Annotated in this window: 52 protein-coding genes, 1 tRNA gene and 1 pseudogene; 30 read left to right on the top strand and 24 right to left on the bottom strand. The window is 69.6% G+C overall.

Annotated features, from left to right (window positions below):
* The coding region (locus AB0K37_RS12470; RefSeq protein ID WP_363978933.1) for a hypothetical protein at positions 1-257 on the bottom strand (257 nt) is incomplete at its 3' end.
* A 487-nt stretch (positions 258-744) separates the two neighbouring features.
* On the opposite strand from AB0K37_RS12470, the gene AB0K37_RS12465 reads away from it, so the two are divergent.
* The 16 genes from AB0K37_RS12465 to AB0K37_RS12390 all read left to right on the top strand — a co-directional run bounded on the left by AB0K37_RS12465 (position 745) and on the right by AB0K37_RS12390 (position 14,095).
* The gene (locus AB0K37_RS12465) at positions 745-1,542 is read left to right on the top strand and encodes a Scr1 family TA system antitoxin-like transcriptional regulator (RefSeq protein WP_363978930.1); all 798 of its coding nucleotides are present in this window, start codon (positions 745-747) and stop codon (positions 1,540-1,542) included.
* Between the two features lie 76 nt (positions 1,543-1,618).
* The gene (locus tag AB0K37_RS12460; RefSeq protein ID WP_360353674.1) at positions 1,619-2,029 is read left to right on the top strand and encodes an ATP-binding protein; all 411 of its coding nucleotides are present in this window, start codon (positions 1,619-1,621) and stop codon (positions 2,027-2,029) included.
* Between the two features lie 134 nt (positions 2,030-2,163).
* A complete protein-coding gene (locus AB0K37_RS12455) occupies positions 2,164-2,997 on the top strand; it encodes a sigma-70 family RNA polymerase sigma factor (protein WP_363978927.1) in 834 nt (277 codons plus the stop codon).
* Between the two features lie 10 nt (positions 2,998-3,007).
* The gene (locus AB0K37_RS12450) at positions 3,008-3,832 is read left to right on the top strand and encodes an integrase (RefSeq protein WP_363978924.1); all 825 of its coding nucleotides are present in this window, start codon (positions 3,008-3,010) and stop codon (positions 3,830-3,832) included.
* A 132-nt stretch (positions 3,833-3,964) separates the two neighbouring features.
* On the top strand, positions 3,965-4,339 hold the full coding sequence (locus AB0K37_RS12445) for a hypothetical protein (protein WP_363978921.1): 375 nt from the start codon (positions 3,965-3,967) through the stop codon (positions 4,337-4,339).
* Positions 4,340-4,353: 14 nt separating this feature from the next.
* A complete protein-coding gene (locus tag AB0K37_RS12440) occupies positions 4,354-5,694 on the top strand; it encodes an FtsK/SpoIIIE domain-containing protein (RefSeq protein WP_363978918.1) in 1,341 nt (446 codons plus the stop codon).
* Between the two features lie 96 nt (positions 5,695-5,790).
* Positions 5,791-6,099, top strand: coding sequence for a hypothetical protein (locus AB0K37_RS12435; RefSeq protein ID WP_363978915.1), 309 nt, complete (start codon positions 5,791-5,793; stop codon positions 6,097-6,099).
* Positions 6,096-6,947 carry a DUF2637 domain-containing protein gene (locus AB0K37_RS12430; protein WP_363978912.1) on the top strand — a complete coding sequence of 284 codons (852 nt, stop codon included), beginning with the start codon at positions 6,096-6,098 and terminating at the stop codon, positions 6,945-6,947. Before AB0K37_RS12435 ends, AB0K37_RS12430 begins: the two co-directional genes overlap by 4 nt.
* A 20-nt stretch (positions 6,948-6,967) precedes the next feature.
* Positions 6,968-7,378: a hypothetical protein gene (locus tag AB0K37_RS12425; RefSeq protein ID WP_363978909.1), complete on the top strand. Its 411-nt coding sequence runs from the start codon at positions 6,968-6,970 to the stop codon at positions 7,376-7,378.
* A gap of 162 nt (positions 7,379-7,540) precedes the next feature.
* On the top strand, positions 7,541-7,696 hold the full coding sequence (locus AB0K37_RS12420; protein ID WP_363978906.1) for a hypothetical protein: 156 nt from the start codon (positions 7,541-7,543) through the stop codon (positions 7,694-7,696).
* A 93-nt stretch (positions 7,697-7,789) separates the two neighbouring features.
* Entirely contained in the window at positions 7,790-9,190 is a 1,401-nt protein-coding gene (locus tag AB0K37_RS12415; RefSeq protein ID WP_363978903.1) for a replication initiator, read from the top strand.
* 25 nt (positions 9,191-9,215) lie between these two features.
* Positions 9,216-9,404, top strand: coding sequence for a helix-turn-helix domain-containing protein (locus tag AB0K37_RS12410; RefSeq protein ID WP_363978939.1), 189 nt, complete (start codon positions 9,216-9,218; stop codon positions 9,402-9,404).
* Positions 9,404-10,795, top strand: a complete 1,392-nt coding sequence (locus AB0K37_RS12405; RefSeq protein ID WP_363978900.1) for a tyrosine-type recombinase/integrase — start codon at positions 9,404-9,406, stop codon at positions 10,793-10,795. Before AB0K37_RS12410 ends, AB0K37_RS12405 begins: the two co-directional genes overlap by 1 nt.
* Positions 10,796-11,803: 1,008 nt before the next feature.
* Entirely contained in the window at positions 11,804-12,742 is a 939-nt protein-coding gene (locus AB0K37_RS12400; protein WP_363978897.1) for a hypothetical protein, read from the top strand.
* Between the two features lie 178 nt (positions 12,743-12,920).
* Complete coding sequence (locus tag AB0K37_RS12395) at positions 12,921-13,307, top strand: hypothetical protein (protein ID WP_363978895.1); 387 nt, start codon at positions 12,921-12,923, stop codon at positions 13,305-13,307.
* Positions 13,304-14,095 (top strand): hypothetical protein, encoded by a 792-nt coding sequence (locus tag AB0K37_RS12390; RefSeq protein ID WP_363978893.1) that lies wholly within the window; start codon positions 13,304-13,306, stop codon positions 14,093-14,095. Before AB0K37_RS12395 ends, AB0K37_RS12390 begins: the two co-directional genes overlap by 4 nt.
* Here the strand turns inward: AB0K37_RS12390 and AB0K37_RS12385 are convergent.
* The 3 genes from AB0K37_RS12385 to AB0K37_RS12375 all read right to left on the bottom strand — a co-directional run bounded on the left by AB0K37_RS12385 (position 14,072) and on the right by AB0K37_RS12375 (position 16,343).
* Entirely contained in the window at positions 14,072-15,343 is a 1,272-nt protein-coding gene (locus AB0K37_RS12385) for a type III PLP-dependent enzyme (RefSeq protein WP_363978890.1), read from the bottom strand. The two genes, AB0K37_RS12390 and AB0K37_RS12385, sit on opposite strands and share 24 nt — an antisense overlap.
* 21 nt (positions 15,344-15,364) lie before the next feature.
* A complete protein-coding gene (locus AB0K37_RS12380) occupies positions 15,365-15,952 on the bottom strand; it encodes a UTRA domain-containing protein (RefSeq protein ID WP_363978888.1) in 588 nt (195 codons plus the stop codon).
* 309 nt (positions 15,953-16,261) lie between these two features.
* A tRNA-Tyr gene (locus AB0K37_RS12375) sits at positions 16,262-16,343 on the bottom strand.
* 127 nt (positions 16,344-16,470) lie between these two features.
* Between AB0K37_RS12375 and AB0K37_RS12370 the strand changes: the two genes are divergently transcribed.
* Positions 16,471-16,959, top strand: a complete 489-nt coding sequence (locus AB0K37_RS12370) for a YajQ family cyclic di-GMP-binding protein (RefSeq protein ID WP_345178307.1) — start codon at positions 16,471-16,473, stop codon at positions 16,957-16,959.
* A 95-nt stretch (positions 16,960-17,054) separates the two neighbouring features.
* On the opposite strand, the gene htpX is transcribed toward AB0K37_RS12370, so the two are convergent.
* The 7 genes from htpX to AB0K37_RS12335 all read right to left on the bottom strand — a co-directional run bounded on the left by htpX (position 17,055) and on the right by AB0K37_RS12335 (position 24,404).
* On the bottom strand, positions 17,055-17,909 hold the full coding sequence (gene htpX / locus AB0K37_RS12365; protein ID WP_363978885.1) for a zinc metalloprotease HtpX: 855 nt from the start codon (positions 17,907-17,909) through the stop codon (positions 17,055-17,057).
* A gap of 77 nt (positions 17,910-17,986) precedes the next feature.
* Complete coding sequence (locus tag AB0K37_RS12360; protein ID WP_363978882.1) at positions 17,987-19,474, bottom strand: NADH-quinone oxidoreductase subunit N; 1,488 nt, start codon at positions 19,472-19,474, stop codon at positions 17,987-17,989.
* Positions 19,474-20,982 (bottom strand): NADH-quinone oxidoreductase subunit M, encoded by a 1,509-nt coding sequence (locus AB0K37_RS12355; RefSeq protein ID WP_363978879.1) that lies wholly within the window; start codon positions 20,980-20,982, stop codon positions 19,474-19,476. The genes AB0K37_RS12360 and AB0K37_RS12355 overlap by 1 nt, the downstream gene beginning before the upstream one ends.
* A complete protein-coding gene (locus AB0K37_RS12350; RefSeq protein ID WP_363978876.1) occupies positions 20,979-22,841 on the bottom strand; it encodes an NADH-quinone oxidoreductase subunit L in 1,863 nt (620 codons plus the stop codon). Before AB0K37_RS12350 ends, AB0K37_RS12355 begins: the two co-directional genes overlap by 4 nt.
* Positions 22,838-23,245 (bottom strand): NADH-quinone oxidoreductase subunit NuoK, encoded by a 408-nt coding sequence (gene nuoK, locus AB0K37_RS12345; protein ID WP_363978873.1) that lies wholly within the window; start codon positions 23,243-23,245, stop codon positions 22,838-22,840. The genes AB0K37_RS12350 and nuoK overlap by 4 nt, the downstream gene beginning before the upstream one ends.
* Positions 23,245-23,838, bottom strand: a complete 594-nt coding sequence (locus AB0K37_RS12340; protein WP_363978870.1) for an NADH-quinone oxidoreductase subunit J — start codon at positions 23,836-23,838, stop codon at positions 23,245-23,247. Before AB0K37_RS12340 ends, nuoK begins: the two co-directional genes overlap by 1 nt.
* Positions 23,835-24,404: an NADH-quinone oxidoreductase subunit I gene (locus AB0K37_RS12335; RefSeq protein WP_363978867.1), complete on the bottom strand. Its 570-nt coding sequence runs from the start codon at positions 24,402-24,404 to the stop codon at positions 23,835-23,837. Before AB0K37_RS12335 ends, AB0K37_RS12340 begins: the two co-directional genes overlap by 4 nt.
* Positions 24,405-24,748: 344 nt before the next feature.
* On the opposite strand from AB0K37_RS12335, the gene AB0K37_RS12330 reads away from it, so the two are divergent.
* Positions 24,749-25,345, top strand: a complete 597-nt coding sequence (locus tag AB0K37_RS12330; RefSeq protein ID WP_363978864.1) for a helix-hairpin-helix domain-containing protein — start codon at positions 24,749-24,751, stop codon at positions 25,343-25,345.
* A 17-nt stretch (positions 25,346-25,362) separates the two neighbouring features.
* Here the strand turns inward: AB0K37_RS12330 and AB0K37_RS12325 are convergent, their stop codons facing one another.
* The 4 genes and pseudogenes from AB0K37_RS12325 to AB0K37_RS12310 form a co-directional block, all read right to left on the bottom strand.
* Positions 25,363-26,316 (bottom strand): complex I subunit 1 family protein, encoded by a 954-nt coding sequence (locus tag AB0K37_RS12325; protein ID WP_345178290.1) that lies wholly within the window; start codon positions 26,314-26,316, stop codon positions 25,363-25,365.
* Positions 26,309-26,875, bottom strand: coding sequence for an NADH-quinone oxidoreductase subunit C (locus AB0K37_RS12320; RefSeq protein WP_363978861.1), 567 nt, complete (start codon positions 26,873-26,875; stop codon positions 26,309-26,311). Before AB0K37_RS12320 ends, AB0K37_RS12325 begins: the two co-directional genes overlap by 8 nt.
* Before the next feature lie 704 nt (positions 26,876-27,579).
* Positions 27,580-28,023, bottom strand: a pseudogene (locus tag AB0K37_RS12315) (NADH-quinone oxidoreductase subunit B family protein); the annotation flags it as partial.
* 66 nt (positions 28,024-28,089) lie between these two features.
* Positions 28,090-28,461: an NADH-quinone oxidoreductase subunit A gene (locus tag AB0K37_RS12310; RefSeq protein ID WP_363978858.1), complete on the bottom strand. Its 372-nt coding sequence runs from the start codon at positions 28,459-28,461 to the stop codon at positions 28,090-28,092.
* 344 nt (positions 28,462-28,805) lie between these two features.
* Here AB0K37_RS12310 and AB0K37_RS12305 point away from each other — a divergent pair, with 344 nt between their 5' ends.
* The 5 genes from AB0K37_RS12305 to AB0K37_RS12285 all read left to right on the top strand — a co-directional run bounded on the left by AB0K37_RS12305 (position 28,806) and on the right by AB0K37_RS12285 (position 36,359).
* Positions 28,806-29,885, top strand: a complete 1,080-nt coding sequence (locus AB0K37_RS12305; protein WP_363978856.1) for a hypothetical protein — start codon at positions 28,806-28,808, stop codon at positions 29,883-29,885.
* Positions 29,886-30,143: 258 nt separating this feature from the next.
* Positions 30,144-31,733, top strand: a complete 1,590-nt coding sequence (locus AB0K37_RS12300) for a hypothetical protein (RefSeq protein ID WP_363978853.1) — start codon at positions 30,144-30,146, stop codon at positions 31,731-31,733.
* 427 nt (positions 31,734-32,160) lie between these two features.
* Positions 32,161-34,002 carry a 2-oxoacid:acceptor oxidoreductase subunit alpha gene (locus tag AB0K37_RS12295; RefSeq protein ID WP_363978851.1) on the top strand — a complete coding sequence of 614 codons (1,842 nt, stop codon included), beginning with the start codon at positions 32,161-32,163 and terminating at the stop codon, positions 34,000-34,002.
* 82 nt (positions 34,003-34,084) lie between these two features.
* Positions 34,085-35,116: a 2-oxoacid:ferredoxin oxidoreductase subunit beta gene (locus AB0K37_RS12290; protein WP_363978936.1), complete on the top strand. Its 1,032-nt coding sequence runs from the start codon at positions 34,085-34,087 to the stop codon at positions 35,114-35,116.
* Between the two features lie 172 nt (positions 35,117-35,288).
* Positions 35,289-36,359 carry a hypothetical protein gene (locus tag AB0K37_RS12285; protein WP_363978848.1) on the top strand — a complete coding sequence of 357 codons (1,071 nt, stop codon included), beginning with the start codon at positions 35,289-35,291 and terminating at the stop codon, positions 36,357-36,359.
* A 199-nt stretch (positions 36,360-36,558) separates the two neighbouring features.
* On the opposite strand, the gene AB0K37_RS12280 is transcribed toward AB0K37_RS12285, so the two are convergent.
* Together AB0K37_RS12280 and AB0K37_RS12275 are read right to left on the bottom strand one after the other, a co-directional pair.
* Positions 36,559-37,383, bottom strand: a complete 825-nt coding sequence (locus tag AB0K37_RS12280) for a YceI family protein (protein ID WP_363978845.1) — start codon at positions 37,381-37,383, stop codon at positions 36,559-36,561.
* Positions 37,384-37,453: 70 nt separating this feature from the next.
* Positions 37,454-40,072, bottom strand: coding sequence for an MFS transporter (locus tag AB0K37_RS12275; RefSeq protein ID WP_363978842.1), 2,619 nt, complete (start codon positions 40,070-40,072; stop codon positions 37,454-37,456).
* Between the two features lie 120 nt (positions 40,073-40,192).
* On the opposite strand from AB0K37_RS12275, the gene AB0K37_RS12270 reads away from it, so the two are divergent.
* From AB0K37_RS12270 to AB0K37_RS12260, 3 genes are all read left to right on the top strand, one after another.
* The gene (locus AB0K37_RS12270) at positions 40,193-40,813 is read left to right on the top strand and encodes a TetR family transcriptional regulator (protein ID WP_363978839.1); all 621 of its coding nucleotides are present in this window, start codon (positions 40,193-40,195) and stop codon (positions 40,811-40,813) included.
* A gap of 89 nt (positions 40,814-40,902) precedes the next feature.
* Entirely contained in the window at positions 40,903-43,377 is a 2,475-nt protein-coding gene (locus AB0K37_RS12265; protein ID WP_363978836.1) for an alpha/beta fold hydrolase, read from the top strand.
* Entirely contained in the window at positions 43,374-44,204 is an 831-nt protein-coding gene (locus AB0K37_RS12260) for an ABC transporter permease subunit (RefSeq protein WP_363978833.1), read from the top strand. The genes AB0K37_RS12265 and AB0K37_RS12260 overlap by 4 nt, the downstream gene beginning before the upstream one ends.
* 280 nt (positions 44,205-44,484) lie before the next feature.
* Here AB0K37_RS12260 and AB0K37_RS12255 read toward each other — a convergent pair whose 3' ends face one another.
* A complete protein-coding gene (locus AB0K37_RS12255; RefSeq protein ID WP_363978831.1) occupies positions 44,485-44,637 on the bottom strand; it encodes a hypothetical protein in 153 nt (50 codons plus the stop codon).
* Positions 44,638-44,664: 27 nt separating this feature from the next.
* Here AB0K37_RS12255 and AB0K37_RS12250 point away from each other — a divergent pair, with 27 nt between their 5' ends.
* Positions 44,665-45,168 (top strand): hypothetical protein, encoded by a 504-nt coding sequence (locus AB0K37_RS12250; protein WP_363978828.1) that lies wholly within the window; start codon positions 44,665-44,667, stop codon positions 45,166-45,168.
* A 116-nt stretch (positions 45,169-45,284) separates the two neighbouring features.
* Here the strand turns inward: AB0K37_RS12250 and AB0K37_RS12245 are convergent, their stop codons facing one another.
* The 4 genes from AB0K37_RS12245 to AB0K37_RS12230 form a co-directional block, all read right to left on the bottom strand.
* Positions 45,285-45,827 carry a DUF2716 domain-containing protein gene (locus AB0K37_RS12245; protein WP_363978826.1) on the bottom strand — a complete coding sequence of 181 codons (543 nt, stop codon included), beginning with the start codon at positions 45,825-45,827 and terminating at the stop codon, positions 45,285-45,287.
* 22 nt (positions 45,828-45,849) lie between these two features.
* Positions 45,850-46,356, bottom strand: coding sequence for a flavoprotein (locus AB0K37_RS12240; protein WP_363978823.1), 507 nt, complete (start codon positions 46,354-46,356; stop codon positions 45,850-45,852).
* A 402-nt stretch (positions 46,357-46,758) separates the two neighbouring features.
* Positions 46,759-47,172, bottom strand: coding sequence for a hypothetical protein (locus AB0K37_RS12235; protein ID WP_363978820.1), 414 nt, complete (start codon positions 47,170-47,172; stop codon positions 46,759-46,761).
* 434 nt (positions 47,173-47,606) lie between these two features.
* Entirely contained in the window at positions 47,607-48,599 is a 993-nt protein-coding gene (locus AB0K37_RS12230; RefSeq protein WP_363978817.1) for a hypothetical protein, read from the bottom strand.
* 1,081 nt (positions 48,600-49,680) lie between these two features.
* On the opposite strand from AB0K37_RS12230, the gene AB0K37_RS12225 reads away from it, so the two are divergent.
* Positions 49,681-50,151, top strand: coding sequence for an NUDIX domain-containing protein (locus tag AB0K37_RS12225; protein ID WP_363978814.1), 471 nt, complete (start codon positions 49,681-49,683; stop codon positions 50,149-50,151).
* A gap of 155 nt (positions 50,152-50,306) precedes the next feature.
* Here AB0K37_RS12225 and AB0K37_RS12220 read toward each other — a convergent pair whose 3' ends face one another.
* Both AB0K37_RS12220 and AB0K37_RS12215 read right to left on the bottom strand, forming a co-directional pair.
* Positions 50,307-50,600, bottom strand: coding sequence for a helix-turn-helix transcriptional regulator (locus tag AB0K37_RS12220; protein WP_363978811.1), 294 nt, complete (start codon positions 50,598-50,600; stop codon positions 50,307-50,309).
* A complete protein-coding gene (locus AB0K37_RS12215; protein WP_363978808.1) occupies positions 50,593-50,940 on the bottom strand; it encodes a type II toxin-antitoxin system RelE/ParE family toxin in 348 nt (115 codons plus the stop codon). Before AB0K37_RS12215 ends, AB0K37_RS12220 begins: the two co-directional genes overlap by 8 nt.
* 153 nt (positions 50,941-51,093) lie before the next feature.
* Here AB0K37_RS12215 and rarD point away from each other — a divergent pair, with 153 nt between their 5' ends.
* On the top strand, positions 51,094-51,984 hold the full coding sequence (gene rarD / locus AB0K37_RS12210) for an EamA family transporter RarD (protein ID WP_363978805.1): 891 nt from the start codon (positions 51,094-51,096) through the stop codon (positions 51,982-51,984).
* A 38-nt stretch (positions 51,985-52,022) separates the two neighbouring features.
* Positions 52,023-52,382 carry a hypothetical protein gene (locus AB0K37_RS12205; protein WP_363978803.1) on the top strand — a complete coding sequence of 120 codons (360 nt, stop codon included), beginning with the start codon at positions 52,023-52,025 and terminating at the stop codon, positions 52,380-52,382.
* The last annotated feature ends 146 nt before the right edge of the window (positions 52,383-52,528 follow it).

Raw genomic sequence — 52,528 nt, 5'->3', positions numbered from 1 at the left:
GGAGCGGCGAGAGCTACCGCATTGGGGAGCGTGTGTTGTCGTATCTCACGGACGCTGTCTACGATTTCGGCGACGACTGCGGCCGTTGACATGTCCTGCTGGTCAATTCGGGTAAATGCGACGATATCGGCTGGTGATACACCGAGTTCTGGCGACCAGATCCTAAAATTCTCTGATAGGAAAGCGCCGCTGTATCCACATAGCTCCAGGGTCTCCCGCAGGGTGGCCCTGCGCTGTTGCCGGGTCATGGTCGCCACGCCATCACCATCCCTCAACTCTCGGGAGCTTGGCTACCCCTAGGGGCCTGCTTCTAGGCCTGATGACCTCTTAGGGCAGCCCTTGAACTTACAGAGATCGTCCTACATGTGCGCTTGCGGCGCGCCGAGGGGAGCATCTTGGCCAGTAGAGGGCCCATCGCGCAATCGCACGCTGTGGTGATCAGACCAGATCACCATCTCGTTCGCGCAAGTTGTGTGCTCTATCTCGCCCGGGTCTGGCAGGACGCTCAGAAGGCTTTGTCGCTAGGACGACAGTTGGTGCTCACTCCCGGACGCTCCGGGGCGGGTCGGCCCGGAGAGGCCGCATGCCCGGCCCGGCGCGTCCGGCGGCGACGCGTAGCGGCGCCCTTGAAGACGTAGAGAAAGTTCTCATCCGGTACGGCATGCATGCTGCTGACCTGTGGGGTTGTGGTCTGGGCGCTCGTGTGGCTGTGGGGTCCGGGTTCGGGTGGTAGAACGCTCGGTTATGGGTGCTGAGCGGCTGCGGGAGATCGGGCAGGAGTTGCGGCGGCTTCGGGTGACTGCCGGGTTGTCGGGGGTTGCTCTGGCTTCGCGGGCTGGGGTTCCTCAGTCGACGGTGTCTCGGGTGGAGACGGGGCGGCGCGTCTCTGATCCGGACGTGGTGTCCCGGTTGTTCGGGGCGTTGGAGTTGGGGCCGACAGAGTCTGAGCGGCTCGCCCTCCTGGTGCGGGCGGCGTACGAGGAGACTGCGGCTCGTCGGGTTGATGCTGGGGTGTCGTTTCGGGCTGGGGCCGGCGTCGAGTGGGCTCGTGAAGCTGAGATCGTCCGAGCGTTCGGGGCGGTAGTGCTGCCTCGACTGGTCTGGACGGCGGAGTTCGCTGCTGTTGCGAGGGCCGGCGGTGATGCTGACGTGTGGGCTTCGCTGGCTCGTGATGGGGCGCGGCGGTTGGTAGTCGTGGTTGCTGAGGCTGCTTTGCGGACTTGGCCGGGGTCGGGTGAGGGCATGGTCGAGCAGCTCGCCTACCTGGTTGAGGCTTCGGGGTGGGCGCATGTGCGGTTGGGTGTGGTTCCTGTGGGTGTGATGCCTCGGGTGCCGTTGCATGGGTTCGCGTTGTACGACCAGGCGGCCGTCACGGTGGAGACGTTCACGCGTGAGCTGACCTTGGCCGACGCCGAAGAGGTGGCGGTGTACGCGGGAGTCTTCGAGGAGTTCGAGCGGGCCGCGGTGTTCGGTGACGAGGCGCGCGTTCTGGTGGAGAGGGCGGCCGCTGAGCTTCGGAACGCTCTAGGCTCTATTCACTGAACGTATTGAATAGATCTCCGGGTCTGGCATACGCTGCGTCTTCCTCGGGGTGTGTAGCCCCCTAGACGCGCGGGTGGTGATCGACGTGACGCGCTGGTCTCGTCTGTTCGAGGGCCGACTCGGATCGATCAGTGACGCAAGGGCCTTCTCTCGGGCGCTCGTCGTCGAGCGGGTGCCGGACGATCTAGTTACGACAGTGGAGCTCGTGGTCAGCGAGCTCTGCACGAACGCCGTGCAGCACACGGCGAGCGGTGAGGATGGGGGGCACTTCATCCTCGAACTGGAGGCACATCCGGAGCACGTCCGGGTGGCGGTGGTCGATCTCGGGGCGCAGACTCCCCCGGTCCTCTGCGGTGGGCCTGCGAGCGCTGATGCCGTTTCCGGGCGGGGCCTGCTGATCGTCGACGCGGTCTCCAAAGCCTGGGGGACGGAGGCGGTACGCGTCGGGCGGCGTGTCTGGGCGGACGTCGTCGGCGCGGCGGTGTGAGCGGTCCGCCGATACCGCGCCGTCGGCGGCGTTTGCGCACTGTGAGCTCCTCGACTGGCCATGAGCTATCCGGCACCTTGTCTAGGGTCCTAGACTCACTGGTGGACTCCGGAGGGGGTGTCATGCCAGGTGAGTTGGAGCGCATCGCGCAGATAGACGACCCGTATGAGCTGCTGCGCGCTGCGACTGAGCGTCTGGCGGAGGCCCAGCAGGAGGTTACGGAGTTGGCGCGGCTGAGGCGGCGTCTAATCCAGGACTTGCACGCGCAGGGGATGTCGTACGCGCAGATCGCACAAGCGGCGGGGCTGAGCCGCGGTCGTATCCACCAGATCCGGCACACGGGGCCGGCGCCTGAGGGCGCGTTCCTGGGAGCCGGTGAGGTGATCGTGGTGACTCCCCTGCGGCCTGACCCTGCGAGTGATCGGACGTATGTCGCGCTGGACGACCTGAAGACCGGGCAGGCGTTGGAGGACTTGGCGCGGACGTTCGACCTGACCGTGAAGTCTGATCACGTCGGGCTTGATGGCGGGATCGACCTGAACCGGGCTGGGATGCTGGTGATCTGCGGGCCTCGGATGTCGCCCGCAGTGCAGGAGGCGTACGGCAAGGATCCCGTCCTTGCGTGGGAGCGGGACGAGGTCGGGTGGCTGCTTCGTGACACTCGAACTGGCAACGGCTATCGGTCGGGGCAGGAAGAGCGTCCGGCCCGGAACTATGACGTGGGGTACCTGGGGCGGCTGCCTCGGCCGGACGGCAAGGGAAGCTTTCTGGCTGTCGCCGGTATTCACCCTGAGGGGTCTCTCGGTGTGGTCCATCTGCTGACCACGGATATCGGGAGCCTGTGGGGGCAGGTCGGCAACGATCGGTTCTCGGTCGTGGTCGGCACTGAGTACACGGCGGACACCCATGAGCCGGTGCGGACGGAGCTGCTGACCCCGATCTACCGGCATGACGAGGCGGCTAGCTGACGAGGGACGGATGCGCGTACAGATCGCCAGCGAGGCAGGACGTCCGGACAGAGACAACGAAGACTTCGCGGCGACTGCGCCGGGGTTGTTCGTCGTCGTGGATGGGGCGGGGACGCCGGCGGGCGTGGGCTCTGGGTGCGGGCACTCGGTTGCCTGGTACGCGCGAAACCTGGGCGGACTGCTTCTAGCTGCCGCTACGGACGTCGGCGTCAGCCTGGACGAGGCGCTCGCCGTCGCCATCGTGCGTGTCAACGCGCTGCATGGCGGGACCTGTGATCTCGGGCATCCTGGGTCGCCCTCGGCGACGGTCGCGCTTGCGAGGGTGAGCGGAGAACGCCTCGATTACCTGGTGCTCTCGGACGCCGTGGTCGTCCTGGACCTGGTCGGCCAGGAGTCGGCGGTCATTACTGATGATCGGCTCGCAGAAGTGATCGCTCGTCTGGGCGAGCCGGGCGAACTGCCCGCGGTGGGCAGCGGCGAGCATTCCGAGCGACTGCGGGGCCGAGTCGAGCAACTCGCCACCTACCGCAACCAGCCGGGCGGCTTCTGGGTGGCGAGCACGAAACCGGAAGCGGCCGGACAGGCCCTCACAGGATCGATACCACTCGCCGAACTCGGTGCGGTTGCGCTCCTGAGCGATGGCGCTAGCCGGCTGGTCGACAGCTTCGACCTGATGAGCTGGCCTGAGCTGCTCGCGGTACTCCGCAAGGACGGACCGACCGAACTGATCACCCGAACGCGGGAAGCAGAGGCGTCCGATCCGCAGGGAACACGGTGGCCACGCGGCAAGGCGTCCGACGATGCCACTGCGGTCTGGTGGGTCTCCGGCAACTAGCTCAAAGACTTCTGTAGACCCCCCTAGACAGTCCCGCTCTTCATCGCCTACCTTTGCTGTACACCCCCCTAGACAAGCGCTCTCGAACAGGCGACTTGGACTGTCTAGGGGGATCGACAGCGGAGGTATTTCGTGCGCAACATTCCGGTCGACGTGTCGGCGCTGACGTTCGTCTGTGTGTCGCCGCCCCGTCCGAAGCTCGTCAACCAGGACACCGGGGAGGTGAAGACGGACCGCAACGGTCAGACGGTGTTCACGGTCGGCCTGTCGGCCGCCGACTCCATGGGGCGGGTGGACCTGCTCCAGGTGGCGGTAACCGGCGACCAGTCGATCACCCTCGGGGAGGTCGTCACGCCGGTCGGGCTGGTCGCCTTCCCCTGGGAGGCGGTTCTGGGCGGTGAGAAGCGGTGGGGTGTGGCCTACCGCGCCGACCGCATCGTCCCCGTCTCCGCCGCTCCGGCGTCGGGTCACTCGTCGGATTCGTCCGCTCCGGCGGGCGTGGCCTGAACGGCAGCCTGGTCGTGAACGACGTGCTTCTGGTGCTCGGGGTCCTGGCCGCTGCGGCGGCCGGGCTCTGGGCCTGGCGCCAGGTCCACCCGGTGTCGTTCTGGTACGGCGTCGGGTTCCCGCTCCGGGCGGTGCTGGTGTACCTGACGTGGCATCACGTCGCCTCCGGGTGCAAGCTCACCCGCAACCGGCGGCGGTTCCGCCTCACCCTCGACGCCATCCCCGTGGTGGGTCCTGCCTCGCGGTCGGCGGCGACGGTGGTCGAGCACAAGCGGCGGGTGCGTCGGGTCGATGTCGAGCGCTCGCCCCGTCTCGGGTTGCTGCGGCCTACCCGGCTGGGGTGGCGGATGCGGCTGCGCCTGCACGACGGACAAGTCCCCGCCGACTACGAGAAGGCCGCGGAGGGGATCGCGCACGCTTGGCGCGTCCACTCGGTGCGGGTGGTCGATGTCCGGCCCGGTCGCGTCACCCTGTGGGCGACGATGCGTGACCCGCTGGTCGAGGTGGTCACCGTCCCGGAGACCGGTGAGCTGCTGACCGTGCGTCCCGGGAAGCTGGAGAACGGGCGTGACTGGGTGATCGACTTCCGGACCGTGCCGCACTGGCTCAACGTGGGCGCGACGCAGTCCGGTAAGTCGAACCTTGCCAACGCGCTGCTCAAGGGATTGGCGCCGCAACCGGTCGCCCTGGTCGGCTTCGATCTCAAGGGCGGGGTCGAGTTCACCCCCTACGCGCCTCGGCTTTCGGCCTTGGCGACCACTCGCAAAGAGTCGGTGGATCTGCTGGTCGACCTGGTGGGGGAGGTCGAGAACCGGATGGCCACTTGTCGGGCGCATGGTGCGCGCAATGTGTGGACGCTGCCGGAGGATCTGCGGCCGATGCCCATCGTGGTCCTGGTGGACGAGGTCGCCGAACTGTTCCTCATGGCCGACAAGAGCGAGAAGGGCGAGGTGGCCAAGACCGCTACCGCGCTGCTGCGGGTGGCCCAGCTCGGTCGGGCGTTCGCGGTCTACCTGGTCGTGTGCGGGCAACGCGTCGGCTCGGACCTGGGGCCGGGCGTGACCGCGCTGCGGGCTCAGTTGTCGGGGCGGGTGTGCCACCGGGTCAACGATCCGGAGACGGCGAACATGGCGCTCGGCGACCTCGACCCCGCCGCCCTGGACGCCGCCCGCGTCATCGCAGCTGAGACTCCGGGCGTGTGCATCATCGCCGACCAAGACGGCTCATGGCACCGCGCCCGGTCGGTCTACGTCCCCGAACACGAGGCCGAGCAAGCCTCGCGCGACTTCGCGCACCTGACCCCCGCCTGGGAGACCCTCATCGGCTCCGCCCCGGTCGTCCGCCCCGCTGCATAACCGGCCTGGGTCCTTCTCTTCCCGGCTTGGCGTGAGCCCTGATCACGCCACGTCCCTACCCGACCCATGTCCGAAACCGTTCCTGGAGGCTGCCCGATGGTCGCCCGCGTCCCTCCCCTACGTCCCCGCCCTCGTCCCCGGTTCGTCGCCGTCGCGTCCCCCTCGTCCCCGTCCTCGGCGTCGTCGGGCTCGTCCCGGACGGGCTCGGTCTCGTCCTGGGACGTGTGGCCGGTCGGGGTCGAGTGGGACGACTTCCGGTCCCTGCACGTCGCCCGCTGCCAGCAATGCGCCGAGTCGTTCGCCTCCTCGTCCCCGGTACGAGCTGACGACTGGACCGACGTCCACCGCTGTGACCCCGAACTGGTCGCCCTGCTCACGCACGTCACTGACCGGCGGGCGGCATGATGCGGAGGCTCGCCGGGACGGTGGCCGACTCCGCGCCGGTCGTCGTCCTCGCCGCGATTGCGGCGGCGGGCTCGTTCACCCACATCCGTGACACCGCGACCGAGCACGGGCAGCGGGGGTGGATGGCGTGGGCCATTGCGGTCTGCATCGACCTGACTTGTGTCATGGCGGCCGCGGAACGCCAGCGGGACAAGAGCACTGGGCGGGAGACGGGGCGGCTGTCGTGGCCGACCGTGGTCCTGGTCGGCGGGATCCTGCTGTCGCTGGCCGCCAACCTCGCGCAGGCCGACCCATCAGTCTGGGGCTGGATCACCGCAGGGACTCCGGCGGGCGCGTTCCTGGTCGCGGTGTCGATGCTGGAGCGCCGAAAGGCCGGCACCCGAGCGGCGGCTCACATCTCACCCGTCCCTGAGTCCTTCGGCCGTCCCGATCCTGCCCCGGTCGTCTCGTCCGCGTCCTCGTCCGGCTCGTCCTCGGCGCCGTCCTCGTGGGTGGTGTGGGAGGACGAACACCCCACCGTCGCCTCCGCCGTCCCCGCTGCCCAGGACGACCCCCGCGACGGTGCCCGGGACGAGCAGGACGGCCAGACCTCCATTCCCGTCCCCGTTCCGACCCCGGCCCAGGTTCCGGCCGCCGAGGAACCCGCGGTGCCCTCGCCTGCTCCCGCTCCGGCGGCTCCGCTGGTCGACTTCGCGCGCCGCGTCGCCTCCGAGCACGAAAGCCGCCACGGGCGGCCGATCACCCGTGACGCGCTGCGCGCCCGGCTCGGCGTCTCCAACCAACTCGCCTCCGACCTGCTCCGCCAGCTCCGCACCGAACAGCCCCACGCAACCGCGTCCGTCTCTTAACCCGCCTGGAGGAACCCGCCATGATCGCCCACACCAACCCGACCGGTCACACGTCCTTGCTCGTGCCCGGTGACCTGTTCGCCCGCCATCAGACCATCGCCGGCCTTCGCGCCCTGGCCGACTTCCTGGAGGCCAACCCCGCCGTCCCGGTCAACGAGTACGGCAGGGAGTACAACGTCTACGCCCGCGACGAGGACGAGGCCGCGGCGGTCGCCATGGTCGACAAGGTCGCCGCGCTGCTCGGCGCCGAAGTCATCGACAAGCGTGCCAACGGTGGCCACTACAGCGCCGAAAAGACCTTTGGCCGCATCACATACGGCATCGTCCACGTCCCCCAGCGACGCCACGACGAATACGACGCCTACACCAGCTACCGCCACAACATCCGCCTCGACCCCGACCAGGACGGCGACAAGGAGCGTGCGGCCTGATTCCCGCCGACCAGCACGCGGCGCCCTCCCGCGCGCTCGCCCCGCTCGCTCGGCTGGTCGTGGGCTGGGTGTGCGGGACGTGCGGCGGGGGCGGGATCGCCTCCGACGGGTCCACCTGCCCCGACTGCAACGGCCACGGCCACACCTGACAGGAGCCGCCCGATGTTCCTGCGCCGCTGCGCCTTCGCCTGCTTCTGGCTGGTCCTGGGCCTGTTCGCGGTCCGGCATCCCGAGCGCGCCGCCGCAACCGTCTGCGCCATCGCTCACGGCCTGGCGCTCGTGGCCGATGGGCTCGCCCGGATCACCTCGGCCTTGTAGTCCCCGGCGTGGCCGCCGTCGCCGGCAAGCAAGTGCGGCCACGCCGGGCCCATCACCCGCCCATCCCACAGACAGGCAGGAGACCCGTTCATCGTGCCCGATCCCGCCCCGACTCCGCTCATTAACGGTGTGGCCGCGCGTGACATGGCCGCCCGGTACAACCGCGCCGACTTCCGTGGCTGGGCGCGCCGCGCCTACGCCACCGGCGGCTGCGCTCAACCCGTCCACCTGCGTGGCCGCGTTACCCACCTGGACCCGCAGACCGGCGAGATCCTCCGGCACTACTCCACCGCGCAAGAGCCGGGCGGAACGCTGCGGGTGGCGTGCAAAACCCGGCGGGCCTCGCGTTGCCCTGCTTGCGCTGAGACCTACCGCGCGGATACCTACCAGCTCGTCCGCGCGGGACTGGTCGGCGGCAAGGGCGTCCCGGACACCGTGAGCACTCACCCGGCGGCGTTCGTCACCCTCACCGCGCCCTCGTTCGGTGCCGTCCACTCCCGCCGCACCGGCAAGGCCGGCGGTGTAGTGGCCTGCCGTCCTCGACGCGATGGCGGGACGTGTCCGCACGGGCGGCCCGTCTCCTGCACCGTCCGCCACTCCGACGGGGATTCCCGGCTCGGGCAACCCATCTGCCCAGACTGCTTCGACTACGCCGGCGCGGTGCTCTGGAACGCCCACGCCCCTGAGCTGTGGCGCCGGTTCGCGCTGGCCTTCCGGCGATACGTCGCCCGGTCCGCGGGCCTGCGCGTGGCCGACCTACGGGACGTGCTGACCGTGTCGTTCGCCAAAGTCGCCGAATACCAACGGCGCGGCCTGGTCCACTTCCACGCCGTCATCCGCCTCGATGGACCCGGCGGCCCAGATGCCTCTCCGCCCGCTTGGGCCACCCTCGGCCTCCTCAAAGCGGCCGTCGACCATGCGGCGGGCGCGGTCACCGTCTCGACCCCTGCGGCGGGCGATGTCCCGGCCCTGACGCATGCGTGGGGCTCACAGGTCGACGTCCGACCGATCACCACCACGGGGGAACTGACCGATACCGCCGTGGCGGGCTACATCGCCAAGTACGCCACCAAAGCCGCCGAATGCGTCGGCACCCTCGACCGCCGAATCAGACCTACTGACGACCTGGCCGACCTTCCGGTGAGCAGCCACGCGCGGCGGCTCATCGCCGAATGCCTCCGACTGGGCGTCATCGAGGAGTACGCGGGGCTGCGGCTGGCGGAGTGGGCTCACATGCTCGGCTTCCGCGGCCACTTCTCCACCAAATCCCGCCGCTACTCCACCACCCTCGGCGCACTCCGCCAAGCCCGCATCGAGCACAACCAGCACCAACACGACGACATCACGACCGGCCGACTGCCCTTCGACGACGACCAGGTCCTGGTCGTCGCGCACTGGCGCTACCTCGGCCAAGGCATGACGCCCGGCGAAGCGCTTCTCACGGCTGCCCTGACCGGCAAGCAGCTCCCTCATCTTGAACCGTCTGGCTCCTGACTCCATGGAGAGGCATCACGTGGCCATGTCCGCGAACCGCGACACGCTCACTGTCCCTGAGGTCTGCGCTGAGCTTCAGATCTCCCGGTCGACCTTCTATGACTGGCGTCAGAAGGGACGCGCACCGCTCTGCATCGTCCTGCCGAACGGCAGCCTTCGCATTCGCCGGCGGGACCTCGACCACTGGCTGTCGGCCTGCGAGGACGCCGCCTGATGGACGACATCACGTACGACGTCCGGGTCTACAAAACCGATGTCTACAAGGGCAAGCGCGTCACCACCTACACCGTGCGGTGGAAGGTCGCTCGGAAGACGTGGAAGGAGCCGTTCCGGAACTCGGCGCAGGCTGACAGCTTCCGCTCGTCCCTCCTCACGGCTGCCCGAAAGGGTGAGGCGTTCGCCGTGAAGACCGGCCGCCCCCTCTCTTGGGAGCGAGAAGAGAAGGCGCTCACCTGGTTCACGTTCTCCCTCGACTACTGCGCGGCCAAGTGGCCGTACGCCTCCCCCAACCATCGGCGAGGCATCGCTGAGGCGCTCACGGACGCCACAGAGGCCCTCTTGGTCACGGGCAAGGGCGCTCCGGCGGGCAGCCTGTTGCGTGAGTCTCTGCGAGCGTGGGCGTACAGCGGACGTCTGCAGAACGGCGAGACCAAACCACCGGAACACCTGGCCTCGGCCGTCCGATGGCTGGAGCGGAACACGGTCGACATGAGCGACTTCGGGCCCGACCGGCAGGGCCCCCAGCTCGCCCGGCAAGTCCTCGACCGGCTGAGTCGTCGGCAGGACGGGACTCCGGCGGCGGGCAGTACGGCCACACGCAAGCGCGCGACGTTCAACAACGCCATGGAGTACGCCTGTGAGCGGCGCGTCATCCCGGTCAACCCGCTGACCCTGGTGCGGTGGACTCGACCGCGCGTGGCGCAGACGCTTGACCTTCGGGTGGTCGCCAATCCCGATCAGGCGCGGCGGCTACTCGACGCCGTCCGGGCGCAGGGCAAGCGCGGTGAGCGCATGGTGGCCTTCTTCGGCGTCATGTACTACGCCGCGCTGCGGCCTGAGGAAGCGGTCGACCTGCGGCGGGATCACCTCGTGCGCCTGCCGGATGACGGGTGGGGCCAGATGCGGCTGACGCACGCCGAACCGCGTAGCGGCTCGAGGTGGACGGACAGCGGGAAGCCGCGGGACCGGCAGCCTCTCAAGCATCGGGCGCCCGGCGAGACTCGGACCGTGCCGATTCACCCGGAGCTCGTCATGCTGCTGCGCCACCACGTCAAGGCGTTCAACATCCCGGCCGGAGGCCGGTTGTTCGTCGGGCCGCGCGGCGGGATCATGACTGACCGGACGTACCTCGGGGCCTGGCGCAAGGCCAGGGCGGCAGCCCTGAGCGAGCGTGAGGCCGCCTCGCCGCTGGCTGAGACTCCGTACGCCCTGCGGCATGCGGCCGTCTCGACGTGGCTGGGCGCTGGTGTGCCGCCCGCTCAGGTGGCCGAGTGGGCCGGGCATAGCGTCGCCGTCCTGCTGCGCGTCTATGCCAAGTGCGTGGCCGGGCAAGAGGAGGACGCCATGCGCCGAATCAGTGAGGCGACCAGGCCAAAGGGGCCTTAGAACTTCGGCACGTATTCGGCACAGGCAGCCGTAGAAGGCCGTGAACGATCAGAGACAGCCGGACACAACGAGAACAGCCCCTGACCGGGTTACGCCTGGTCAGGGGCTGTTTCACTGGTGTGGCGGGTGCAGGGTTCGAACCTGCGTAGGCTAAGCCGAAGGATTTACAGAGAGACCAAATCGTCACCGTCATCACAGGGCTGACCTGCAGTGAAGGACCCTTCTCGCGCTTCCCTGCACCCCGCTGTTCCGTCCATGTTCCGTCATCATGCGACGTACTGATTCCTTTAGAAGCCCCCTGATGCACCGGGAAACCCCGGTGTGCGTTGCTAGACAGATGGCGTACAACTACTCCATGGCGTCGAATCTTGCAGGCTTGACGAAAACAGCCCAGCGGCAAGGGTGGACCGTTGGTTCGGGGACGGTCGATGAGGTCAAGGTCGAGGCACAGTCCCTAGGGTGGACTGAGGTACCGATACGCAGGGGGGACCCAACTGTTACTACGTTGCGACCTTTGGATCACGCGGAGGCGCGGGCAAACTCGATGAGTGCTCAGTACGGTCTGGAGGCTCAACCACTACACACCGATGGCGCTCACCTGCTTCGTCCACCAGACGTAGTGATGCTTTTTAACACGACCACGAGTTCCACTCATACACGCCTTTGGCGACCAAGCATGGACGCTCGCAATCGGCGTTCAAGAATCCCATCGGTGGCCCAAGACGGAATTTTTCTCGTTCACAACGGCAAAGATTCGTTCTTCTGCCCGGCGAATGTTCGCGGAAGGCTCCGCTACGATCCCGCTTGTATGACGCCATGCGATGCTCGCGCCCGACGAGTAGCAAATTTCTTTCAGGAGATATCCGAAGGCGTCATCGAGCACGCATGGAATCAGCCAAACATGTTGTTGGTGATTAATAATCGACGCGCCCTCCATGGGCGAGCCGCAGCGATTGACGATCCCGATCGGGAACTTCAGCGAATCAGCTTTTACATTGGAGACCAATCGTGAACTCGCCCTACGACCATGAAGCCTTGTGGATGAAAGCAAAACTGTTCCTCAATCGCGCGATGGACGATGATTTTAGGTCATTCGACGAGCAAGCCCTGTGGGCTGCGCTCGCTCTTGAACTACTTGCAAAAGCAGCTCTCGCACGGGTCTCACCACTGCTAGTTGCCGAGCCTACAGAGGACGGCACGAACCTACTTATTGCAAGTGGGCTGGTTTCGGGCGAGGCTCGATTTACTTCCGTAAGAGCCAAAACCCTGTTCGCTCGCTGCCACAAAGCTTTCAAGCCATTTGATCAAGCTGAAGCCAATAAGATCGTGAACGGAAGGAATGAATACCTGCATAGCAGTGGGACAGGTTTCATGGCCATCCCGCCCAAGATCTGGTGGCCTAGGTACTGGGCGCAGGCCCCTATTCTGATCACAGCATTGGACCAGGATATTGCTGGCCTGGTAGGCACGGACCGGGAACGAGTAGTGCTTGACCACTTGGAGCAGAACACCAGGAATGTTGAACTACGAACTGAGGCGCTTATAGAAAGAGCCAAGCAACGCCTACAACAAAACCAAGAAGGAACGCTTCGAACAAGAGTCGCGGCCGAATGGAAAGTAGGGCGAGACCTTACCGCGTGGCTTAGCTACAACACTACGGAGCTTTGTCCCGCTTGCGGGTCCGAGGGCATACTGGAAGGTGAGGATGTAGAGAACACTCAGATTTTCCACGGAAGTAGCTATTACGCCCCTCCCGAAGAGATCGATGAGTATAATGTCGACGTAACGGTCGAACTCACGATTGGAGCCGACCACTTCAGTTGCCCTAACTGTCAACTCGTCCTCGACTCGTATGAATTGATCAATCAGGCGGGTATAGCGACCTCATTCGAAGTCGAGGGCAACCCGGAAGACTACTTCCAGGAACCTGATTACGGAAACGACTAATGGGGCCTTTAGGATGGCAAGTTAAGCTACCTGGTCCATCAATCATGCAGAGCGTTGCACAAATGTCCTTTTTGAGAGACTCTGCGTCCTGCAGACGGAAGCACGTAACCGTGCCGACCGCAGGGCGGATCTTGCGATTCTCCTCGGACACCACGACACCGGTCGCTAGAATCAGGTCGTGGCCAACCCCCCTGACGAGCTGCGCATTTTGGTCGCCGGCAGTTCGGTACTGCCGGAACAGACCTGCAAGGCACTATGTGACGCTCTGGCGGAACATGGCCGGGATGTCCTTGATGAGGCAAGCCGAGTAGCAGCGGCACAGCATTCGGGCCCAGGGGAGCCCATGATCACTCCGGGCATGGTCACAGATATGGCTACCTGGGTCCGGAGAGGCTACATACAGAAACAATTCAGCAAGCAACAGCTCATAGCCGCAGCGGTCGGTGGGGCCACTACCTTTGGCGGCGGCATATTCGTTAACAATATAACGAAACCTTGGGGAGCGGTTGGCTTTGCGATCTGCGCGCTAATTCTCTTGATCTGCATTTATTGGGGTTCCAAATGAGACGGCATGACGAGGACCGCCCCCAACCCGAACTCTCCGCGTTCACTCCAGACGCGCGTAAAGCAGTCGACCAGGCTACAGCAGATTTTCGCAAAAGCCTCATAGAGCTATCCCGGCGTTCGCAACAAGCTCGCCCAAATCCGTTGCCAGAGGTGACGGAATTTGATGTCAACGCGGCACTTCGCGAGTTGGGATTCGCGCTAAACGAGGCATCTGCCGACAATCAGGTACGCTTTAATATATCCGCATACAGGAGAGCTCTTCTATATGGGGCAGCCATTTCGACCTTGCTCGGCACACTCGGCGGGTATGGAGTTTATGCCCTCAGTTCTGGCCTAGATAATGCAGATCTCGTAAGCAGTGTCGTCGGAACGGCCACAGGGCTTACCGGCCTCGCCACCGCGGGATATGCCATCTATTCCAGCATGCGGGCGCGAGAAATGGCCCAAAACCATAAACGGACCGCCACTTCTCTCGCGAAAAACGCCGCCCGAGAAACTGCGATAATCATGGGATGGGCAGAATTGGAGCATGCATTGCAGGAGTATTTCGGCGATACTTCTCAATCAGCTCCAAGGAACTTGAGCAAGCTAATACTAGCTTACTCAAGCGAAGCCAACCTAAGTGCAAGCGAAATAATCGAACTAAAGGATATCTTGAGACTCCGCAACCTCTTGACCCACTCGCCTGCAGATGTTCTGCTTCCCGATTGGGACGCCGAGCGTTATGAGTCGCAGATCGCTCACCACCTTAAAAAGATTCGTTCAACCGGCGCCCGAAAAGAATAAATGTGCGCTTTTCTCAGTCAAGCCCTTACCCCTGTTGCTCTTAACAACAAACCCCTGGCGCAACTGCCGGGGGTTCGTCAGAGCATACTTCACGCCTACGTAAGCGAACGTCGGTTTAGGATGCATTAGGAAGTCGTGGTGGGAGATGTTCCAGGCGTAAGCGCCTGCCATGGAGAATGCGACTAGGTCGCCGACTGCGATGCGGTCTGTGGGGACCTCGCGTGCGAAGACGTCCTTTTGGGTGCAGAGCTGGCCGACGAGGGTTACGGGCTCGCCGGCGACCGTGGGGCCGTTCCCGTTGCAGGTGAGGACGTCGTGCGGGTGGTTGTGTTGCTTGGTGACGGGTGTGCGGATGTGTATGGTGCCGCCGCGTAGGACGGCGTACCACTGGCCGTGTGCCTTCTTCACGTCCAGTACTTCGGTGATGTACCACCCGGCGTAGACGCTGATGGAGCGGCCCGGTTCGATGCGCAGTGTTTCGCCCGGCTCGGCGAGCGCGGCGACGTCGGCGCCGTACTGCTTCCAGTCGAATCGAGTGTCGGGTGTGGCGTAGTCGACGGCCATGCCGCCGCCGAGGTTGAACTCACGCGGTCCGGTGTGGCCGATCCTGTCGAGCCACGCGCGGCCCCACGCGAGGATCTCGGCGGACTGGGCGACCATGGCGGAGGCGTCCAGGCCGGACGCCAGGTGCGCGTGAATGCCGCAGAGGCGCACCTGCGGAGAGTTCTCCAGGATGCCGGTGCACGATTCGATCAGGTTCGGGTCCATGCCGAACGGGCCGCTCATGGCGAGCGCGACGCCGCTGCGATCGCCAGCAAGGTTGACCCGTAGCAGGACATCGACCTCACGGCCAGACGTGGCAGCGATGTCGGCCAGGCGGGTCAGCTCGTAGGGGCTTTCGACGTGGATGCGCTCGACGCCGAGGTCGAGGGCCAGGCATAGTTCGTCGTCGGTCTTGCCGGGGCCGCCGAACGCCAACCGCGCGTCCGGCAGTGCCTCGCGCACGTGCGCCAGCTCGCCGCCGGAAGCGACCTCGATGCCATCGACGTACGGGGCGAGAGCCTGGAGGATCGGCGCGTCCGGGTTGGCTTTCGCGGCGTAGAAGATCTCCGGCGCACCGGGCGCCGAGAGGGCGGCCTTGACCTCGGCCGCGTGCTCACGCAGCGCGGCGAGGTCGTAGACGAACGCGGGTAGCTCGCCCTTGCCGGCAAGGGCCTGGGCGTGGTCTTCGACTAGGCGCGTGATCATCGGGTGTGGTCTCTCCGGTTGTCAGGCAAGCGGGAACTCGTACTGAGCCGTCACGTAGTGGGCGGGTGCGACCGAGACCGTGACCTCGACGGCGCGGCCCTCGGCCGTCAGGCCGACATGCGTGATCTCCACGACCGTGCGCTCCGGGCTGATCTCCAGCGCGTGCGCCTCGGCCTCGGTGGGCAGACGACTCGGGACGATCTGCTCACGCGCCCTGGTCTGCGCGTAGCCAAGTTCGGCAAGCGCGCTCTTGACGCCGCCGACAATGACCGGCCCGTTCTCCTCCAGGACGGTCCCCTCGGCGATGTCGAGCGGGAACCAACTGGCGTTCAACCGGACCGGGATGCCGCTGGCGAGCAGTCGCCGACGCCGGACGAGACAGTTCACCTCACCGGCCGGCAGGCCGAGCGCCTCGGCGACGGCCGCCGGCGGCTCGGCGCGTTCGGTGGTGATCTCGTGCTGCGGCTCCAGCCCACGGGCACGAACCTCGGCGTCGAACGCGCCGCGGGCGCCGTTGTTCTCGCGGGTCGCCCGGTCGTAGCGCGCCGGTGAGTGGAGCATCGGCGGAAGCCAGGTGACCATCGTGCCCTGCCCCTGCTGAGGCCGCACGATGCCCTCGGCCGCAAGGGCGCTTAGCGGGCTTCAGGCTGGCCCGCCGCCCCGAACGCCCGCGGCATGCGGCCGTCTGGGCATAGCTGGGCGCTGATGTGCCGCCGGCTCAGGGGGCCGAGGGGGCGGGCAAGAGGAGGGACGCCATGCGCCGAATCAGTGAGGCGACCAGGCCAAAGAGCCCTTAGAACTTCGGCACGTATTCGGCACAGGCAGCCGTAGAGGCCCGTTAACGACCAGAGACAGCCGGACACAACGAGAACAGCCCCTGACCGGGTTACGCCTGGTCAGGGGCTGTTTTCACTGGTGTGGCGGGTGCAGGGTTCGAACCTGCGTAGGCTAAGCCGACGGATTTACAGTCCGCTCCCATTGGCCACTCGGGCAACCCGCCGTGGTGTTTCGCTGGAAAGGATAGCGGACCATCGCGGTGGGTGTGACATCGAGGCGGGGCGTGCGGGGGGTGGGGAGTCGATACGCTCTGTAGATCGTGATGCTGCTGCTGAGGGGATGTGTGGGCGATGGCCGACTCGTCGTTTGACATCGTGTCGAAGCTGGACCGGCAGGAGGTCGACAACGCGTTGAACCAGGCCGCCAAGGAGGTGGCGAACCGGTTCGACTTCCGGAACGTGGACGCGGGGATCAAGTGGTCCGGGGAGTCGATCGAGATCCAGGCGAACACCGAGGAGCGGGCGAACGCCGTGCTGGACGTGCTGAAGGACAAGCTCGTCAAGCGGGGGATCTCGCTGAAGGCGATCGACGCGGGTGAGCCGAAGCTGTCGGGCAAGGTGTACAAGCTGGGCGTGGGCCTGAAGGAGGGCATCGCCCAGGAGGACGCGAAGAAGATCGGCAAGATCATCCGGGACGAGGGGCCCAAGGGTGTGAAGGCCCAGGTGCAGGGGGACGAGCTGCGGGTCAGCTCGAAGAAGAAGGACGACCTCCAGCAGGTCATCACCCTGTTGAAGGGCAAGGACCTCGACGTCGCGCTGCAGTTCGTCAACTACCGGTAGGACGAGGGGAGCGCGCCGGCCCCATCCCCCGCAGAAGTGGCCGGCGCGCTCTTGTTGGTTATGACGCGGCGGCGTCCGGAGTGGTTCGGTCGAATCTAGCGGCGGCCGGCCATGCGTTCCAGGCGGGCGATGCGGTCGGCGGTCGGCGGGTGGGTGGAGAAGAGCTTGCCGATGCCGGCGCCCTGGAACGGGTTGGCGATCATCAGGGAGCTGGTGGTGGCGAGCTCGGGGTCCTGCGGCAGCGGCAGCGCGCGGGTGCCGGCGTCGATCTTGCGGAGGGCGGAGGCCAGGGCGAGGGGGTCGCCGGTGAGGCGGGCGCCCGCGGCGTCGGCGGAGTACTCGCGGGTCCGGCTGATGGCCATCTGGACGACGGCGGCCGCGACCGGGCCGAGGATCAGCATCAGGAGGGCGCCGACGACGCCGGGGCCGTCGTCGTCCTCGGAGCGTCCGATCGGCAGGAAGATCGCCAGGTGGGACAGGTAGGTGATGACCGTGGCGATGGCGGCGGCGACGGAGGAGATGAGGATGTCGCGGCTGTAGACGTGGGACAGCTCGTGGCCGAGGACGGCGCGCAGTTCGCGCTCGTCCAGCATCTGGAGGATCCCGCGGGTGCAGCAGACGGCGGCGTTGCGCGGGTTGCGGCCGGTCGCGAACGCGTTGGGCTGGCGGGTCTCGGAGACGTACAGGCGCGGCATGGGCTGGCGGGCCGAGGTCGCCAGCTCCCGGACGAGCCGGTACAGCACCGGAGCCTCGACCTCGCCGACCGGGTGGGCGCGCATGGAGCGGAGCGCGATGCGGTCGCTGAAGAAGTACGCGACGCCGTTGGTTCCGAGGGCGATGACCAGCGCGATCGCCAGGCCGGTACCGCCGCCGAACGTCCAGCCGGCGACCAGCACCAATGCCGACAGCGCAGCGATCAATGCTGCCGTCTTGACGCCGTTGAACCGCACCTGCGTTGCCTCCCCGTCGACTCCGGCATGAACATCAACGGTTTGACCTGGGGGAACGTTCCCAAACGTTTCCCCGATTACGTGGCGTTCCCCACCGTCTGCAGGACGATCTGGGGCGCGACGGACAGCACGACCGCGCCCGCCGCCGCCGCGGTGATGGCCGCGCGGACGCTGAGGCCGGGTGCCGCGTCGTAGTCCTCGCTGGTGGCGGAGGGGGTGAAGAGGCGGACCGCCCAGGCGAGGTAGTAGTAGAGCCCGATCACCGTGTTGACCGCCATCACGACGGCGAGCCAGGTGACGCCGCCGGCGAGGGTGGCGCGGAACACGACGACCTTCGCGAACAGCCCCATGACGCCGGGGGGCAGGCCGGCGAGGCAGATGAGGAAGAAGGCGAGGGCGGTGGCGACGGCGGGGCTGCGGCGGGCGAGGCCGCGGTAGTCGTCGAGGGTGTCCCAGCGTCCCGTGGCGGCGCCGCGGCGGTGGAAGCCGATCACGACGGCGAACGCGCCGATGTTCATGACGGCGTAGAGGGCGACGTAGGCGGTGGTGGCGGCGACGGCCTCGGGGAGGCGGTGCGAGCCGACCGCGAGGGGCGCGAGCATGTAGCCGGACTGGGCGACCGACGACCAGGCCAGCAGGCGGATCGCGGTCCGCTGGCGGAGCGCGGCGAGGTTCCCGAGGGTCATGGTGAGCGCGGCGAGGACGGCGACGACGGGGCCCCACACGTGCCCGTAGGCGGGCAGGCCCAGGGCGAGGACGATCGCGAGCCCGGCGAACCCGGCGGCCTTGGAGACCACGGCGAGGAACGCGGCGACGGGAAGCGGGGAGCCCTGGTAGACGTCCGGCGCCCAGAAGTGGAACGGGACGGCGGCGACCTTGAACGCGAACCCGGCGAGGACGAGGACGGAGCCCAGCGCGGCGACGGGGTCGAGGTCGGCGGGGAGCCGGGCGAGGGCCGGCGCGATCCGGTCGAGGTGCATGGCGCCGGTCGCGCCGTACACGAGGCTGATGCCGAACAGCATGACCGCGGTCGACACGACGGAGACGAGGAACAGCTTCAGCGCGGCCTCGGAGGACGTCCCGTCGTAGCGGCGCAGCGCGGCCAACGCGAACACCGGGAGGGAGAGGGTCTCCAGCGCGACGACCAGGAGGACGAGGTCGCGGGCCGCGACCAGGGTGAGGGCGCCGATGACGGCGGCGAGCAGCAGGAAGTGGTACTCCCCCACCGGGATCTTCGAGTCGGTGATCTCCTGGAGGGACAGCAGCACGACGATGACGGCGGCGCCGAGGATGATCCCCTGGAACAGCAGGGTGAAGTCGTCCGCGACGTAGGAGCAGGAGGCGGGGCCGCCGGAGCGCAGGCCGTCCGGCAGGCAGAAGGTGGCGCGGCGGTCCCCGGCGGCCAGTGCGATCACCGCGACGAGCGCGGCGGCGAGGGACCCGCCGGACAGCAGGGACAGGACGCGGCGGGGCGCGTCGAAGGCGTCGGCGAGCAGCAGCCCGATCGCGGCGACGGCGAGGACCAGCGGCGGCGCGACCGCCGCGTAGTCGATGTCCTGGATCATCAGCCGCCTCCGAACAGCGCGCGGACCGGACCCGTGGTCACGTCCAGCAGGGTCTTCGGCCAGAGGCCGACCAGCAGCGTCAGCGCGATCAGCGGCGCCCAGGCGGCGTACTCCTGGAGGGAGACCGACGCGACCGGGCCGCGGGGGACGGCGACGCCGTCGGACGGCCCGTGGGTGAGCCTGGCGAGCATCCGCAGGAAGTAGGCGGCGGTCAGGACGGTGCCGAGCGCGGCGACGGCCATGAACGTCACGAAGGTCTCGCGGGGCAGGTCGGCGTGCGGGCGGTACGCGCCGATCAGGGCGAGGACCTCGCCCCAGAAACCGGCGAGCCCGGGGAGCCCGAGGGACGCGACGGACGCGAAGGTCAGGATGGAGGCCAGCCGCGGGGACGTGCTGAGCATGCCGCCGCCGAGGGCGTTCATGTCGCCGGTGCCCCAGCGTTCCTTGATCGAGCCGGCGAGGAAGAACAGCAGGCCGGTGATGAGGCCGTGCGCGATGTTGCCGAAGAGGGCGGCGTTGACGCCGACCGGGGTGAGGGTGGCGATGCCGAGCAGGACGAACCCCATGTGCCCGACGGACGAGTAGGCGATCATCCGTTTGAGGTCGCGCTGGGCGAGGCAGGCGAGCGCGCCGTAGACGATCCCGATGACGGCGAGGAGGCCGAGCCACGGCGCCCAGACCCGCGCGCCTTCCGGGGCGAGCGGCAGCGCGACGCGGACCAGGCCGTAGGTGCCCATCTTCAGCAGGACGCCGGCCAGCAGGACGGACCCGACCGTGGGGGCCTCGGTGTGCGCGTCCGGGAGCCAGGTGTGCAGCGGCCACATCGGCGCCTTGACCGCGAACCCGATCCCCATCAGGGCGAACGCGGTGACCTGGAGGCCGTGCGAGAGGCCGGATCCGTGCCGGGCGGCGAGGTCGGTCATGTCGAGCGTGCCGGCCTCGGCGCCGACGAGCAGCATGCCGGCGAGCAGGAGCCCGGAGCCGAGGAGCGTGTAGAGGATGAACTTGGTGGCGGCGGCGCGGCGTCCCGTCCCGCCCCACAGCATGATCACCACGTACATGGGGACGAGGACGGTCTCGAAGAACACGAAGAACAGCACGAGGTCGAGCGCGACGAAGGTGCCGAGCATCCCGACCTCCAGGACGAGCAGCAGCGCGGTCAGCAGCCGGATCCGGCCGCCTTCCGGCGGGTGCCGCAGCGTGTAGAGGAAGCACAGGAACGTCAGCAGGGCGGTCAGCACGACGAGCGGCAGCGAGATCCCGTCCACGCCGAGGTGGAACCGCAGGCCGATGGCGGGCGCCCAGGGCCGGTCGACCTCCATCTGCATGCGGGACGTGTCGGCGAAGTCGAACGCGGTCAGCGCCGACACCGCGACGAGCAGGGTCGCGGCGGACACGGCCGTCCCGAACGCGCGGACGGCGAAGCCGGTGCGCAGGAACCGGTTCGCCGGGACGAGCATCGCCAGCGCCCCGAGCAGCGGGATCGCCATCATCAGCACGAAGATCACTGGAAGATCACCACCGCGGCCGCGATGGCGGCGACACCGGCGAGCAGGCCGGTGAGGTAGGTCTGGGGGTTTCCGTTCTGGACGAATCTGACCAGGCCGCCGATCCGCCCCGCGCCGCGTCCGGTGCCGACGACGGCGGCGTCCACGCGTCGCTGGTCGAACAGGACGACATGTCGCGCCAGGGCCTGGACGGGCCGGACGATGACCGCCGCATAGAGCTCGTCCACGAAGAAGGCCCGCGCGAAGACGGTACGGACGGGGCCGAGCGCGCGCGCGGGATCCAGTGCCGGGTCGCGGTTCCACACAAGGAAGGCACCTCCCGCGCCCACCGCGAGCAGTAGCACGCTGAGCAGCGAGGCTCCGAGTTGGGGCCGCAGCTCCGAAGCTCCGAGGCCGAAGAATCCGAGGATCGCGGCGGGGACGGCCAGCGCCGCCACGGTCCACGACATGATCCGTGCCGGGTCGCGGACCTCGTGCGTCCCGCGCCGCTCACCGAAGAACGTCATCAGCCACGCACGCATCGCATAGGCGGCCGTCAGGACGACCGTGACGAGCAGTCCCCCATAGACCAGCCACGCGATCCCGCCCGATGTGACCTCGCCGCCATGCAGGGCGGCGTGCTGGGCGGCCTCGATGACGGCGTCCTTGCTGAACCACCCGCTGAACGGCGGAACGCCCGCGAGCGCGGCGAAGCCCACGGTCATCGACCAGAACGTGAGGGGCATGCCGCGCCGCAGGCCGCCGTAGTGGGCGAGCATGTTCGACCCGGCGGTCACGATGACGCACCCGGCGGCCAGGAACAGCAGCGCCTTGAACGCCGCGTGCGTCAGCAGGTGGAAGATCGCGGCCGACCGCGCCCCCACCGCGAGCCCGGCGGCCATGACGGCGAGCTGGCTGATCGTGGAGTAGGCCAGGACGCGTTTCAGGTCGTCCTGGGCGAGGGCGGCGCACGCCGATCCGACCATGGAGACCACCGCGAGGACGCCGAGGACGGCGAGCGCGGACGGCGCCGCGAGGAACACCCCGTACAGGCGCGCCACGACGTAGATCCCCGCCGCGACCATCGTGGCCGCGTGGATGAGGGCGCTGATCGGCGTGGGGCCCGCCATCGCGTCCGGGAGCCAGGTGTGCAGCGGGAACTGGGCGCTCTTGCCCGCGACGCCGGCGACCAGGAGCAGCGCGGCCGCCGTCGCCGTCGACTGCGGGAGGCCGCCGGCCGTCCGGATGATCCGGTCGATCTGGAACGTCCCCGCGCCCGCGCCGAGCACGATCACGCCGATGAGGAAGCCGACGTCGCCGAGCCGCGTGACGAGGAACGCCTTGACCGCCGCCCGCGAGTTGGCCCGGTCCTCCCAGTGGTGCCCGATCAGGAAGTACGAGCAGATGCCCATGACCTCCCAGCCCACGTACAGGACGAGCAGGTCGCCGGAGTAGACGACCAGCAGCATCGCGGACGTGAACAGGGAGATGAACGCGGCGTAGGAGGAGTACCGGCGGTCGCCGGACATGTACGCGACCGAGAACATCTGGACGGCGAGCGCCACGCAGCAGACCATGAGGCTGACCACCGTGGCCAGGCCGTCCACCTGGAGTCCGACCCTGATCGGCACCGATCCGGTCTCGACGAGGGTGAGCACGCCGGTGCGCTCGCCCGGGTCCCGCCAGACGGCGAACGCGACGATCGCCGAGAGGACGAGCGACACCGCCACCGGCGCGCAGGCGATCAGCGCGGGGCCGTTCCGCAGTGGCGACCCCGCGGGGCCGCCGCGCAGCGCCCGGGTCAGGGACGGGCCGAAGAGCATGCCGGCGAACGCGGCGAGGAAGGGCAGCAGCGCGGCGAGCGACGCGAGCCAGATCACGGCGCCGCCTCCTCGCGCTCGGGCGCCGGTTCGGGAGTGCCCTCCCCGCCGCCGGGCACGCGTCCGGCCGGACGGGGGGCGGCCTCCAGGGCCTCCGCGTCCTCGGAGAGGGCGCGGAGCCGGTCGACGTCGATCATCTGCCGGTTGCGGAACACCAGCAGCACGACCGCGAGGCCGAGCCCGACCTCCGCCGCGGCGATCACGATGGTGAACAGCGTGAGGACCTGGCCGCCGTGCAGGCGGTCCCGGTACCAGACGTCGAACGTGACGAGGTTGAGGTTCACCGCGTTCAGCATCAGCTCGACCGACATCAGGACGAGGATGGCGTTGCGGCGCGCGAGCACCCCGTACACGCCGACGGAGAACAGCAGGGCGGCGACGACCGTCGGGTAGGCGAGATGCATCAGGCGGCGCCCTTCCCGTCCGGCTCCGCGCCGGGCTTCGCGTCAGGCTCCCCGACGGGTTTCCGGTCCGGCTTCGCCTCCGCCGCCGGGCGGGCCCGGATGTCGGACCGCGACAGGACGATCGCGCCGACCAGCGAGGCCAGCAGCAGCACCGACAGGATCTCGAACGGCAGCACCCACGTCCGGAACACGGCGCCGCCGAGCTCGTCCGCCGACCCGCCGCCCGCGCGCAGCGGCATCCGCGCGCCGCCGAACCCCATGGCCATCACCGTGACCAGGACGGCGGCCGTGGCGGCGGCGACGGCCAGCGCGGCCCACCGGTTCCCGGAGTCGAGGTCGGCGGACTGCCCGATCGGCGCCCGCGTCAGCATGACCCCGAACAGCAGCAGCACCACGACGGCGCCGACGTAGATGAGGACCTGCACCCAGGCCACGAACTCCGCGGTGAGGACGAGGTAGCCGCCCGCGAGCGCGCCGAACGACACGACCAGCCACAGCGCCGCGTGGACGAGCTGCCGCGTCGTGACCACGAGGATCGCGGAGCCGACGGCCACCACGCCGAGCAGCGTGAACACGATCTCCTGGCCGCTCATCCGCGCTCCCCCGGCTCCCGGGACCCCCGGGGCGGGCCGGTCCTCGGAGACCGGGCGGCCCGCGCGGCGGCCTTCTCCGCCGCGGCCACCTCCTTCGGCGGCTCGGCGGACGGGTCGTGCGCCTGCGGCGGGGGGACGGTCCACATCCACTCCCGCAGCCGCTCCTTCTCGTGCGTCAGCTCGGCGATGTCGTACTCGGCGTACTCGAACTCCGGCGACCAGAACAGCGCGTCGAACGGGCACACCTCGATGCAGATGCCGCAGTACATGCAGAGCGCGAAGTCGATCGCGAACCGGTCGAGGACGTTGCGGGTCCGGGGGCGCCCGCCGCCTTCGGCGGGGAGCGTCTCCTTGTGCGAATCGATGTAGATGCACCAGTCGGGACACTCGCGGGCGCACAGCATGCACACCGTGCAGTTCTCCTCGAACAGCGCGATGACGCCCCTGCCGCGCGGCGGCAGGTCCGGTTGCACTTCGGGGTACTGGCGCGTTATGGACCGCCGCGTCATCGTCCGCAACGTGACCGCCAGCCCCTTGGCCAGCCCGCCTCCTGGTAGCCGTCCCACGGCCCCATGATTGCGCACGATCGGCGCGGGGGGAACGCGACGGGTTCGGCGTTCGTCCAACGAGGTATAGGTCGTGTGCTAGTGCGCAGGCTTGCGGCCGGGGAGGGCATGTGGGTCATCACGCGGAGCGCCCCTACGAGCCCGAGCCCGAGCACCGCTCCCGGCCGGCGTCCGACCACCCCCGTCCCCAGCACCGACACCCGCCGCGGCCTCCGCAGCGGCCGCACCCGGCGCCCGGCAGGCGTCCCCCGTACCCGGGTCCGCCCGTGCCCCCGCAGCCGCCTCTGCCGTCGCCCATCCCGGTGCCCGGCCCGCAGACGGCCCGCGGATTCGTGTGGGCTTTCGTGCCCTTTGTCACCCTGGGCTATGGGACGCCGTTCTCGTTCCTGTACGCGGCCGTCCGGCGGCAGTCCCTCGGGCTCGGGATCACCGCCGCCGGTTACGGCGCCGGCACGGCCGCCGTGATGATGATGCTCCAGGCCGGCGACCCGGTCTTCCTGTTCCTCGGCTCGTTCCTGGCGATCCTGCTGTGGATCGCCGGGACGGGGCACGCGTTCGCCGTCCGGCCGTCGGTCTTCCCCCGCGAGATCCCCCGCAACGTGCTCAACGAGCACGCGATCGAGGTCGCCAAGTACCGGCGGTCGCTGCGCGAGCAGGCCCGCGCGCTCGCCGCCGAGGACCCGGCGCTCGCCCGCGAGCTGCGCATCGGCCGCCCCGACGCGCCGCGCACCTACGACGACGGCGGGCTCGTGGACGTCAACCACGTGCCCCGCGAGATCATCGAGGCGCTGCCCGGCATGACCCCGGAGATCGCCGACCGGATCGTGCGCCGCCGCGCGCAGACGGGCGGGTTCGTCTCCGTCGAGGAGATGGCCCTCGACGCCGACGTCCCGCCGGACGTCCTCCCCCAGCTGGCCGACTTCACGATCTTCCTCCGCTGAGCTCCGGGCGCCGGCGCTCAGAGGGCGACCCTGAGGACGCCGGTCAGCGCGAGCTGGGCCAGCGACAGCGGGACGAGCCACGCCCAGGCGAGCTTCTGCAGTTGGTCCTCGCGCATGCGCGGGTAGCTGACCCGCAGCCAGATCACGCAGAACGCCAGCACGGCGATCTTCAGCAGCGTCCAGAGCCAGCCCAGCTCGGTGTTCAGGAACGGGCCCTTCCACCCGCCGAGGAACAGCACCGTCGTCAGCGCGCACAGCACGACGATCCCGGCGTACTCGGCCAGGATGAACAGCGCGAAGCGCAGCCCGCCGTACTCCGTGTACGGACCGAAGATGATCTCCGAGTCGGCGACCGGCATGTCGAACGGCGGTCGCCGCAGCTCCGCCAGGCCCGCGACGAAGAAGACCACGCCGCCGACCGCCTGCCACGGCAGCCACCACCAGCGCCACTCCTCCACCACGCCCTGCAGCGACAGCGTCCCCGCCGCCATCGCCACCGACGAGGCCGCGAACACCATCGGCAGCTCGTAGGACATCAGCTGCGCCGCGACCCGCATCCCGCCGAGCAGGGAGTACTTGTTCGCGCTCGCCCAGCCCGCCATGATCGCGCCGATCACGCCGACGCCCATCACGGCGAGCGCGAAGAACACCCCGGGGCCGAGGTCCAGCGCGACCTGCCCGCCGGGCCCGACCGGGATCACCAGCAGCACCAGCAGGTACGGGACGATCGCCACGCCCGGCGCCAGCTTGAACACCCAACGGTCGGCGTCGCGCGGGACCACGTCCTCCTTCTGCGCGAACTTGACGCCGTCGGCGACGAGCTGCGCCCAGCCGTGGAAACCGCCCGCGTACATGGGGCCGAGACGGCCCTGCATGTGCGCCATCACCTTGTGCTCGGCCTGCCCCACCAGCAGCGGGAGCACCGCGAACGCGCCCGCGACCAGCACGAGCTTGACCACGACCTCAAGCATTGGGCCCCCAGCCCTCCGGGACCCCGGGCGGGCGGACGCGGCGGCGGCTCGGCGCCCCGTGCCCCGACTCGCCCGGCTCCTTGGCGCCCGGCCACGGCTTGGCGACGCGGGCGGCGAGCACGAAGTCCTTGCGCAGCGGGTGGCCCTCGAACCCGTCGGGCAGCAGCAGAGGCACGAGGTTCGGGTGGCCCTCGAAGAGGATGCCGAACATCTCCGCCGTCTCCCGCTCGTGCCATCCGGCGCCCCGGTAGACGCCCGTCGCCGTCGCCAGCACCGGCGCCCGCTTCGTGACGCGCGTGCGGATCAGCAGGTGGTGGCGGCGCTCCAGGGAGTACACGTGGACGACCACCGCGAAGCCGTCCTCCAGCTCGTCGACGCCGGTCAGCCAGTCGAAGAATCCGCAGGACAGGTCGTCGCGCGCGAAGGTGAGCGCGTCCAGCCAGAGCTCGGGCGACACCCCGACGGCCAGCCCGCCGAAGGTCTCCTCGGTGGTCACCTCGTCGCCGAAGCGTTCCGTCCAGGCGTCGGCGAGTTCCGGCCCCGGCGGCTGCGGGCTCATCGGTCGCGTCCGATCTGGTCGTCGTGGTCGTCGTCCACCAGCCCGGGGATGATCGACGGATCATGCGACGGGTCCGCGCCCTGGTCGTCGTCCTCCACCACCGGGACGGGCGCGGTGACGTACTGGTCCTCGACCATGTGGACGGGCTGCGTTGTGTCCTCCGGCCGGACGGGCGGCGTTGTGTCCGTCGGCCCGGCAGAAGGCGTGGTCTGCTCCGGCTCCGGCTCCGGCTCCGGCTCGGGCTCCGGCTCGGGTTCGGGCGCGGCCGAAGCGTCGGCCTCGCCGAGATGCAGAACGGGCTGGGTGACGTCGGCCGGATCGACGGGCGGCTCCGCCGCGGCCGCGGGTTCCGTGAGATGCCGGACGGGCTGTGTCGTGTCGGTCGGCTTGACGGGCGGCGCCTCGTGCGCGGCCTGAACCTCCGCTTCGCCGAGGTGCTGGACGGGCACGGTCTCGTTGTCCGCGGCCGCGTCCTCCAGAGCCGCGTTCTCCGCGGCCCGGATCTCCCCCGCCTCGTCCTTCGGAGGCTCGGCCTCATGGCCGTCGGCCTCAAGGCTGTGCCAGTGCTCGAAGCTCTCGTGCTCGCCGGACGGGGGCGGCGGCTGGAGCGGGCGGCGCAGGACGGTGGCTGGGAACGGCCGCGGCGCGGGCGGCGGGGCGACGGGCTCCCCGCCGCCGCCCTCCCCGCCGTAGCGGTCGCCCAGCGACTCGCCCGCGATCTTTTCCTGGAGGTGGACGATGCCCTGCAGCAGCGCCTCCGGGCGGGGCGGGCAGCCGGGCACGTAGACGTCCACCGGGATGATCTGGTCGACGCCCTTGGTCACGCAGTAGGAGTCCCAGTACGGGCCGCCGCAGTTGGAGCAGGCGCCGAAGGAGATGACGTACTTGGGTTCGGGCATCTGCTCGTAGAGGCGCCGGACCGCGGGGGCCATCTTGTCGCTGACGGTGCCGGAGACGACCATCAGGTCGGCCTGCCGCGGGCCCGGCGCGAACGGGATGACGCCGAGCCGGATGAAGTCGTGCCTGCTCATCGACGTCGCGATGAACTCGATGGCGCAGCAGGCCAGGCCGAAGTTGAAGACCCACAGCGAGTAGCGGCGGCCCCAGTTGAGCACGAACCTGATCGGCTTGGGCGCGACCCGCGACAGCGGCCCGACGCTCGGCGGGGGAAGATCGATGGTGCCCACAACGCCATTGTTACAGCGCCGGACGGGTCAGACCCAGGACAGGACGCCCTTCTTGCCCGCGTAGGCGAGGCCCGTGGCCAGGAACGCCAGGAAGACGAACATCTCGGCGAGCGTCGTCGCGCCGTAGCCGGGGGCCGAGAAGACGGTCGCCCAGGGGAAGAGGAACACCGCGTCCACCGCGAACACCACGTAGAGGTAGGCGAAGACGTAATAGCGCACGTAGGAGTGGGCCCAGCCCTCGCCGACAGGGTCGACGCCGCACTCGTACGTCGTCAGCTTCTCGACCGTGGGACGATGGGGACGCAGCAGCCGGTTCGCCGCGAGAGATCCCCCGACGATCCCGGCGCCCACGAGGAGCAAGACGACCAGAACGACATATGTGTCGAAATAGTTATGCACCAGATCCTCCTCGCGTGCGTCACATCCAGTATCTCGCGAAGCAGCATCGAGGAGTGTGACGTGGTACCTCCACCCGGGAGGATCACAATGTCATGCTCTTGCTGCACACTAGGTTCGCATGGGTCGGTTTTGACCTGGAAGGACGTGACCGGATGAGCAACCCCCCGCCTCCCCCGGGCTGGGAATCCCCGGGTGGGGCCTCCTGGCCGCCTCCGCCGCCGCCAGCGGGCCCGGGCGGGCCCGGTCCCGGCGGACCCGGCGGCCCGGGCGGGCCTCCCCCGCCCGGCGGCTTCGGAGGCCCCGGAACACCGCCCCCCTTCTTCCCCCCGCCCCCCGGCGGCCCGATGGGCCCGCCGATGCCGCCGCCGAAGCGCGGCGGTGGCGGCGGCCTGGTGATCGGCCTCATCGGCGGCGGCCTCGTGCTCCTTGTGATCATCGCGGTCGTGGTGTTCGTGGTGGCCAAGGGCGGCGGCAAGTCCCCCGAGGAGAAGCTGACCGCGGCCGCGACCAACATGGACGCCGCCCGCGCGGTCTCGCTGAAGGGCACGTTCGGCGGCAGCGAGACGCTGCGCGGCGAGCTGAACGTCACCAAGGGCGGCCGCGCGATGGGCCCGGTCACCTGGAACAGCGACCAGGTCACCGTGCTGTCGGCCGACGGCAAGCTGTTCGTGAAGGGCGACAAGTCCTACTGGACGCGGCAGATCTCCTCCACCGACGACCCCTACTACCTCACCTCGGGTGAGCAGTGGGGCCGGCTGAGCGCGGACGAGCTCGACCTCGACTTCAAGGAGCAGCTGTCGCCGACGGCGCTGGCGAGCAAGATCCGCTCGGCCCGGCTGTCGCGCGTCAAGCCGATCGAGACGACGTGGATGGGCAAGAAGGCGCTCAAGTTCAGCACCTTCTCCTCTACGCTCTACATCACCGACGAGGACGACGCCGAGCTGATCCGCTACGAGGCGACCACGCCGCGGGTCGCGCTGGACGTCACCCCGAAGGACTCCGGCGACGCCTCGTCCCTCATCTCGGACATGCGCACCAGCATGGGCGAGCTGAAGGACGCCTTCAACGCCTCGTCGAAGCCGACGGTCGACGAGTGGAAGAAGGGCGGCTGCAACGGCAACTCCGGCTGCACGGTCGAGGCCAAGATCCGGCCGCCGTACGACGTGGAGAAGCCCGTCACGATCGACGTCCGGTTCCGGCTCACCGCCGGCACGCTGACCGGCCGCGACCTCGGCAACTGCACCGCCCGCATCACGATCTCCAGCTCCCTGGCCCAGTGGGCGAGCTGCCGGGTCGTGAGCAGCTCGTGGACGAGCTGGGCGAAGGCGACCGGCGGCACCTTCTACAAGCACGCCGAGTACAAGGTGATCGGCGCCACCTCCGCCGAGGTGTCCGCTCTGCAGAACGGCCTCGACAGCGAATGACGCCGCAGGTGAGGCGCCTCGCGCGCTGATCCGCGCCGGCAAGGGTGCCCGGCGGCGCTCCTCCCGTTCCGGGAGGACGCGCCGCCGGGCACCCTTATGCTCTTTGTGGACGGCCCCTCCAGGGCCCGGCGGCCGCCCTTCCCCCCGGAACGTTTCGGAGCCCGTCGGCGCCCACCGGGGGACGCCTCCAGATCCCTTGCTTTGTGTCTGACGGTCGGGCCGGTACCTGGCCCCGGAAGTGAGCAGAGTGAGCCCCGAGTGAGCGCTGAACAGGACGAGCCGTCGCCGACGGCCTCTTCCCGACCCCCGTCCCCGGACGAGTCCGGCGACGTCTCCCGCCCGGACGGCGGCCCGCACCAGGGCGCCCCCGTCCAGGAGGGCCCCCACCCCGGGGACGTCCGCGTCGCCGGCGGCCAGGCCCCACCCGGCGCGGCCACTCCCCCCGGTCCGGACGCGGCTCACGCGGGCTCCCCCGGTTCGGATCCGGGCGCCACCCCCACCGATCCGCGCGGCACGCCCTCCTTCGTCCCCCCGGGCCCGCCCTCCGCCGCTCCGCCCGGCGCCGGCCTCCCGCCTGACGCGGGCTTCCCGGGCGAGCCGGGCGCGGCCTTCTCGCAGAGCGGTCCCGTCCCGCCGGGGCGGCAGCGCAAGCCTCGGGGGCGGCGCGCGGTGGTCGTCGCCGGGGCCGCGGCCGCCGTCGTGGTGGCCGGAGCGGTGGCGGCCGTCGCGCTCACCGGGGGCGAGGAGGCCCCGAAGAAGAAGCCGAAGGCGACCGCGCCGGCTCCTCCTCCGGCGTGGACGGTCGCGGCGGGCCAGGCCCTCACCTCCGGGACGGGCCTGCGCTACGACGGCACCCTGACGATCAACGGCCGACCCGTCCAGGCGCGGCTGCGCGTGACACCGGCGGGGGCGGCGAGCGGCACGCTCACCGCGGGCGTGCTGACGGCGGAGGTCGTCGCGATCGGCGGCGACACCTACCTCAGGGCCGGGACGGCGTTCTGGCAGACGTACGCGAGCGGCGTCGCGCACCCGGAGTACTACGCGGGACGCTGGTCCAAGGCGCCCGCGTCGGTGCCGGGGTTCGACGTCCCGGACGTTCTCGGGCCCAAGGCGATCGCCAGGTCGCTGGTGAAGGCCCCGGCGAAACCGCCCACGGAGAACGTGGACGGCGTCCGCGCCTTCAAGGTCAAGGCGTCCGGCGCGGAGTACGTGCTCACGGCGCAGGCCCCGTACCGGCTGCTGGCGGTGCGCCCGGCCGGGCAGGTGGCGCAGCGCTTCACCGTCGCGCCCGTGGCGGCCCCGGAGACGCTGTTCGCCGAACTGCGTCCGCGGGTGGCCCGGCTCGGGGGCGCGTTCGATCCCGGCCTGCGCTTCACGCCGGGGACGCTGGCGTTCAGGAACTGCGACCAGAACACCAGCGGCTGCACGGTGAGCATGCCCGCCACGCTCACCGAGCCCGCGACGGTGCCGGACGGCGCGCGCGCGGTGCTGCGTGCGGCGCTCTCTTCCAAGGGCGAGCCGCTCGGGACGTGCTCGGGGTCGGGACCGGTCCCGGCCAACCGGTCGCTCGTCCTGCGTTGCACCGTGACAAGCAAACTGTGGCGGCACTGGATGCGCGCCGCCCTCGACAACCCCGGCTCCTACCCCTACGAGGCGAAGGCGCGCGTCGTCGGCGAGGCCGTCGACGTCGCCGACGTGCCGAAACTCCTCGCACGCGTCGACCGCGAGCGCAAGGCGGTGGTGAAGGCGGCCGCGGGCACGCCGGGCCCGACGGTGTCGGCCGAACCGTCGGTCAAGCGCTCGGAGCGACCGGAAATCGCCACATCTCAGACACCAGGGACACCATGAGCCCCACGTCCAGGGGCGGTGCGGTCGAACGGGATTCCGGATGTCTACACTTCGGGTCGTGAACTCCACGCCTCTGGGGAGCGGACGCTCCTCGACGAGTCCCGCGCGGCTGCTGGTCCGGCGTCTGCACGTCGACCTGTGCCGCCAGCGCAGCTGCCTGTGTTCGGGATGAACCCGGGGACCCGTCCAGGTCGTATCGCCCGATAGGACCTGCGGAGCGTTCGCCGCCCGTCGCTCGCCTCCATGACGCGCGGCCACCGGCACCGGACGAGGAACGCGCGCCTTCCCCGGGCGGTCATCCCAGTGTGCGGCCCGTCCCCGCCAACCCATCCCGTCCCGGACATACCATGAAGGTAAGCCTTAGTAGCATCACGATCCTGGGTGCCTCCCCCAGGACGGATGCTGCGCGTCGAGGAGGTCTTCCTCTGTGACCAAACAGGTCCAGCAGCTCGACCGCGTCATCATTCGCTTCGCCGGAGACTCCGGCGACGGCATGCAGCTGACCGGCGACCGCTTCACCCAGGAGACCGCGGCGTTCGGCAACGACCTTTCCACGTTGCCGAACTTCCCGGCCGAAATCCGCGCCCCCGCCGGGACCCTCCCCGGCGTGTCCAGTTTCCAGTTGCACTTCGCCGACCACGACATCCTGACCCCGGGCGACGCGCCCAACGTCCTGGTCGCGATGAACCCCGCCGCCCTCAAGGCGAACGTCGGGGATCTTCCGCACGGCGCCGACCTCATCGTCAACACCGACGAGTTCAGCAAGCGCAACCTCGCCAAGGTCGGTTACGCGGCCAGCCCCGTCGAGGACGGCTCGCTGTCGGAGTACCGGGTCCACGCGCTGCCGCTGACCTCGATGACCGTGAAGGCGCTCGAAGACTTCGACATCTCCAAGAAGGACGCCGAGCGCGCGAAGAACATGTTCGCGCTCGGCCTCCTGTCGTGGCTGTACCACCGTCCCACCGAGGGGACGCTGGCCTTCCTGGAGCGCAAGTTCGCCAGCAAGCCCGAGATCATGAAGGCCAACATCGCGGCCTTCCAGGCGGGCTGGTCCTACGGCGAGACGACCGAGGCGTTCTCGGTGCAGTACGAGATCAAGCCGGCCGAGCACGAGCCGGGGCTCTACCGCAACATCACCGGGAACCTCGCGCTGGCGTACGGGCTGATCGCGGCGGGCGTGCAGAGCGGGCTGCCGATCTTCCTCGGCTCCTACCCGATCACGCCGGCGTCCGACATCCTGCACGAGATCTCCAAGCACAAGCGGTTCGGCGTCCGCACCTTCCAGGCCGAGGACGAGATCGCCGCGGTCGGCGCGGCGCTCGGCGCCTCGTTCGGCGGGTCGCTCGGCGTCACCACCACCTCGGGGCCCGGCATCGCGCTCAAAAGCGAGACGATCGGCCTCGGCGTCGCGACCGAGCTCCCGCTGCTGGTCATCGACGTGCAGCGGGCCGGCCCGTCCACCGGGCTGCCGACCAAGACCGAGCAGGCCGACCTGCTGCAGGCCATGTACGGCCGCAACGGCGAGGCGCCCGTCCCGGTGATCGCGCCGCAGTCCCCGTCGGACTGCTTCGACGCGACCATCGAGGCGGCGCGGATCGCGGTGAAGTACCGCACGCCGGTGATCCTGCTGTCGGACGGCTACCTCGCCAACGGCTCCGAGCCGTGGCGGCTGCCGGACGTGGCGACGCTGCCGAAGATCGAGCCGAACTTCGCCGAGCCGTCGCAGGAGGGGTTCCAGCCGTTCGAGCGCGACCCGGACACCCTCGCCCGCCCGTGGGCGGTCCCGGGCACGGCCGGGCTGGAGCACCGGATCGGCGGCCTGGAGAAGGCCGACGTCACCGGCAACATCTCCTACGACCCGGCCAACCACGACCGCATGGTCCGGCTCCGCCAGGCCAAGATCGACGGGATCGCCGGGGACATCGAGCCGCTCGCCGTGGACGACCCGTCCGGCGCGGCCCGCGTCCTGGTGATGGGCTGGGGCGGGACGTACGGGGCCATCTCCGCCGCCGTGCGGCGCGTGCGGGCGTCCGGGCGCACCATCGCGCAGGCCCACCTGCGCCACCTCAACCCGTTCCCCGCGAACCTGCCCGAGGTGCTGCGCTCCTACGACAAGGTGATCGTGCCTGAGATCAACCTCGGCCAGCTCGGGCTGCTGCTGCGCGGCCGGCTGCTCATCGACGTGATCGGCTACAACCAGGTCCGCGGCCTGCCCTTCAAGGCCGAGGAGCTCCAGGGCGTCATCCAGGATGTGATCGACAGTGAGTGACAACGGAGCCCACGGCACCGCCCCCGCCAACGGCAACGGTTCCGCCAACGGCAACGGCAACGGACCGGCGAACGGCCGCGGCCTGCTCTCCCTCGTCCCGAAGGCGGACGGGAAGCAGACGATGAAGGACTTCAAGACCGACCAGGAGGTGCGCTGGTGCCCCGGGTGCGGTGACTACGCGATCCTCGCGGCCGTCCAGTCGTTCCTTCCCGAGCTCGGGCTGCGCCGCGAGAACATCACGTTCATCTCCGGCATCGGCTGCTCGTCGCGGTTCCCGTACTACATGAACACCTACGGGTTCCACTCGATCCACGGCCGCGCGCCCGCGATCGCGACGGGCCTCGCCACGTCCCGTCCCGACCTGTCGGTGTGGGTGGTGACCGGGGACGGCGACTCCCTGTCCATCGGCGGCAACCACCTGATCCACGCGCTGCGCCGCAACGTCAACCTCAAGATCCTGCTGTTCAACAACCGGATCTACGGGCTGACGAAGGGCCAGTACTCGCCGACCTCGGAGATCGGCAAGATCACCAAGTCGACGCCGATGGGCTCGCTCGACGCCCCCTTCAACCCGCTGTCGCTCGCGATCGGCGCGGAGGGCACGTTCGTCGCCCGCACCATCGACTCCGACCGCAAGCACCTGCAGTCGGTCCTGCGGGCCGCCGCGCAGCACCGCGGCACCGCGCTCGTCGAGATCTACCAGAACTGCAACATCTTCAACGACGGCGCGTTCGACCCGCTGAAGGACGCGGACGTGCGCGACGACGTCACCGTCCGGCTGGAGCACGGCGAGCCCATCGTGTTCGGGGCGGACCGCTCCAAGGCGCTGCGCCGCACCCCGTCCGGGTCGTTCGAGGTCGTGAAGGTCGCGGACGTGGACCCGTCCGAGATCGCCGTGCACGACGCCCACAACCCGGACCCGTCGCAGGCGTTCGCGCTGTCGCGGCTGGACCAGCCGGCGTTCGAGCACACCCCGATCGGCATCTTCCGTGACGTCGACCGCCCGTCCTACGACGAGCTGATGCGGGCCCAGCTCGACGAGGCCGTCCAGGCGCAGGGCGAGGGCGACCTCGCGGCCCTGCTCGGCAGCGGCGACACCTGGCGCATCGACTAGACGGCGTCTCCGCAGGCCCGGCCCCGCTTCACCGGGGCCGGGCCTTTTCGCGCTTTGAAACCCCGCGAACGGGGCACGGTCTCCCACGTGCCGGTCGGCCGGCGATCCGCGGCGGTCTTCCGGGCGGGACGCCGTGCGCGGCGGCGTCCTCGCCTGACAGACTGAGGAGATCATGAACCGGGAGGTGACGATGCGGGTCATACCGCGCCTGAACAAGGGTCGTCAGCGGGACGAGGAGCCCGCGCCCGTCCCGGCGCCTCCCGCCCCGTCCCCCGAACCGGCGCCCCCCGCTCCGTCCCCCGAACCGGCGGCTCCGGACCCGAGCCTGAAGTGGCCGCCCCCGCCCGCACCGATCCTCCCCGAAGACGCCGCCGAGACGACACAGCCTCAACCGACGACGCAGCCCCAACCGGCGACGCCGCCACAATCCCCCGCCCCCGTCCCGCCCGAGGAGACCTCGCCCACCGCGGACACCCGTCCCATGAAGACCGGGTTCGAGCCGGGCCGCGACCCCGCTGAGGCGCTGGGGCAGGAGAGCCTCCGGGACGAGGGCCGGCGCTCCCAGGCCACGACGGCCGTTCTGCCCGCGGCCACGCACCCCCTGGGCACGGAGGCCGAGAGGCGGCGGGCGCGGGCCGCGCAGCGGCAGCGGGAGGCCGCCGAGATGAAGCGGAGCCGGGCGGCGCGGCGGCAGGGCCGCCCGTACCGGGAGGCCACGCCCGCGGGGGCCGCCGACCAGCACCGGTCGGCGATGCTGGTCATGGTGCTCACGCTGGGACTGCTGATCGCGGCCGTCGCGGTGACCGGCGGGATGATCGCGTCCTCGATGCGGACGCGCCCGGTGACGCTGGCCGCCCCGCTGCACATCTACCCCGTCGCGCAGGTACTGCCGGGGCCGTGCCCCGCCGGGACGCAGGGCATCACCGGGCAGGCCGCCACCGGGGTGACCTGCTACCGGCTCACCCAGGGGATCGCGATCCACAAGGTCGCCGACCTGCGCGTGCAGAAGTCGCGGGTGAAGCCCGGCGGGTACGACGTGGCGGTGACGCTGCGCCCCGGCGACCGCCGCGCGTTCGCCGAGCTGACCCGAGCGACGGTCGGCCGCGACCTGGCCTTCGTCGTCCGCGACCGCCTCGTCACGCTGCCGCGCGTCGACATGGCCATCACCGACGGAAAGGTCGTCGTCACCGGCTCCCCCGACCGCCCCTCGGCCAACGCCCTGGTCCGCCAGCTGCGTTCTTGATTGCTTTTTCTCCTCCTTCGGGCCTGCGGCCCTCCATCGTCGAAAAAGCGGGCGATCGCTGGCATCGCTCCGACTCGCCTTGCGGCTCGCTGCGCGATCAGATTCTCGCTTCGCTCGAATCTGCCTTCGGACGCGATCGCAACCATTGAGGTTGTCGCGGGGTTGCGGCGATGGCTGAGGTAGTTGCGCAGCTCGTTCTTTACGTCGGCAGTTCTTCTCCCTGGACGGCTTGGATCTCCAGTTCGACCTTCAGGCTCTCGCCTACCAGGGAGATGCCCGCTTCCACGATCTGGTTGAAGCGGATGCCGAAGTCCTGGCGGGGCAGTTCGGCGGTGGCGCGGAAGGCGGCCCGGGTGCCGCCCCACGGGTCGGGGCCGGTGCCGAGGTACGTCATGTCGAGGTCGACGGGCTGGGTGATGCCGTTCAGGGTGAGGTGGCCGTGCACCGTCCAGCGGTCGGGTCCGACGCTGGTCAGGCCGTGGCCCTCGTAGGTGAGGGCGGGGTGGACGTCGGCGTTCAGGAAGTCGGCCGAGCGCAGGTGGTCGTCGCGCATCTTGTTGCCGGTCTCGATGGACGCCGCCTCGATGCGCGCGGTCACGCGGGAGTTCTCCACCGGCTCGGTGATCTCGACGCGCCCCTCGAAGGCGGCGAACCGGCCGCGGACGCTGGACAGGCCGATGTGCTGCGCGACGGCGCCGATGTTGGAGTGCGCCGGGTCGATCGTCCAGACGCCGGGCGGCGGGAGCTCGGCGCCGCCCGCCCGGCCGAGCACGACCCTCCCGATGTCGGCGGTGCCCGCGCTGGACACGATCATCGTGGCGGCGGCCGGATGGAAGCCCATGGCCGTCACGATCACCGTGTAGGTGCCGGCGGGCAGCGGGCCGGCGGCGAGCACGCCGTCCTCCCCGGTCTGCTCGCGCGCGACCTGGTCGCCCGCCAGGTTCATGACGGTGACGATGGCGTGCCGCACCGCCCAGCCGTCCTTCGTCCGCACCGTTCCGCGCAGACCTCGGTTAGCGTCCATCAACGACCCGCACTCCAGGTTCCGTGTCTCGTGGCCGCCGCCTGCGGGCGGCCCGGCTCGCTCGTGTCGGTCACTCGTCGGGGTAGCCGAGCTTGAGGTCGTGGTCGTCCAGCCCGCTGCCGGAAAGCGACAGGCCGGTCGCGACCGGAGGATATCCGGACGCGATCACCGTGTACTGGCCACCCGTGAGGTCGGTGAAGGCGTACTCGCCGTCCGGTCCGGTGATGACCATCGCGATGACGTTGCCGGCGGCGTCGACGAGCGTGACCCGTGCCTCGCCGACCGGCTCGCCCGTCTCGTTGCGGACCGTTCCGCGGATGCGGGCGCCGGGCGGCATCTCCACGTCCAGCCGCGTCTGGCCGTTGCCGGTCACCTCCACCGGCATCGCGACCGGGCGATGCGCGGCGGCGCTGACGGCGAGCGTGTAGGCGCCGGCCACGAGGTCCTTGAACGTGTAGCGGCCGTCGGCGTCGGTGCGGCCGGTGCCGACGACGTCGCCGCGCACGTCGGTGACGACGACCATCGCGTTCACGATGGGGGTGCCGTCGGCGCTGCGGACCGTTCCGGCGAGGCCGCCGCTGCCTGCCAGCAGCAGGTCGAACTCGACCGGCCGGTCGCCGACGACGAGGGTCGCGGCCTGCGGCTCGTGCCCGCCGGTGGCGGCGATCAGCACGTAGCTGCCGGGGCCCGGCGTCGGCAGCGCGTACCGCCCATCCTCCCGCGTGATCGCGCGGGCGAGCTGGTGGCCGTCGACTCCGATGAGGGTGAGGGCGGCGGACGGGACGGGCTCCCCGTCGCGGGTCCGCACCACGCCGCGCACGGGGACGCCGCCGCCGTTGGCGTCCTGCTCGATCTGCTGGGCGAGGAGCTTCGCCTGGGCCGCCAGCTCAGCGGCGGCCGGAGTCTCCGCCGCGCGGGCGGGCGCCTCCGGCGGGGCCGGCGGCGCGGCGACGGTGGCGAAGCGGCCGTCGTCCGGGTAGCCGTCGTCGCGTGCGTGCCTGCCGGCACCGACCGCGCCGACCGCCCCCGTCCGCACCGCCGCGGACGGCGGGCGCACGACGCCGCTCTCCGCGGGGACGCCGGTCGCGGGCGCGTCGGTCGCGGGCCCCTCGGGCGGCGCGTCCTTGCCGCGGTGCGCCGAGCCGCGCAGCGGGAGCTCCTTCAGCGCGAGCATCGCGAGGAACCCCACCAGGGCGATGGGGATGCCGACGAGGAAGACGCTCTGCAGCGAGTCGGTGAAGGCGTCCTGGATGATGCCCCTGATCTGCGGATCAAGCTTGCTGATCTCCTCCGGGGAGCCGAGGTCGGTCGCGCCGCCGCCGGCCGGCACGGGGATGCCCGCCGCGCGGAAGCCGCTGGTGATCTCTTCCGCGACCCGGTTGGTGAGGATCGCGCCGAACGCGGCCACGCCCATCGCGCCGCCGAGGTTGCGGAAGAACGAGACGCCGGACGTCGTCGAGGCGAGGTCGGCGGGCGCGGCGGCGTTCTGCGCGGCCAGGATGAGGATCTGCAGGCTGAGGCCCATTCCGACGCCGAGGACGGCGAGGTCGGCGCCGACGATGACCTTGGGCGAGTCGGTGTGCAGCAGCGACAGCAGGTACAGCCCGCCGGCGACGCACAGCAGCCCGACCACCGGGAAGATCTTGTAGCGGCCCGTCCGGGTGACGACCTGGCCGGAGCCGGTGGAGGTGATCAGCATCCCGACGACCAGCGGCAGCGTCATCAGGCCGGACGTCGTGGGGCTCATCCCCTTGACGATCTGCAGGTACTGCGGCATGTAGATCATCACGCCGAACATCGCCATGCCGACGCAGACGGAGACGAACGAGGTCAGCAGGAAGGTGGGGTTGCGGAACAGCCGGGGCGGCAGGATCGGGTCGCGCGCGACGCGCTCGGCGACGACCGCCAGGACGAGCAGCAGGGCGGCGACGCCGAGCAGGGCGTAGGTCCACTGGGAGTTCCACTCGAACTCGATCCCGCCCATGGACAGCACCAGCATCAGCACGGCGGCGCTGCCGGTGATGGTGAACGCCCCGAACACGTCGATGCGGGTGTCGCGCCGCACCTTCGGCAGCTTGAGCACCTTCTGGATGACGAGGAACGCGACGATGGCGAGCGGCACGCACACGTAGAAGCACCAGCGCCAGCCGAGGCTGTCGGCGTCGACGATGAACCCGCCGAGCAGCGGCCCCGCGACGGTCGAGACGCCGAACACCGCCCCCATGAACCCGGCGTAGCGGCCGCGCTGCCGGGGCTCGACGACGTCCCCGAGGATGACCTGGGCCAGCGCCGACAGGCCGCCGACGCCGAGGCCCTGGAACGCGCGGGCGGCGATGAGCTGGCCGATGTTCTGCGACAGCCCCGCGCCCACCGAGGCGGCCACGAAGATGATCAGAGCGGTCTGGAACATGAGCTTGCGGCCGGCGATGTCCGACAGCTTGCCCCACAGGGGCGTGGACGCGGTCATGGTCAGCAGCGACGCGCTCGCGACCCAGGACAGCTTGTCCTGGCCGCCGAGGTCGCCGACGATCGTCGGCAGCGCCGTGGCGACCACCGACGTCGAGATCATCGACGTCAGCATCGCCATCATCAGACCGGCGAGGATCTCCAGGATCTGTCGGTGCGTGTAGTGCGGTCTCGCTTGCTCTGGCGCCGCCGGGCCGTGCGACGCCACGCTCGCCTGAGCCACATTGCCCCCACAACTCAGATGAATTACCTGTGTTTTGCATGTATCTTATGTAGACGCACGTTTACTTGCAACTCAGTCCATAATGGACACCGACTGTAACGGCGAGCGGGGGCTGGCGGAATGCAGGTCGGGGAACAGGTCGGGGGACAGCCCGGGGGCGCGGCGGCGCGGCGGCGCAAGCGCGACCGGGAGGCCACCCGGCGCCGCATCCTGGACGCCGCCCGCGACCTGTTCGGCGAGCACGGCTACGACGGCGTCACCGTCCGCATGATCGCCGGGCGCGCCGAGGCGAACACGGCGCTGGTCCACCGGTACTTCGGCTCCAAGGCGGCGCTGTTCGGCGAGGTGCTGGCCGGGGAGTCGATGATCCGCGGCGTCATCGCGGGCGACCCCGGGGGGCTGCCGCGCCGGCTCGCCGAGCACTTCGTCCGGCAGGTCGACCAGCGCTCGGTCACCGCCATGTCCCGGATGCTGGACCGGTCGGCGGGCCACCCCGAGGTCAAGGAGATCCTGCTCCGCTACCTGGAGGACGTGATCGTCGAGCCGATGGTGGCGCAGCTCCAGGGGCCCGACGCGCGGGCCCGGGCGCTGCTCGCGTCCACGATCATCATGGGCGGCGGGCCGGTGCGGCGCATGGTCGGCCTCGGCGACCTGCGCGCCGCCGACCCCGCCGACCTCACCGACCGCCTCACCGCCATGTTCACCGCGGCCCTCGCCCCGTCCGTCCATCGCGAGACGTAGCGCCCCGGGGCCGCGTACCCCGGCGGGAGCAGGCGGGATCGGCTTCAGGGCGGAGCGGGCGGGCGCGAGGCGCGCATAGGGTTCTGCTCATGGGGCGGGCGGGCGCTTTCAGGGCGCGGTGGGACAGGACGGGACGGTCCGCGCGCTGGGCGTCGGCGGCGGTCGCCGTGGCGCTCGCCGGCGGGGCCGCGGCCTGGGGCGCGGCGGCCGGCGGCGAGGCCCGCGTCCGGACGTCCGAGCAGCGCGTCACCGTCGTCGACGGGCCGAAGGACGACCAGCGCGTCACCCTCGACACGACGTTCTACAAGCCGGTCGGACGGGCCAAGGGCCCGGCGGTCCTGCTGGGCCACGGCTTCGGCGGCAGCAAGCGGGACGTCGCGGGCGAGGCGCGCGAACTCGCCCGCGCCGGGTACGCGGTGCTGGCCTGGTCGGCGCGCGGGTTCGGGCGCTCGACCGGCGAGATCGCCCTCAACTCGCCCGACTACGAGGTGAAGGACGCCCGGCAGCTGATCGACTGGCTGGCCCGGCGGCCGGAGGTCCGGCTCGACGGCCCCGGCGACCCGCGCGTCGGGATGGCGGGCCAGTCCTACGGCGGCGCGATCGCGCTGATGACCGCCGCGTACGACCGGCGGGTGGACGCCATCGCACCGCAGATCACCTGGAACAGCCTCCCCGGCGCGCTCTTCCCCGACGCCGCCTCTGGCGCCGGGCCGACGGACGGCGTCTTCAAGAAGCTGTGGGCGGGGCTGTTCTTCACGGGCAGCGCGGACCGGACGGCGTGCGGGCGTTTCCTGCCGTCCGTGTGCGACATGTACCAGGAGGTGGCGGAGAAGGGCCGCCCCACCGAGTCGGCGATCGCGATGCTGCACCGGTCGAGCCCCGCATCCGTCGCCGACCGGATCCGGGTGCCGACGCTGCTCGTCCAGGGGCAGTCCGACTCGCTGTTCCCGCTCGACCAGGCCGACGCCAACGCGCAGGCGATCGCGCGGAACGGCGCGCCGGTGTCGGTGGTGTGGTTCCAGGGCGGGCACGACGGCGGCGACCCGGAGACCGCGCGGGTCGAGGGGCTCGTGCGCGACTTCTTCGACGCCCGGCTCATGCGGTCGTCCGCGCCCTCCCCGGACGGTTTCACGGTGACGCGGGCAGGGGGGCTCGACTCCTCCACCCAGGCGGTCGTCGTCGACGAGGCGTCGACGCGGCGGTATCCGGGGCTTTCGGGTGACGCGTCGCGCCTGCCGCTGGCCGGGGCCGAGCAGACGATCTTCAATCCGGCGGGCGGGTCGCCCGCGTCGATCTCCGCCGTGCCGGGGCTGGGAGCGCTCGGATCCCTGGGCGGGTCGCTGGGAGGCTCGCTGGGCGGGCAACTGCCTTCGGACATGCCCGGACAGACCGCCACCTTCGAGACGCGCCCGCTGGACCGCCCGCTGTGGCTGACGGGTGCCGCGACCGTACGCCTGAAGGTCACCGGGGACGGCCCGCTGTTCGCGAAGCTCTACGACGTCTCGCCGGGCGGTGCGGCCGCTCCGGCGCGGCGGCTGGCGGCGCCGTTCCGGGTGTCCGGCGGCGAGGTCACGGTGACGCTCCCGGCGATGGACTACCGCTTCGACCGCGGGCACCGGCTCCGCCTGGTCGTCGCCACCACCGACATGGGGTTCGCGACGCCCGCGAAGCCGTCGTCGTACAAGGTGCAGGTGGTGTCGCCACTGACCGTCCCGTCCGTCCCGTCGTTGAAGGCCGCGCCGGCGCCTCTGCCCGTCTGGGTGTGGGCTCTGCCTGTCGCCGCCGTCGCTCTGGCGCTCGCCATACTTCTCCCAGGACGCCGTAGGCGCGACGCCGAAACGGACAGCGACGTGCCCCTGGAGATAACGGGGCTAACGAAGGCGTACAAGAACGGGCACCTCGCCGTCTCCGACCTGTCGTTCCGGGTGGAGAAGGGTCAGGTGCTCGGACTCCTGGGGCCGAACGGCGCAGGAAAGACGACGACACTGCGCATGCTGATGGGGCTCATCCACCCGGACTCGGGCTCGATCCGCATCTTCGGGCACCGCGTGTACCCGGGCGCCCCTGTGCTGTCCCGCCTCGGTTCCTTCGTGGAGGGGCCTGGGTTCCTGCCCCACCTCTCCGGTCGCGACAACCTGGACCTCTACTGGCGCGCCACCGGGCGTCCCTTGGACGAAGCCCACCTGGACGAGGCGTTGCAGATAGCCAACCTGGGTTCGGCGCTCGACCGGGCCGTCCGCACGTACTCGCAGGGGATGCGGCAGCGTCTCGCCATAGCGCAGGCCATGCTCGGCCTGCCGGACCTCCTCGTCCTGGACGAGCCCACCAACGGCCTCGACCCGCCCCAGATCCGCGAGATGCGGGAGGTGCTCGTCCGGTACGCGGCGGCCGGGCGGACGGTCATCGTCTCCAGCCACCTGCTCGCCGAGGTCGAGCAGACCTGCACGCACGCCGTCGTCATGGCGGGCGGCCGCCGCGTCGCCGCCGGCCCGGTCGCCGAGATCACCGGATCCGGCCGCCGCCTGGAGGACGCGTTCCTGGAGATCATCGGGGAGGGTTCATGACCGCCTACCACGTCCGGCGCACCCTTCCGCTGCGGGTCGAGGCCGTCCGCCAGTTCCGGCGCCGCCGCACGCTGGTCGCCTTCGCGTTCCTGCTCGTGCTGCCGTGGGTGCTGGTCGCCGCGTTCAAGATCGGCGGGGATCCGGGGCCGGACGGCGTCCCCAGCCTGGTCGACGTCGCCACGTCGTCCGCGCTGAACTTCGCCCTCTTCGCCCTGTTCGTCTCCACCGGTTTCCTGCTGGTGGTCGCGGTCGCCCTGTTCTGCGGCGACACGGTGGCGAGCGAGGCGGGCTGGTCGTCCCTGCGCTACCTGCTCGCCGCGCCCGTGCCCCGCGCCCGGCTGCTGCGCCAGAAACTGATCGTCGCCCTCTCCTACGCGGTCGTCGCGGTCGTCAGCCTGCCGCTGATGTCGCTGGTCGCGGGGACGGCCGGATTCGGCTGGGGCGACGTCGAACTCCCGACCGGCGGCACCGTCCCGGTGAGCACCGCGCTCGGCCGCATGGCGATCATCATCGGCTACTCCCTCGTGGCGCAGCTCGTCGTCGCCGCCCTGGCGTTCCTGCTCTCCGTGACGACCGACTCCCCTCTCGGCGCGGTCGGCGGCGCGGTCGGGCTCGTCATCGTCAGCAACATCCTGGACGCCGTCACCGCGCTCGGCTCCTGGCGCGACTTCCTCCCGACGCACTGGATGTACTCCTGGATGGACGCGCTGCAGCCCGAGATCCAGTGGGCGGGCATGGCCAAGGGCGCCGCCCTCTCCCTCTCCTACGCCGCCGTCCTGTTCGCGCTGGCCTTCCGCCGCTTCCGGACACGCGACATCGTCTCCTGATTCCGCCCACGCTCCGCGTTCCTCCGGACGCGAACCGTCGATCACAACGCCCCAAAAACCGGTCGAACCTGCAGTTCAGGTGGCATAAGCTCGGCGAACCTCGACCGGCCCGGCCGCGTCATACGAGGCAACGGCCCGATCCCCGGGTTTTAAAGGCAGCCCGGCGGGGGGAGATGATCACCATGGCACGGCAGCAGCTCGTCAAGCGCCCCAGGCCCCCACGTCAACCGAGCCCGACCGACCTGCGGACCCCTTCGGGCCGCCTCCTGCCGTACTGACCTCACCGGGAGAGCCGCGAAAGGAAGCTCTCCCTCGCGACGACGGCCCGCTCGACGCGGCCGTCGCCGACGACCGCGCCCTGATCGTCGACGGCCTCGAAGTCGAAGGCCAGGCGCCTCCCGTCCACTTCTCGCAACTCCGCCGTGACGGTCACCCGTCCACCGGCGGGCGTGGCGACGCGATGACGCACCTCGACCCGCGTCCCGACCGAGGTCTCGCCGTCCCCGAGGCGAGACCCGACCGCCTTCACCGTGGCGGCCTCGGCGAGCGCGAGCAGCCTCGGCGTCGCCAGCACGGGCACGTCCCCGCTCCCCACCTGGACGGCCGTGTCCGCCTCCGCGACAACGATCTCGACCTCGGCCCGCAACCCCGGCGTCAACTCCATGCGCCCATCCTGCCCGTCCAGGCGCCCGGCTGGCCGAAGCAGCCACTGGCCAGGCCCCGCCGGCCGCTGAGAGCCTCGCTGTTCGGTCAAGCCACAGACCAGGCGGCCTCCTCCCGCCTGATCGCCTGGGCCGCGACCTCCAACGCCGACATCATCTGCTGGGACGCCGCCGCGGAGGACCCCGCCGAATGGCCGACCCTGGCGTTCAACCGCGGCGAGATCCGCTACGCCCGCTACACCTGCGGGATGGCCGAGTTCCTCACCCGCATCTTCGAGGCGATCTCCCGGAATGCCCTCTGAGCGACCTCACCCTCTGGGGCAAAGGCGCAGCCCTCTTCAAGCAACTGCGCTGACCGACCTCGCCGAGCCGAGGCACGCGCACCCATGGTCAGGACGCTCCGTCCCCCGGCTGCGCCTCATGCTTCCCGGGGCTCACGGCCGTTTCGGCGGAGAACTCGGCTCAGCGTGCCGCTGTTCCGCGTTTCGACAGCCTCCAAGAGCCGGTCGCCGTGAACGCAGAGGCTGGCTTCCCACGGGTGCCCGAACGTCCAGAACGAGAGATCCTGCGACAGGAAGATGTAGTAGTCCCCGTCGGGAAAGACGGGGACGACCCAGGACGCCTCGTTCTCCGGCTCGGTCAGGCGATGCGGCCAGAACCGGTAGCCGGGATGCCGCCAGTCCAGGACATAGAGCCACTCGTCCCGATCGACGCAGGCCTTGAACGCATCGTGGAACAGCACGTTGAGGTCGTCAGGCTCTACGGCGCAGTGCCAGCTCATGTCCGTAGGAGCGGGGCGCTCCCGAGCGAGGTCCCAGGTCACCGACGGAGAGGGCTCCAGAATGCCCGGCCACCCGTCGGGATGGACGATGCGGAAGGAAGCCAACGCCACGAAATCGTCCCAGACCCGGAAATGCTCCGAGTCGGAAAGCCTCGCCCAGACGACCGAGCCGTCCGTCACTGCACCTCCATGGGTCGGGACGTCAGCCCTCCAGCATGCTGCCCAACTCGGTGAGGATGTCCTGCCAGCTTGGCATGCGCGCGTCCGGAGGGGCGGCGGGGTCGAACAGGACATGGGCGCCCATCGAGCGGAGGGCGTCCAGGTTCCGGGCGAACGCCACATGGGCGGCCAGCTCCGCATTGACCTGCGGCACCGCCAGCGTCGGCACGCCCATGCCGAGGTGTTCGCAGAGCATGCCGACGGCGACGGTGTCCGTGATGCCCAGAGCCCATTTGTTGATCGTGTTGAACGTGGCCGGAGCCACCACCACGGCGTCGGCCGGCGGCAGGCCGTTCGACGTCTCGTGCGGCTCCCGGAAGTCGGTCCGCACCGGGCCGCCGGTCAGGGCCGCGAGCCGCTCCATGTCGAGGAATTTGGCTCCCATGGGGGTCGCGATCACCCGGACATGCCAGCCCGCGCCCTGGGCCAGCCGCACGAAAGCCTCCAGATCGGACGCCGCACCAGCCCCGCACACGATCGCGTAGAGCACCTTCCCCGAACTCATGTGACGGCCCAGGCCGGGACCTTGTGCAAGGACGACTGACGCGACGCGCGCCTCGTTCCAGCCCCTGGAAAGGAGCATCCGGTAGAAGTGACCGAGCGTGGCATCGTCCTGCCCTCCCTACGCACGTTCTCTGCCGCCAGTGACGAGCATGGCACCCGGCCTCACCCCAACCGCAACCGGCAGTCCTCCCAGCCGCTGATCACGCAGTTCACGACCGGAAGGACACCCGACACGTGCGCGGGCCCGTAGCCCCAGGGCACAAGCTCGGCCTGGAGGCGCTCCCTGGGGCTTAGAGAACTGGGGCCCCCGCGACTTTGGTACAGGGGGCGGGGGCCCCAGGGTCCGGGAGGGCGCGGCCTCGATCAGACGGATTTCAAGTAAGCGAAATCATCCGTTGTACCAGGCAGCCGAGTCGCAGTACTTGAGACCGCTCGTGGTCGAGTAACCGCTCAGGCAGATCTTGAAGGCAATGGTCTTGTATTCCGGGAGATTGTGGTAGTTGGCGTTAGTGGTGGCGCAGTTACCCTTGCCGCCGGCAATGAGGTTGTAGTACGGGTCACCGTTGAGGTAGACCACCCCGAAGGCGCCCTTGCCGTCGGCCTCGATGTCGCACACCTGGACGTAGTCGCCGGACGGCTGGAACTTGATGACCGCGCCGGGGTCGCCGTCGTCGGTGTGCATCGTGTACTTCCACGTGACGGCCGATGCCTCAGGCGCCGTGGTGAGTAGCGTCCCGCAAACGATCGCCGCGCCCGCGACCGCCGCCGACAGGATCCGCCTCGATGCCTTGCCGATCTTCAACCGGCCACCTCTCTCTTCGTGTTCTCGGAACGGGCAGCCGTACATGCCGACTGCCGGAGATGACCGTCCGCGCCCTAGTCGCCAGGGCAACCGTTTCGATGGATTTTCGACACAAAGTCCAGCAGAACGGCTAGGAAACCCACACGTTGCTGCGAAAAGATGGCTCTCACTGCCTGAACGCGCACCCAACGGACCGAAGCCGACACGCCACTCGACGCTCGGGGCACCATCCATGGGCGGGCTAGACGCCCCCGCGCGCGGCGGTTGGTCGCACGCAGTGTGGCCCCACTCCGCTGCTCAGCGGGCTGGAGTCACAGGCGAGAAGAGGCGCCAGCCCATCGCCAATGAACTGGTTCAGATCTAAACGACCGAAGCGGATTCTACTCTGCCGGAGCGATCGCCGGAGATCCATGCCCCGGATGGAGGCCGCACGGTCAGTGCCGGCGCTCTATGAAGGGGGCGCCGGCGAGGGAGCTGGGCAGGCCGGTCGACCAGATCGAGCGCGTTCCCGGTACACGGGCGAGGTCACGGATCCAGACGGCGGTGCCGGGGCGGCCCTCGCCGCTCTCGGCGGTCCAGCTGCCGCCGCTGTAGTGCAGGTAGCTCTTGTCGTCGTCGACCGTGCTCACCGTGACCCAGGCGCCTTGGTCGCCGTCATCGGCGAGCGTGGGGAAGTGATAGGCGTACGGGGTCGCGGGGATCGTCGTCGACGTCCAGCTCGTCCCGTCCCAGTGCATGAGCTCGGGAGTCGCGTAGCTGGTGCTGGCGCGGTAGGCCCAGACGCTCGTGGACGAGACGGGCGCGATCTTCGCGATGTAGGTCTGCTCTTTGGACGGGTACCGAATCGTGCTCCACTTGGTGCCGTTCCAATGCAGCATGGCCTCGGTGGGACCGGCCCCCGGGATGTCGCAGGTACAAGCGATCCAGATGTCCTTCGCTGACCGGACGGCGACGGTGGAGGCACTGACCATCGGCACCGGAGTCTTCTTGCGCACCCATCGTCCGTTCTGGAAGCGCAGGGCGACGGCCTTCTTCGCTTGTGAGTCGTACCCGATTGACCAGGCCGGCCCCTTAGGCGCCGCCGAGACGATCTGCAGGTACGTGGGCAGCGGAGACGGCATGGTGGGCTGAACCCCGGCCGGGTAGCCGACCCTGCGCCAAGCACTGCCATTCCAATGCAGTGCCGGCGAGCCGTTCTCGTTCAGGTAGATGCCCCAGGCGTTCCGCGGCCCGGCGGCGGCGAGGTCGACGACCTGGCCCGTGCCCGGCGGAAGCTCCTGGCGCCGCCACTGCCGACCGTTCCAGGCCAGCATGACGGGTTTTCCACTCGACGTCGCGTCCTCGATCCCGGCCGCCCACGCGGCCCGCGGCCCGGCCGCCGCTATCTCGGTCACCACCCCGAGACCGTCGAGAGGCGGGGTGGGCACTTTTTCCCATTCCGGGGCTGCCGCGGTGGCGGCGGCGGGCATGAGCAACAGGCCGGAGAAGGCAGCGGTCCAAGTGGTGACGCGAAGAACTCGACGTCCAGCCATGAATACTCCCGGGGGGCGGTCTGGCGGCAGACCCCTGAGATCTCGCCGCCATTTGCTGGCAAGCTACTGAGACCTCCCTATCCCAAGATCACTCAGGACAAACAGACACGCCCGTTCATATGACCGATCCAGGCCACCTCCTTGACCGCGCACTCCTCCAACCGCGCCAGCCCGCAGCCCGCGCCAGTTGCGCAGGTTAGGGGGCGGAGCGTCTCATGCACGGAAGCACTTCTGGGCACAGCAGGCGAGCTCACCGAGCGTGCCAAGGAACGGAAGGCAAGCCAGTCAGGACCACCCGGCGTCGAGGAGGGTCAAAGGCGCCGCTTCGCGCCGCCGACGGCCGTCCGCCCCTGCGTTCGGGCATGCGGCCTGTCCCGTCCGGTTCCGCCTCTGCGCATAGGCACCTTGTCAACGACATACGAGCGCGGCCCGCGCGTTCAGGGCAGCCGTCGCGGGACCCCTCGCGTGGCCTGGCGGCGAGGTTGGGCCCGTCCACCGCACGACGCCGGCCGACTCCCTCCGGTCGCCCTCCGGGTGGGCTTGTGCCATCGACCGGCCCCAGCCCCGTCAGCGCCTACGAGGCCGCGCGCACTCTTTGCGAGGACATGGCCTGTTTGTGGCCATCCCTGGAACAGGGCCGCCACAGGCGGGGACTCCACCCCGAATTAATCGCCTGGCGGACTCTTTTCACCAACGCCCGCAAACGGATCGAGATCCTTGTTAACGCGAGTTTCTTCGGTCACGAGCAGTGACCCGACTTCAACAACCTCCTACGTGAGAAGGCGACGCCGACGCACCAGCGGTCAGCGAGCGCGGCGGCGAGGAGAAGTACAGGCACGGCATCGAGAGTCGTCGCCGCGTTGCAGGCTTAACGCCTACGCCTACGCCTACGCCTACGCCGCGCCGGTCTGGCATCTGCGCCGGGAGTCGGAGGGTGGTGTGGGTGCTTTCCCACCAGGCCATCAAGGAGCGAACAGTGGCGCGTACCGAGTACTACGACGATCCCTCCGCACCATCCCCGAACTCCATGGTCGTCGCTGCCTCCGCAGTCGTCACCAATGAGCACGGCGAAGTACTCATGCAGCGACGAGCCGACTCCGGGCTCTGGGCTCTGCCCGGCGGAGGGATGGATCTGGACGAGTCTCTCCCGGACACAGCGGTCCGCGAAGTCAAGGAAGAGACCGGGTACGACATCGAGATCACGGGCTTGGTCGGCACTTACACCGATCCCCGGCACATCATCGCGTACTCGGACGGCGAGGTACGCCGACAGTTCAACGTCTGCTTCAAGGCCCGGCTACTCGGCGGCGAGCTGCTCGTCAGCGACGAGTCCCTAGACGTCCGCTGGGTGCCGGCCGACGAGCTGGACGACTTGCCCATGCACCACACGCAGCAGATGAGGGTGCGCCACTACCGCGAGCTTCGCGATACACCGCACCTCGGCTAGGACGGCGAGCAATCCCTAGCCAGGCGCGTGTGTGCAGGTCAGGTGCTACTCGGCGGGGCTGCGCCTGCGGGGCAGGAGAGGCCGGTACCGCAGTAGCCGTTCGGGTCTTGTGGAGGTACTGCTGGCGGTACCCGCCTCTGCGCATGGCCGCAGCCTTACGCGGCAGGACTCCGCAGTTTCACGACGAGTTCGACACCGAGAGCTCGGGCCAGGCGGTCGAGGACCGCCAGTGTCGGGACGGTGCCGCCGGCTTCGAACCTGGCCACGGCCGACTGCGTCATGCCCGCCCCCTTGGCCAGTTCGCTCTGGCTCCAGCCGCGCTCCTCACGGAGAGCCCGAACACTACGCCCCAGTTCATAGGCCAAGCGAGCCACGTCGTACGCCTCGGCAGCACCCGGTTCGGACATGCGGCGCTCCCGCAGCTCACTCCAGTCTGCCCGATCACCCATCGGCCTCACCTTCCTCAGCGTCCGCCGAGTGCGCCTCGGTTACGCACAGCCGCAGCGCCCTACGTGCGCGTTCCACCTCTCGATCTTCTCGCATGCGTGTTTTATGGAAGACCGTGAGCAGAACGATTCGTCTGCCAGAAGCGATCCAGTAAGTCAGACGTACGGCCCGTGCGTCGAGGTGAAAACGCAACTCCCTCAACTTGCCATCGAGCTGCCGCGTGTACGGCTCCCCGAGCAGCACCCCCTCATCGGCGAGCAAGTCGATGTAGAACGCCGCTGTAGCGAACTGCGCAGTCGGTAGACGTTCCAACCACTCCCGCACCTCCGGCTCAAGCTCCACAGCACCTCAGGCCATAGCATCGATGCTATGGCCTGAGGGGGCGACGAATCTGGGCTTTGCAGAGAGCTGGAGCGACCAGTGCTACTCGACGGGGGCTGCGCCTCGTCAGGACTGTGTCCCTTTTGGCTGATTACCTGCTGATATGTTGCCTTGGTGAAGCGGGGTGTGGTGTGCGGGGTCGCGGCGTACGTGCTGTGGGGGCTGTTCCCGCTCTACTGGCCGCTGCTGAAGCCGGCGGGGGCCGGCGAGATCCTCGCGCACCGGATCATGTGGTCGCTGGTCGCGGTGGTCGCGGTGCTGGCCGTGCGGCGGAGCCGGGGGTGGCTGCGGACGCTGGGATGGCGGCGGGGCCTGCTGCTGGCGCTGGCGGCTCTGGTGATCAGCGTCAACTGGGGGACGTACATCTACGCCGTCAACACCGGCCACACGATCGAGTCCGCGCTCGGGTACTTCATCAACCCGCTGATCAGCGTGCTGTTCGGTGTGGTGATCTTCCGGGAGCGGCTGCGACCGTGGCAGTGGGCGGCGGTCGGGATGGGGTTGGCCGCGGTGGTAGCGCTGACCGTCGGCTACGGGCGGCCTCCCTGGATCGCGCTGGTGCTGGCGTCCGCGTTCGCGGTGTACGGGCTGCTGAAGAAGTTCGCCGACATGCCCTCGGCGGAGAGCCTGGCGGTCGAGACGGCGGTGACGTTCCTGCCGGCGCTGGGGTTCGTGCTGCTGCTGGAGGGAAGGGGCGAGGCGACCTTCGGACATCACGGGGCGGGGCACGCGGTGCTGCTGGCCGGGGCCGGGATCGTGACGGCCGTGCCGCTGATGCTCTTCAACGCGGCGGCCGTGAGGCTGCCGTTGAGCGTCATCGGCATGCTGCAGTACCTGGCGCCGGTGCTGCAGTTCGCCATCGGCCTTTTCGTGCAGCACGAGGAGATGCCGCCGAGCCGGTGGGCGGGGTTCCTGCTGGTCTGGCTCGGCCTGGTGACGCTCACGTGGGACGGGCTGGCCGCCGGACGAAGGGAAGCGGTGCCCGAAACGGGGCCAAGGGGCTAAAGTGCCGGACGTCACACCCCCGAGCGAGGGAGTCGTCGTTGCGTCTGCTCAGCGTCACCGTGTTGGGAACAGCGCTCGTCGCGGCGGGCATGCTGGCTCCGGCGAGGGGGCAGGCGACGGCGCGCGGGGACGGTCCCGTCTCGGTGGAGCCTCCCGCCGCGCGGCCCGGTGAGCGGATCCGGCTTTCGGTGCCGGGATGCAGGGGCACGGTGGCCGCCACTTCCGAAGCGTTCGCCGCGCGGGCTGTGGACCACTCGACCGTCGTGAGGCGCGACGCGGCGCCCGGCAGCTACCCGGTCGTGGTGCACTGCGGATCACGTAGAGTGATCGGCAAGGTCCAGGTGGCGGGGCGAGTGGCCTGGCCCGATCTCGTCCCGATCGACCGCGCGGCAAAGTAATTCGGCATAAACCGGAAGAGAGCTCCATTTAGCGGGCGTCACTCTCCGTGTTCTCTCCCGCCGGCGAAAGTCCTTTTCGCGGGCCTCTTCGGCATGCCTGTAAGGCCGACTCGGACAATGAGACAACACAGCGAGCAAGTGATAAG

The organism is Actinomadura sp. NPDC049753 (genome assembly GCF_040674655.1).
In the GTDB taxonomy this organism is placed as follows: domain Bacteria; phylum Actinomycetota; class Actinomycetes; order Streptosporangiales; family Streptosporangiaceae; genus Spirillospora; species Spirillospora verrucosospora.
Note: the sequence above shows the minus strand (reverse complement) of the source record. Positions and strands in the feature narration are given on the sequence as shown.

Excerpts from the sequence above, each read along its gene's own strand:
- AB0K37_RS12465 (WP_363978930.1), top strand. The coding sequence starts at position 745 with ATGGGTGCTGAGCGGCTGCGGGAGATCGGGCAGGAGTTGCGGCGGCTT.
- AB0K37_RS12450 (WP_363978924.1), top strand. The coding sequence starts at position 3,008 with ATGCGCGTACAGATCGCCAGCGAGGCAGGACGTCCGGACAGAGACAAC.
- AB0K37_RS12435 (WP_363978915.1), top strand. The coding sequence starts at position 5,791 with ATGGTCGCCCGCGTCCCTCCCCTACGTCCCCGCCCTCGTCCCCGGTTC.
- AB0K37_RS12430 (WP_363978912.1), top strand. The coding sequence starts at position 6,096 with ATGATGCGGAGGCTCGCCGGGACGGTGGCCGACTCCGCGCCGGTCGTC.
- AB0K37_RS12425 (WP_363978909.1), top strand. The coding sequence starts at position 6,968 with ATGATCGCCCACACCAACCCGACCGGTCACACGTCCTTGCTCGTGCCC.
- AB0K37_RS12420 (WP_363978906.1), top strand. The coding sequence starts at position 7,541 with ATGTTCCTGCGCCGCTGCGCCTTCGCCTGCTTCTGGCTGGTCCTGGGC.
- AB0K37_RS12410 (WP_363978939.1), top strand. The coding sequence starts at position 9,216 with ATGTCCGCGAACCGCGACACGCTCACTGTCCCTGAGGTCTGCGCTGAG.
- AB0K37_RS12405 (WP_363978900.1), top strand. The coding sequence starts at position 9,404 with ATGGACGACATCACGTACGACGTCCGGGTCTACAAAACCGATGTCTAC.
- AB0K37_RS12390 (WP_363978893.1), top strand. The coding sequence starts at position 13,304 with ATGAGACGGCATGACGAGGACCGCCCCCAACCCGAACTCTCCGCGTTC.
- AB0K37_RS12385 (WP_363978890.1), bottom strand. The coding sequence starts at position 15,343 with ATGATCACGCGCCTAGTCGAAGACCACGCCCAGGCCCTTGCCGGCAAG.
- AB0K37_RS12370 (WP_345178307.1), top strand. The coding sequence starts at position 16,471 with ATGGCCGACTCGTCGTTTGACATCGTGTCGAAGCTGGACCGGCAGGAG.
- AB0K37_RS12360 (WP_363978882.1), bottom strand. The coding sequence starts at position 19,474 with ATGATCCAGGACATCGACTACGCGGCGGTCGCGCCGCCGCTGGTCCTC.
- nuoK (WP_363978873.1), bottom strand. The coding sequence starts at position 23,245 with ATGCATCTCGCCTACCCGACGGTCGTCGCCGCCCTGCTGTTCTCCGTC.
- AB0K37_RS12340 (WP_363978870.1), bottom strand. The coding sequence starts at position 23,838 with ATGAGCGGCCAGGAGATCGTGTTCACGCTGCTCGGCGTGGTGGCCGTC.
- AB0K37_RS12325 (WP_345178290.1), bottom strand. The coding sequence starts at position 26,316 with ATGCTTGAGGTCGTGGTCAAGCTCGTGCTGGTCGCGGGCGCGTTCGCG.
- AB0K37_RS12320 (WP_363978861.1), bottom strand. The coding sequence starts at position 26,875 with ATGAGCCCGCAGCCGCCGGGGCCGGAACTCGCCGACGCCTGGACGGAA.
- AB0K37_RS12305 (WP_363978856.1), top strand. The coding sequence starts at position 28,806 with ATGGGCCCGCCGATGCCGCCGCCGAAGCGCGGCGGTGGCGGCGGCCTG.
- AB0K37_RS12285 (WP_363978848.1), top strand. The coding sequence starts at position 35,289 with ATGAACCGGGAGGTGACGATGCGGGTCATACCGCGCCTGAACAAGGGT.
- AB0K37_RS12280 (WP_363978845.1), bottom strand. The coding sequence starts at position 37,383 with ATGGACGCTAACCGAGGTCTGCGCGGAACGGTGCGGACGAAGGACGGC.
- AB0K37_RS12270 (WP_363978839.1), top strand. The coding sequence starts at position 40,193 with ATGCAGGTCGGGGAACAGGTCGGGGGACAGCCCGGGGGCGCGGCGGCG.
- AB0K37_RS12265 (WP_363978836.1), top strand. The coding sequence starts at position 40,903 with ATGGGGCGGGCGGGCGCTTTCAGGGCGCGGTGGGACAGGACGGGACGG.
- AB0K37_RS12260 (WP_363978833.1), top strand. The coding sequence starts at position 43,374 with ATGACCGCCTACCACGTCCGGCGCACCCTTCCGCTGCGGGTCGAGGCC.
- AB0K37_RS12250 (WP_363978828.1), top strand. The coding sequence starts at position 44,665 with ATGACGCACCTCGACCCGCGTCCCGACCGAGGTCTCGCCGTCCCCGAG.
- AB0K37_RS12220 (WP_363978811.1), bottom strand. The coding sequence starts at position 50,600 with ATGGGTGATCGGGCAGACTGGAGTGAGCTGCGGGAGCGCCGCATGTCC.